The sequence below is a fragment of the Pseudarthrobacter sp. CC12 genome (assembly GCF_039907755.1).
GTDB lineage: Bacteria > Actinomycetota > Actinomycetes > Actinomycetales > Micrococcaceae > Arthrobacter > Arthrobacter niigatensis.
The window spans coordinates 115343-171495 of the sequence record NZ_JARDJH010000005.1 but is presented as its reverse complement, the minus strand read 5'-3'; the positions used below and the strand labels follow the sequence as shown (position 1 = coordinate 171495).

Annotated in this window: 59 protein-coding genes (2 of these 59 running past the window's edge); 22 read left to right on the top strand and 37 right to left on the bottom strand. The window is 67.3% G+C overall.

The window, feature by feature from the left end; all coding sequences use genetic code 11:
* Both purB and PV772_RS06390 read left to right on the top strand, forming a co-directional pair.
* A protein-coding gene (gene purB, locus PV772_RS06395) for an adenylosuccinate lyase (RefSeq protein ID WP_347885673.1) crosses the window boundary here: on the top strand, window positions 1–306 show its 3' end. Its footprint begins 1137 nt before the window's first position; 306 of the gene's 1443 nt are visible here — the last part of the coding sequence; its start codon lies off the left edge, out of view; its stop codon occupies window positions 304–306.
* Between the two features lie 140 nt (window positions 307–446).
* Window positions 447–1121, top strand: a complete 675-nt coding sequence (locus tag PV772_RS06390) for a histidine phosphatase family protein (protein ID WP_141158924.1) — start codon at window positions 447–449, stop codon at window positions 1119–1121.
* On the opposite strand, the gene PV772_RS06385 is transcribed toward PV772_RS06390, so the two are convergent.
* From PV772_RS06385 to PV772_RS06375, 3 genes are all read right to left on the bottom strand, one after another.
* Window positions 1118–2077, bottom strand: coding sequence for a serine/threonine-protein kinase (locus PV772_RS06385; protein WP_347885672.1), 960 nt, complete (start codon window positions 2075–2077; stop codon window positions 1118–1120). The genes PV772_RS06390 and PV772_RS06385 overlap by 4 nt on opposite strands.
* Window positions 2074–2391: a hypothetical protein gene (locus tag PV772_RS06380; RefSeq protein ID WP_347885671.1), complete on the bottom strand. Its 318-nt coding sequence runs from the start codon at window positions 2389–2391 to the stop codon at window positions 2074–2076. The genes PV772_RS06385 and PV772_RS06380 overlap by 4 nt, the downstream gene beginning before the upstream one ends.
* Before the next feature lie 76 nt (window positions 2392–2467).
* The gene (locus PV772_RS06375; RefSeq protein WP_141182774.1) at window positions 2468–2980 is read right to left on the bottom strand and encodes a MarR family transcriptional regulator; all 513 of its coding nucleotides are present in this window, start codon (window positions 2978–2980) and stop codon (window positions 2468–2470) included.
* Between the two features lie 153 nt (window positions 2981–3133).
* On the opposite strand from PV772_RS06375, the gene PV772_RS06370 reads away from it, so the two are divergent.
* The 5 genes from PV772_RS06370 (at window position 3134) to PV772_RS06350 (ending at window position 8318) form a co-directional block, all read left to right on the top strand.
* Window positions 3134–3637: a GNAT family N-acetyltransferase gene (locus tag PV772_RS06370; RefSeq protein ID WP_347885670.1), complete on the top strand. Its 504-nt coding sequence runs from the start codon at window positions 3134–3136 to the stop codon at window positions 3635–3637.
* A 34-nt stretch (window positions 3638–3671) separates the two neighbouring features.
* Window positions 3672–4139: a hotdog domain-containing protein gene (locus PV772_RS06365; RefSeq protein ID WP_347885705.1), complete on the top strand. Its 468-nt coding sequence runs from the start codon at window positions 3672–3674 to the stop codon at window positions 4137–4139.
* Window positions 4140–4309: 170 nt separating this feature from the next.
* A complete protein-coding gene (locus PV772_RS06360; protein WP_347885669.1) occupies window positions 4310–5386 on the top strand; it encodes an extracellular solute-binding protein in 1077 nt (358 codons plus the stop codon).
* Between the two features lie 47 nt (window positions 5387–5433).
* A complete protein-coding gene (locus PV772_RS06355; protein WP_347885668.1) occupies window positions 5434–6498 on the top strand; it encodes an ABC transporter ATP-binding protein in 1065 nt (354 codons plus the stop codon).
* On the top strand, window positions 6495–8318 hold the full coding sequence (locus PV772_RS06350) for an iron ABC transporter permease (RefSeq protein ID WP_347885667.1): 1824 nt from the start codon (window positions 6495–6497) through the stop codon (window positions 8316–8318). Before PV772_RS06355 ends, PV772_RS06350 begins: the two co-directional genes overlap by 4 nt.
* Here PV772_RS06350 and PV772_RS06345 read toward each other — a convergent pair whose 3' ends face one another.
* Entirely contained in the window at window positions 8319–9374 is a 1056-nt protein-coding gene (locus PV772_RS06345; protein WP_347885666.1) for an FAD-dependent monooxygenase, read from the bottom strand. It abuts the gene before it with no gap.
* A gap of 57 nt (window positions 9375–9431) precedes the next feature.
* Here PV772_RS06345 and PV772_RS06340 point away from each other — a divergent pair, with 57 nt between their 5' ends.
* Window positions 9432–9971: a TetR/AcrR family transcriptional regulator gene (locus PV772_RS06340; protein ID WP_347885665.1), complete on the top strand. Its 540-nt coding sequence runs from the start codon at window positions 9432–9434 to the stop codon at window positions 9969–9971.
* Window positions 9972–10011: 40 nt separating this feature from the next.
* Here PV772_RS06340 and PV772_RS06335 read toward each other — a convergent pair whose 3' ends face one another.
* From PV772_RS06335 to PV772_RS06325, 3 genes are all read right to left on the bottom strand, one after another.
* On the bottom strand, window positions 10012–11199 hold the full coding sequence (locus PV772_RS06335; protein WP_347885664.1) for a 4-hydroxybenzoate 3-monooxygenase: 1188 nt from the start codon (window positions 11197–11199) through the stop codon (window positions 10012–10014).
* A 130-nt stretch (window positions 11200–11329) separates the two neighbouring features.
* Window positions 11330–12073, bottom strand: a complete 744-nt coding sequence (locus PV772_RS06330) for an IclR family transcriptional regulator (RefSeq protein ID WP_141182780.1) — start codon at window positions 12071–12073, stop codon at window positions 11330–11332.
* 70 nt (window positions 12074–12143) lie between these two features.
* Window positions 12144–13220, bottom strand: coding sequence for an FUSC family protein (locus PV772_RS06325; protein WP_347885663.1), 1077 nt, complete (start codon window positions 13218–13220; stop codon window positions 12144–12146).
* A 159-nt stretch (window positions 13221–13379) separates the two neighbouring features.
* Here PV772_RS06325 and PV772_RS06320 point away from each other — a divergent pair, with 159 nt between their 5' ends.
* Window positions 13380–14219 carry an ACT domain-containing protein gene (locus tag PV772_RS06320; RefSeq protein ID WP_347885662.1) on the top strand — a complete coding sequence of 280 codons (840 nt, stop codon included), beginning with the start codon at window positions 13380–13382 and terminating at the stop codon, window positions 14217–14219.
* Between the two features lie 20 nt (window positions 14220–14239).
* Here the strand turns inward: PV772_RS06320 and PV772_RS06315 are convergent, their stop codons facing one another.
* From PV772_RS06315 to PV772_RS06295, 5 genes are all read right to left on the bottom strand, one after another.
* The gene (locus tag PV772_RS06315; protein ID WP_347885661.1) at window positions 14240–15160 is read right to left on the bottom strand and encodes a diacylglycerol kinase family protein; all 921 of its coding nucleotides are present in this window, start codon (window positions 15158–15160) and stop codon (window positions 14240–14242) included.
* Between the two features lie 72 nt (window positions 15161–15232).
* A complete protein-coding gene (locus PV772_RS06310) occupies window positions 15233–16606 on the bottom strand; it encodes an NAD(P)(+) transhydrogenase (Re/Si-specific) subunit beta (RefSeq protein WP_347885660.1) in 1374 nt (457 codons plus the stop codon).
* Entirely contained in the window at window positions 16603–16923 is a 321-nt protein-coding gene (locus PV772_RS06305; RefSeq protein WP_347885659.1) for an NAD(P) transhydrogenase subunit alpha, read from the bottom strand. The genes PV772_RS06310 and PV772_RS06305 overlap by 4 nt, the downstream gene beginning before the upstream one ends.
* Window positions 16923–18101 (bottom strand): Re/Si-specific NAD(P)(+) transhydrogenase subunit alpha, encoded by a 1179-nt coding sequence (locus PV772_RS06300; protein ID WP_141158907.1) that lies wholly within the window; start codon window positions 18099–18101, stop codon window positions 16923–16925. The genes PV772_RS06305 and PV772_RS06300 overlap by 1 nt, the downstream gene beginning before the upstream one ends.
* Window positions 18102–18275: 174 nt before the next feature.
* Complete coding sequence (locus tag PV772_RS06295) at window positions 18276–18932, bottom strand: GntR family transcriptional regulator (RefSeq protein ID WP_141158906.1); 657 nt, start codon at window positions 18930–18932, stop codon at window positions 18276–18278.
* 191 nt (window positions 18933–19123) lie between these two features.
* Here PV772_RS06295 and PV772_RS06290 point away from each other — a divergent pair, with 191 nt between their 5' ends.
* Complete coding sequence (locus PV772_RS06290; protein ID WP_141158905.1) at window positions 19124–20149, top strand: amidohydrolase family protein; 1026 nt, start codon at window positions 19124–19126, stop codon at window positions 20147–20149.
* 22 nt (window positions 20150–20171) lie between these two features.
* Window positions 20172–20855, top strand: coding sequence for a 4-carboxy-4-hydroxy-2-oxoadipate aldolase/oxaloacetate decarboxylase (gene ligK / locus PV772_RS06285; RefSeq protein WP_141158904.1), 684 nt, complete (start codon window positions 20172–20174; stop codon window positions 20853–20855).
* A 14-nt stretch (window positions 20856–20869) separates the two neighbouring features.
* Here ligK and PV772_RS06280 read toward each other — a convergent pair whose 3' ends face one another.
* The 12 genes from PV772_RS06280 to PV772_RS06225 form a co-directional block, all read right to left on the bottom strand.
* On the bottom strand, window positions 20870–21682 hold the full coding sequence (locus PV772_RS06280; RefSeq protein WP_141158903.1) for an IclR family transcriptional regulator C-terminal domain-containing protein: 813 nt from the start codon (window positions 21680–21682) through the stop codon (window positions 20870–20872).
* Between the two features lie 11 nt (window positions 21683–21693).
* On the bottom strand, window positions 21694–22398 hold the full coding sequence (locus PV772_RS06275) for a 3-oxoacid CoA-transferase subunit B (RefSeq protein WP_141182787.1): 705 nt from the start codon (window positions 22396–22398) through the stop codon (window positions 21694–21696).
* 1 nt (window position 22399) lies between these two features.
* Window positions 22400–23089 (bottom strand): 3-oxoacid CoA-transferase subunit A, encoded by a 690-nt coding sequence (locus PV772_RS06270; protein WP_347885658.1) that lies wholly within the window; start codon window positions 23087–23089, stop codon window positions 22400–22402.
* Window positions 23089–24288 (bottom strand): thiolase family protein, encoded by a 1200-nt coding sequence (locus PV772_RS06265; RefSeq protein WP_347885657.1) that lies wholly within the window; start codon window positions 24286–24288, stop codon window positions 23089–23091. Before PV772_RS06265 ends, PV772_RS06270 begins: the two co-directional genes overlap by 1 nt.
* Complete coding sequence (gene pcaC / locus PV772_RS06260) at window positions 24285–24725, bottom strand: 4-carboxymuconolactone decarboxylase (RefSeq protein WP_141182790.1); 441 nt, start codon at window positions 24723–24725, stop codon at window positions 24285–24287. Before pcaC ends, PV772_RS06265 begins: the two co-directional genes overlap by 4 nt.
* Window positions 24722–25540 (bottom strand): alpha/beta fold hydrolase, encoded by an 819-nt coding sequence (locus PV772_RS06255; RefSeq protein ID WP_141158898.1) that lies wholly within the window; start codon window positions 25538–25540, stop codon window positions 24722–24724. Before PV772_RS06255 ends, pcaC begins: the two co-directional genes overlap by 4 nt.
* Complete coding sequence (locus PV772_RS06250) at window positions 25533–27011, bottom strand: lyase family protein (RefSeq protein WP_347885656.1); 1479 nt, start codon at window positions 27009–27011, stop codon at window positions 25533–25535. The genes PV772_RS06255 and PV772_RS06250 overlap by 8 nt, the downstream gene beginning before the upstream one ends.
* The gene (pcaG, locus tag PV772_RS06245) at window positions 27008–27562 is read right to left on the bottom strand and encodes a protocatechuate 3,4-dioxygenase subunit alpha (RefSeq protein WP_141158896.1); all 555 of its coding nucleotides are present in this window, start codon (window positions 27560–27562) and stop codon (window positions 27008–27010) included. The genes PV772_RS06250 and pcaG overlap by 4 nt, the downstream gene beginning before the upstream one ends.
* A 5-nt stretch (window positions 27563–27567) precedes the next feature.
* The gene (gene pcaH, locus PV772_RS06240) at window positions 27568–28440 is read right to left on the bottom strand and encodes a protocatechuate 3,4-dioxygenase subunit beta (RefSeq protein ID WP_141158895.1); all 873 of its coding nucleotides are present in this window, start codon (window positions 28438–28440) and stop codon (window positions 27568–27570) included.
* A 58-nt stretch (window positions 28441–28498) separates the two neighbouring features.
* On the bottom strand, window positions 28499–30370 hold the full coding sequence (locus tag PV772_RS06235; RefSeq protein ID WP_347885655.1) for a TIM barrel protein: 1872 nt from the start codon (window positions 30368–30370) through the stop codon (window positions 28499–28501).
* Window positions 30370–31251, bottom strand: coding sequence for a shikimate dehydrogenase (locus PV772_RS06230; protein ID WP_141158893.1), 882 nt, complete (start codon window positions 31249–31251; stop codon window positions 30370–30372). The genes PV772_RS06235 and PV772_RS06230 overlap by 1 nt, the downstream gene beginning before the upstream one ends.
* Window positions 31252–31405: 154 nt before the next feature.
* Entirely contained in the window at window positions 31406–32263 is an 858-nt protein-coding gene (locus PV772_RS06225) for an IclR family transcriptional regulator (RefSeq protein WP_168223193.1), read from the bottom strand.
* Between the two features lie 230 nt (window positions 32264–32493).
* On the opposite strand from PV772_RS06225, the gene PV772_RS06220 reads away from it, so the two are divergent.
* Window positions 32494–33813 carry an MFS transporter gene (locus PV772_RS06220; protein ID WP_141158891.1) on the top strand — a complete coding sequence of 440 codons (1320 nt, stop codon included), beginning with the start codon at window positions 32494–32496 and terminating at the stop codon, window positions 33811–33813.
* 100 nt (window positions 33814–33913) lie between these two features.
* Here PV772_RS06220 and PV772_RS06215 read toward each other — a convergent pair whose 3' ends face one another.
* Window positions 33914–34999, bottom strand: a complete 1086-nt coding sequence (locus tag PV772_RS06215; protein WP_141182794.1) for an ATP-dependent DNA ligase — start codon at window positions 34997–34999, stop codon at window positions 33914–33916.
* Window positions 35000–35051: 52 nt separating this feature from the next.
* Entirely contained in the window at window positions 35052–35975 is a 924-nt protein-coding gene (locus PV772_RS06210) for an AEC family transporter (RefSeq protein ID WP_347885654.1), read from the bottom strand.
* Window positions 35976–36128: 153 nt separating this feature from the next.
* Between PV772_RS06210 and PV772_RS06205 the strand changes: the two genes are divergently transcribed.
* Entirely contained in the window at window positions 36129–37355 is a 1227-nt protein-coding gene (locus PV772_RS06205; protein WP_347885653.1) for a pyridoxal phosphate-dependent aminotransferase, read from the top strand.
* A gap of 123 nt (window positions 37356–37478) precedes the next feature.
* The gene (locus PV772_RS06200) at window positions 37479–37715 is read left to right on the top strand and encodes a hypothetical protein (protein WP_141158887.1); all 237 of its coding nucleotides are present in this window, start codon (window positions 37479–37481) and stop codon (window positions 37713–37715) included.
* Window positions 37716–37744: 29 nt separating this feature from the next.
* On the opposite strand, the gene PV772_RS06195 is transcribed toward PV772_RS06200, so the two are convergent.
* Genes PV772_RS06195 through PV772_RS06185 form a run of 3 tightly spaced genes read right to left on the bottom strand, consistent with a single transcriptional unit; the run spans window position 37745 to window position 41339 of the window.
* Window positions 37745–38554 carry an NAD(P)-binding domain-containing protein gene (locus tag PV772_RS06195; RefSeq protein ID WP_307361094.1) on the bottom strand — a complete coding sequence of 270 codons (810 nt, stop codon included), beginning with the start codon at window positions 38552–38554 and terminating at the stop codon, window positions 37745–37747.
* Window positions 38555–38558: 4 nt separating this feature from the next.
* Window positions 38559–39971: an aminomethyl transferase family protein gene (locus PV772_RS06190; RefSeq protein ID WP_347885652.1), complete on the bottom strand. Its 1413-nt coding sequence runs from the start codon at window positions 39969–39971 to the stop codon at window positions 38559–38561.
* An 18-nt stretch (window positions 39972–39989) separates the two neighbouring features.
* Window positions 39990–41339 carry an aminomethyl transferase family protein gene (locus PV772_RS06185; RefSeq protein WP_347885651.1) on the bottom strand — a complete coding sequence of 450 codons (1350 nt, stop codon included), beginning with the start codon at window positions 41337–41339 and terminating at the stop codon, window positions 39990–39992.
* A 206-nt stretch (window positions 41340–41545) separates the two neighbouring features.
* Here PV772_RS06185 and PV772_RS06180 point away from each other — a divergent pair, with 206 nt between their 5' ends.
* From PV772_RS06180 to PV772_RS06150, 7 genes are all read left to right on the top strand, one after another.
* Window positions 41546–42637 (top strand): 4-oxalomesaconate tautomerase, encoded by a 1092-nt coding sequence (locus PV772_RS06180; RefSeq protein WP_347885650.1) that lies wholly within the window; start codon window positions 41546–41548, stop codon window positions 42635–42637.
* Between the two features lie 37 nt (window positions 42638–42674).
* Window positions 42675–43640 (top strand): VOC family protein, encoded by a 966-nt coding sequence (locus PV772_RS06175; RefSeq protein WP_307361088.1) that lies wholly within the window; start codon window positions 42675–42677, stop codon window positions 43638–43640.
* A 46-nt stretch (window positions 43641–43686) separates the two neighbouring features.
* On the top strand, window positions 43687–45177 hold the full coding sequence (locus tag PV772_RS06170) for an aldehyde dehydrogenase family protein (protein WP_347885649.1): 1491 nt from the start codon (window positions 43687–43689) through the stop codon (window positions 45175–45177).
* A gap of 123 nt (window positions 45178–45300) precedes the next feature.
* On the top strand, window positions 45301–46194 hold the full coding sequence (locus PV772_RS06165; RefSeq protein WP_347885648.1) for a methylenetetrahydrofolate reductase: 894 nt from the start codon (window positions 45301–45303) through the stop codon (window positions 46192–46194).
* Between the two features lie 11 nt (window positions 46195–46205).
* On the top strand, window positions 46206–47078 hold the full coding sequence (gene purU, locus PV772_RS06160; protein WP_347885647.1) for a formyltetrahydrofolate deformylase: 873 nt from the start codon (window positions 46206–46208) through the stop codon (window positions 47076–47078).
* Window positions 47079–47116: 38 nt separating this feature from the next.
* Window positions 47117–48529, top strand: coding sequence for an aminomethyltransferase family protein (locus tag PV772_RS06155; RefSeq protein ID WP_141182802.1), 1413 nt, complete (start codon window positions 47117–47119; stop codon window positions 48527–48529).
* A 69-nt stretch (window positions 48530–48598) separates the two neighbouring features.
* On the top strand, window positions 48599–49219 hold the full coding sequence (locus tag PV772_RS06150; RefSeq protein WP_347885646.1) for a PadR family transcriptional regulator: 621 nt from the start codon (window positions 48599–48601) through the stop codon (window positions 49217–49219).
* A 15-nt stretch (window positions 49220–49234) separates the two neighbouring features.
* Here the strand turns inward: PV772_RS06150 and PV772_RS06145 are convergent, their stop codons facing one another.
* The 8 genes from PV772_RS06145 to PV772_RS06110 form a co-directional block, all read right to left on the bottom strand.
* Window positions 49235–50488, bottom strand: a complete 1254-nt coding sequence (locus tag PV772_RS06145; RefSeq protein WP_141158877.1) for an ABC transporter substrate-binding protein — start codon at window positions 50486–50488, stop codon at window positions 49235–49237.
* 2 nt (window positions 50489–50490) lie between these two features.
* Window positions 50491–51594, bottom strand: coding sequence for a branched-chain amino acid ABC transporter permease (locus tag PV772_RS06140; RefSeq protein WP_347885645.1), 1104 nt, complete (start codon window positions 51592–51594; stop codon window positions 50491–50493).
* Window positions 51594–52475 carry a branched-chain amino acid ABC transporter permease gene (locus PV772_RS06135; RefSeq protein ID WP_347885644.1) on the bottom strand — a complete coding sequence of 294 codons (882 nt, stop codon included), beginning with the start codon at window positions 52473–52475 and terminating at the stop codon, window positions 51594–51596. The genes PV772_RS06140 and PV772_RS06135 overlap by 1 nt, the downstream gene beginning before the upstream one ends.
* 4 nt (window positions 52476–52479) lie before the next feature.
* On the bottom strand, window positions 52480–53190 hold the full coding sequence (locus tag PV772_RS06130) for an ABC transporter ATP-binding protein (protein WP_347885643.1): 711 nt from the start codon (window positions 53188–53190) through the stop codon (window positions 52480–52482).
* Window positions 53177–53959, bottom strand: coding sequence for an ABC transporter ATP-binding protein (locus PV772_RS06125; RefSeq protein WP_347885642.1), 783 nt, complete (start codon window positions 53957–53959; stop codon window positions 53177–53179). The genes PV772_RS06130 and PV772_RS06125 overlap by 14 nt, the downstream gene beginning before the upstream one ends.
* A gap of 134 nt (window positions 53960–54093) precedes the next feature.
* Window positions 54094–54381, bottom strand: coding sequence for a MoaD/ThiS family protein (locus tag PV772_RS06120; RefSeq protein WP_347885641.1), 288 nt, complete (start codon window positions 54379–54381; stop codon window positions 54094–54096).
* On the bottom strand, window positions 54374–55483 hold the full coding sequence (locus PV772_RS06115) for an exo-alpha-sialidase (protein WP_347885640.1): 1110 nt from the start codon (window positions 55481–55483) through the stop codon (window positions 54374–54376). Before PV772_RS06115 ends, PV772_RS06120 begins: the two co-directional genes overlap by 8 nt.
* A 71-nt stretch (window positions 55484–55554) precedes the next feature.
* Window positions 55555–55755 (bottom strand): hypothetical protein, encoded by a 201-nt coding sequence (locus PV772_RS06110; RefSeq protein ID WP_141158870.1) that lies wholly within the window; start codon window positions 55753–55755, stop codon window positions 55555–55557.
* A gap of 280 nt (window positions 55756–56035) precedes the next feature.
* Here PV772_RS06110 and PV772_RS06105 point away from each other — a divergent pair, with 280 nt between their 5' ends.
* A protein-coding gene (locus PV772_RS06105) for a hypothetical protein (protein WP_347885639.1) crosses the window boundary here: on the top strand, window positions 56036–56153 show its 5' portion. 719 nt of this gene lie beyond the right edge of the window; the window shows 118 of its 837 coding nt (coding positions 1–118); it begins with the start codon at window positions 56036–56038; its stop codon lies off the right edge, out of view.

Genomic DNA, 56153 nt, shown 5'->3' with positions numbered 1-56153 from the left:
AAGGGCCTGGAGCGCCTGGATGTCGCCGAAGACGTCCTGGCAGCGGACCTGGACACCAACTGGGAGGTCCTGGGCGAGGCCATCCAGATGGTCATGCGCGCCGAGGCGATTGCCGGCGTCGAGGGCATGGAAAACCCCTACGAGCGCCTCAAGGACCTCACCCGCGGCCAGCGCGTGGACGCTGCGCGCATGCAGGAGTTCGTGCAGGGCCTGGGCCTCTCCCCCGACGCTGAGGCCCGCCTCCTGGCCCTCACGCCCGGCACATACACGGGTATCGCGGACCAGCTGGTGGATCACCTGAAGTAAGCCCCGCAAGGCAGGAACGTACGACGACGGCGCCGGGCCCGGGAGGGTCCGGCGCCTTTCGTTTGTCCAGGCAGGGCGTGCCTCCCGGGCCCGGAAGCAGGCGTTTCGGCAGCACTGCGGCGGGGTGGGAAACTGGAGTCATGAAGTTGCTCCTGATCCGCCACGGCGAGACCCCGGGAAACGTGCTGGGCCAGCTGGACACCGACCACCCGGGACCGGGCCTCACCGAACTGGGCGAACGGCAGGCAGAGGCGATGGCGCGGTCCCTGGTCAACGAACCCATCGGCGCCCTGTACGCGTCAACCTTGATCCGCACCCAGATCACCGCGGCACCCCTGGGCAGGCTCCGGGGCCTGGAAACCACGGTGCTGGAGGGGCTGCACGAGATCGAGGCGGGAGCACTGGAGAAGCTCACGGACCACGAGTCGCATAAGCGGTACATGGGAACGGTCATTTCCTGGGCTGCAGGTGAACTGGACAACCGCATGCCTGCAGGACCCGACGGCCACGCGTTCTTCGACCGGTTCGACGCCGCCATCGCCAGGGTGGTCGACAGGGCATCCGGGCAGCACAACACAGTGGCAGTGGTGAGCCATGGTGCGGCCATCAGGACCTGGGCCGGGCTCCGGGCCGACGGCATCGACCACGAATTCGCCGCCAGGCACGTGCTGGCCAATACCGGCATTGTGGCGCTGGAGGGTGACCCGGACACCGGCTGGAAGCTGATCCACTGGGAAGGCAGCCCGGTGGGCGGCCTCGCCCTGGCGGACCCCGCCGCCGGGGACCCGACGGGCCGGGACGCAGCCGCCCCCTAGGCCTGCTGCCGGTGGCGCCGGTGGGGCAGCGCCCGCGCGGCGGGACATGGGCCCACGTCCGCCCGGCTGCGCAGGGCCGGTATGCCACGGCGGGCTGACGGGACCCCGGGAATCAGCTGCGCTGCCATCACCGCGGCATCTGCCGCCGTCGGCCGTTCCCCGGGGTCCATGGCCGTCAGGGACCGCAGCAGGGGGACCCAGCCCCCGAGGTACTCCGGGACGTCCGGGGACCGAAGGGTCCGGGCCACCAGGGATTCAATGGCGGTGCCCGGAAAGGCCTTGTTGCCGGTGAGGAGCTCCAGCAGGACAAGCCCCGTGGAGTACACGTCCCAGGACGGCGCAACGGTGCCGCCGGATGCCTGCTCGGGACTCATATAGTGCACTGTCCCGGACGAAATTCCGGGCTCGGGCGCCGAACCGGTGGCGGCGGCAATGCCGAAATCGATGATCCGGACTGGACTTCTCCGCAGGCCGCTGAGCATCAGGTTCGCGGGTTTGATGTCGCGGTGCACCAGCCCGCCGGCATGCAGGTGGGCGAGTGCACCGAAGAGGCCACGCGCCCACAGTGCCACATCACCGGACCCAGGGCGGTCCGCGCGGATGACCTCGGCAAGGCTGGCGCCCAGGGCCAGTTCCTCCACGAGGTACGGGCGCCCGGCACGGGAACCGCTGCCTGCCACCACGCCCTGGTCCACCAGGCTCACGATGGATGGATGGCTGAAGCGGGCCAGGACGGCAGCCTCATTCCGGATCCGCTGGTGCTGCTTCCGGCCGCCGGCCGTCGCGATCTTCACCGCAACGTCCGGGCCGCCCTCCAGGTCCACCGCGCGAAATACTTCGGCCGCGGATCCCCGGCCAAGGCGTTCCCTCAACTGGTACCGGCCGGCAAGGGGCGCCGCCCCGCTGTTCAGCAACGAATGCGGCGGCGCCGCAGCTGCCGTCCCGTTGGCGCTCATGCGGAGAGGTCAGCGGAACGACGTGCCACGCGCGGTCCGGCGCTCCAGGCGTCCAGCTGGAACCCGCAGGCGCAACGCCACACGGGCGGAAGCTCGCTGTCCCCGGGGGTAGTCGGGGCGAAGGTGTAGCTGGCACGCTCCCACCCAAGTGCGGGCGTCACCAGCTGCATCGGCGTACCGCAGTGGACGGCGGTGTGTCCCTGCGGCGCTGTGGTGCCGTCCAGGGTGGACCGCGTCAGGTCCGTGCGGGCATCCGGAATGGTCACGCCCATGGCGGGTTTACGCGGTGAAACTTCGGTGTAAGGGACCAACACACTCACGACTCCGTTGGGAAGCAACTTCGGGAACAATCGTAAGCTTACATATAACTAGGCGAACTAGCTAGTCAGGCTAGTGAACTTTTAATTCTTCTTCCCGGAGCTGAAGTGAATCGGTCATGCGCTGCAGGAAATCGACCACGATCCGGGCCTCTTCGGCGCTCAGGCCTTCCGCAACTGCCATCATGCGGCGGTGCATTGCGCCGAGCGTCTCCCGGACCTCCTTGTCCGACTCCACGGTGGGAACCACCACCACCGAACGGCGGTCGGAAGGGTGGGCCTCGCGGCGAACGTGCCCACTGGCCACCAGGCGGTCGATCAGCGATGTGGTGGAAGCGCTAGTAATATTGAGGAACCGGCTGAGGTCCTTGGGGACAACCTGCTTCCCCGATGCCTGGACCCGCAGCAGGTACCGCAGGGCGAGGATGTCTGTTTCACCCATGCCCATGGAGTCCCTGGTGCTTCGGCGAATCTCAGTTTCGGCCGCGCGGTAGTCGCGCAGGGCCTTCAGCACCGCCGCACTGTAGTCCAGTTGCCCGTCAGGTCCGTACCAGTAGCCGGATCCCTCGTTGCCCATAGAAACCATGACATCATTTTAGACCAACTGGTAACTAGACTGCCAAGTAATCTACTTTATGGTCCCGTGGGGGTTATCCGGGCGCTAACCCCTTGGAAACACCTGCGTAACTCGCCGCACCTAGCCTTGTCAGGCATACCCCTCCGGCGAATCGAGGCAGATATGCAGACCAACCCCAGGCTCAACATTCGACAGGTCTCCTGGTCCAACCCCGTGGGCGCTGACCTTCGCCGCGCGCAGCAGGCAGAACTCGACGCCCGCTTCGGCCGGCCCGACCATGAGCCTGGGCCGCCGCCGTCGGGCGCCGACTGCGCCGTCTTCCTGGTGGCGTACGACAAAGGCTCGGGGCAACCGGTGGGTTGCGGCGGGCTCCGGCTCCTGGACGGAACGACGGCCGAAATCAAGCGGCTCTACGTGCTGCCGTACACCCGTGGCTCCGGGGTGGCCAGCTCCATCCTCGCGGCCCTGGAGGCGGAGGCCTTCAGCCAGGGCATAACCCGGATCAAGGCCGAGGCCGGGTCGGCACAACCGGACGGCCGGAACTTCTACGAAAATTCAGGTTTCGAGCCGATCCCGAACTTCGGGCCCTACACGGGCGTGGAGCACTCGCACTGCTATGCCAAACGCATCAACGCCCACAGCGCCGCCCAGACGGCCATGGCCTAGCGTCCGCCCGGCCCGGGAAGCCGTCACACTGGGACTGTGGCGGGCGGCATCAGCTAACCTCGGCCGTACGGAAGCAGCAGACATCACCTTCCGGACCCGCAAGTGGGTCCGGCCGGAGGACCTCAACGCCAACGGAACCCTTTTCGGCGGCAGCCTGCTGAAGTGGATCGACGAAGAAGCCGCCATCTACGCCATCCTCCAACTGGGGAACGGCCGCGCGGTCACCAAGTACATCTCTGAAATCAACTTCGTCAGCTCCGCGGTCCAGGGTGACCTCATCGAGATGGGCCTGACGGCAACCCGGTTCGGCCGGACCTCACTGACCATGCGCGCCGAGGTCCGCAACATGATCACCAGGCAGAGCATCCTCACCATCGAGGAGATCGTCTTCGTGAACCTGGGCCGGGACGGAAAGCCGGAACCGCACGGCTATACGGAGATCACCTACGACCGGGACCGAATCCCCACCCACCACCTCGGCGGAACCCCCGACCAGGACTGAAACGTTTCCCGCCGGTTCACGCCGGGGGCTCCAACCGTTTTCCCGACAGGTCCAAAGTGAGAAGCCGGGCTGTTTATCGAATCGATAGCTATAACAGCCCGGTTTTCGTCATGCCCGGCTATAGGCTGTGCGGACATGCTCTGATTCCAGTCCAGAAATGAGTCCTGATCGTGCGTAAATTGCAGACTTTGGTTGCCGCCGCCGTTGCCGCCACCCTCCTCGCCGGCTGCGGCGGGGGCTCCACCCCGCCGGCCTCCACCGGTGAAGCCTCCGGAGCTCCCGCGGGAGCGTCCGGGGACACCCTGGTGATCTACACCAACTCCAACGGGGAGGGCCGGGGCGACTGGTTGGCCGCCAAGGCGGCCGAGGCTGGATTCAAGATCGAGATCGTGGGGGCCGGCGGCGCCGATGCCACCAACAAGCTCATTGCCGAGAAGAACAACCCCATCGCCGACGTCGCGTTCGGCCTGAACAACATGTACTTCTCCCAGGTCAAGAACGAGGGCGCGCTGGAGGCGTACCAGCCCGCGTGGGCGGGCGAGGTGGACAAGGGCCTGGGCGACGGGGAGACGTACTGGCCCCTGGTGAAGCAGGCCATCCTTCTGGGCTACAACTCGGACAAGATCTCCAAGGACGCCGCACCGAAGGACTGGACGGACCTGTGGTCCAAGGACGAGTTCAAGAGCCGCTATGAGCGGGTCACCGGCCTGGGCACCGCAACGGCGCAGCTGGTTTTCGCCGGCATCCTTTCGCGTTACCGGGATGACTCGGGCGATCTTGGGATCTCCGACGACGGGTGGAAGCAGGTTGAGCAGTACTTCAAGAACGGCAGCCCCGCAGTGGCCAAGACCGACCTGTTTGCCCGCATCGCGTCCGGCGAGGTGGACATGGGCCAGATGCCGTCCTCGATCATTGCCGACCGCGAAAAGTCCTTCAAAGTGAACGTGGACACCGTCATTCCCTCCGTGGGGGTCCCGCTTGCCGTGGAGCAGATAGCCCTGGTGAAAGGCACCAAGAAAAAGGAGCAGGCGCAGAAGTTCATCGACTGGTTCGGCAGCGCGGACGTGCAGGGCGAGTTCGCCCAGAAGTTCAATTCCATGCCCGTCAACAAAAGCGCCCAGGCGAAAGCCAACCCGGAGGTGGTGGACTTTTTCGCCGGCCTGAAGCAGCAGGACATCGACTGGAACTTCGTTCAGAAGAACATGGGCGCCTGGGTGGAGAAGATCGAACTCGAATACATGACGTAGCCCGTCCTGCCAGCCGCCGTTTCCGCGTTCCATCAGACAGGGTTGCCATGATCCGCTTGGAAGACATCGAAGTTACTTTTGGCGATTTCACCGCCATTCCGCACTTGGACCTGCATGTCCAGCCGGGTGAGTTTTTCACCCTCCTGGGGCCCTCCGGCTGTGGGAAGACGACGGCGCTGCGCACCCTGGCCGGCTTCATCCAGCCGGCCAGGGGGACGGTCCGGGTGGACGGGAAGGACGTGACCCGCCTTCCGAGCGACAAGCGTCAGGTGGGCATGGTGTTCCAGAACTATGCCCTGTTCCCGAGCATGAGCGTATGGGAGAACATCGCCTTCGGGCTCCGGGTCCGGAAGGAAAAACCTGCCGACAGCGACCGCCTTGTGCGGGACATTGCGCGGCGCGTGGACCTCAGCGACGAGCAGCTGGCCAAGAACGTGGCCGAGCTGTCCGGCGGCCAGCAGCAGCGCGTGGCCGTGGCCCGCGCCCTGGTGCTGCGGCCCAAGATCCTGCTGCTGGATGAGCCGCTGTCGAACCTCGATGCCAAGCTCCGCCACCAGTTGCGCCAGCAGCTCAAGGACCTGCAGAGCGAGTTCGGCATCACCACCGTGTACGTCACCCACGACCAGGACGAGGCCCTTGCCATGAGTGACCGGGTGGCGGTCTTCAACAAGGGGGTGGTGGAACAGGTTGGGACGCCCCAGGACATCTACGACCATGCTGCTACGGAGTTTGTCTGCAACTTCATCGGTGACAGCTCAGCCCTGACGCCGGACTTCGTGGCGGAGGTCAACCGGCTCTCCGGGGCCGGCCTCAGTACGGATGCCAGGTCCTACCTGCGCGTGGAAAAAGCCTCCCTGGACCGGCCCGCGGACGGAGGGACCGCCGTCGGGCTTCCCGCCACCGTGGTTTCCCGGACCTACCACGGCCTGCACAGCCGCTATGTGGTCCGCAGCCATGGCGCGGACATCCGCCTCCTGGTCCGTGAAGACGGCGCCGCACACCCTGGGGCCGGCACGGCCACGACGGTCTACGTCCAGCCCGGGCACGTCCTCCAGTACCATCCGGGAACCGGCGCCGCACTGGCACAGGACCCGGCGGTTGCCCTGAAATGAGCGTCAACAACCCGGTGCGCAGCATGGCCCGCTCCCCGTTCGTCCTGGTGGTGGGGGTCATCCTCACCTGGTTCATCGCCGCATTCCTGGTGTGGCCCAACATCAACATCCTGATCGCCACCTTCTTCCCCGACGGCAGCTTTTCGGGCCGCGCCGCGGAGAAGCTGTTTTCCTCCCAGCGGGCCATGAAGGCACTGGGCAACAGCTTCCTGCTGGCCGTGGCGCTGTCCGTCACCGTGAACCTGGTGGGCGTCTTCATCGTCCTGGTAACGCATTACTTTCGGATCCGCGGCTCGAGGATCCTGTTCCTCGGCTACGCGTCCACGTTCATCTATGGCGGCATCGTGCTGGCGGCGGGGTACAAATTCATCTACGGGGACAGGGGCATTGTCACGTCGCTGCTGGTCCGGATTTTTCCCGGAATGAACCCCGGCTGGTTTTCCGGGTTCTTGGCCGTGCTGGCAGTCATGACCTTTGCCACCACCACCAACCACATGCTGTTCGTTGCCAACGCCCTCAAAGGCATCGACTACCAGACCATCGAGGCCGCGCGGAACCTTGGCGCCTCCACATGGACCATCCTGCGCCGCATCGTCCTGCCGATGCTTAAACCCACGCTGTTCGCTGTCACCATCCTGTCCTTCCTCACCGGCCTGGGCGCCCTCAGCGCCCCACAGGTGCTGGGCGGCCGCGAGTTCCAGACCATCACACCGATGATCCTGACCTTCACCAACAGCCCCACTTCGCGCGACCTGGCCGCGCTGCTGGCCGTGATCCTTGGCCTGGCCACCATGGTGATGCTCGCCGTGATGTCCCGGCTGGAGAAGGGCGGCACCTACTTTTCGGTGTCAAAGGTGTCCTCCGAGCTGCAGAAGCAGGACATTGCCCACCCCGTGGCCAACGTGGCCGTGCACGCCGTGGCCTATCTCCTTTTTGCCGTCTACACGCTGCCCGTGGTGCTGATCGTGCTTTATTCATTTGCCGACGGCGCAGCCATCCAGACCGGACAGCTCTCGCTTTCCAACCTGACCCTCGACAACTATGTCCGCGTCCTCACGCAGCAATCCGGGCTCCGGCCGTTCATCGTCAGTGTGGTGTACAGCGCCCTGGCTGCGGTCATCGCCGTCGGCGGCCTGCTCTTTGTGGCCCGGCTGCTGCAAAAGTACAAAAACTGGCTGTCCTCAACATTTGAATACCTGCTGCACATTCCGTGGATCCTGCCGTCGGCACTGCTGGCCCTGGGCCTGATTGTCAGCTACGACCATCCCAATCCCCTGGTGGGGGGCGCCGTCCTCACCGGGACAACGGTGATCCTGCTCATCGCCTTCGTCACGGTGAAGATCCCGTTCACGCTCCGGATGCTCAAGGCGTCCTTTGCGGCAGTGAACTCTTCCCTGGAGGAGGCCGCCGCCATCATGGGCGCCAAGACGCTGTATGTCTTCCGCCGGATCCTCCTGCCGCTGGTACTTCCGGCAGCTGCAGCCATCACGGCCCTGAACTTCAACAGCCTGCTGGACGACTACGACACCGCGATCTTCCTGGCCCATCCGCTGGTGCAGCCGCTGGGCCTGGTGATCAAAGCCAACACCGACGGGGCAGAAGGCACGGAGGGGATCGCGAACACTTTCGTTTACACGGTGCTCCTCATGGTGATCACCGGCGTGACGATGTATCTGGTGTACGGCAGGTCCGGGCGGCGGAAGGGCAGGAAGCGGCTGCCCGCAGCGCCGGCCGGCCAGCAGGCCTCCGGCGCCGGACTTTCCGGCGCACAGGCACCGGGTGAGGACGACGCCACGCGCCCGGCCGCCGCCGTCCGTTGACTACCGCCCCGAACCGCTGCCGACGGCGGTCCGTGTGTTCCGCCGCCGGGCCAGGTTGAGCAGGCGGTCACGCAGCGGCTGGGCACGGTCTGCCAGCGCGACACGTCCGAGCGCCGAGGAGGCCACGCTCACGGCGCGGGTGCGGAGTCTCCGCTGCCGGTTGTAGGCACGCAGTGCTTGGTCTTCGGGAAGCGTGTTAAGCAGGTCTGCCAGTGTCACCGCGTCCACCAGGGATTCGCACGCACCGCGGCCAAGGGTGGGCAGCATGCCGTGCGCGGCATCGCCGATAAGCACCGTCCGGCCCGTGACGTAGGAGCGCAGGCGTGGAACCGTCCACAGGCGCTGGGCCAGGCATTCCTCCGGCGTGGCTGCTGCCAGGGTTCGACGGATGGCAGGTGCATGGCCGGCAAAGCGTGCCCGAGCCTGTTCCAGGGCCAATGGAACATCGATTCCATAGGGGCCCAGTCCGGACCGGTAGCTGGCGTACCAAAAGGACCCGCCCCGGGCGGCGGCCATGCCGAACAGGTCGCCGCGGCCCCAGTACTCGCCCACCTCGTCCGGGGCGACCGGCGTCGGGAGGGTACCGCGGAGGGCGAGGTAGGGCGTGAGCCGGGCCTCCGTGGCGCTGCCCCATCCCGCACGGCGAACCATGCTGTGGACACCGTCGGCGCCCACTACCAGGCTGCCGTCCGCGGGGACCGACTGCACGGTGTCGGTGACGCGGAGGACGGTGGCGGGCACGGCGCCATCCAGCAGCCGGATCAGGTCGATCCGGGAGATGCCGAACATCTCCCCCGCCTCGACGGTGAACCACGGTTCACCCTGTGCATTGCGGACCGACCCGCTGCCCAGCACCGGGCTGACGGCCCGAGCCTGGTCCAGGATCCCCAACCGGGCCAGGGCGCGTTGGGCGTTAGGCCACATCCCGAGGGCGTTGCCGACGGTGGGCAGTTCCGGCCGTTTCTCGTACACCGTCACGTGGAAGCGGTTGGGGTCCAGGGCTGCTGCCGGGGCCAGGCCGGCGATGCCGCCGCCAACGATCGTGATCCTTTCCATGCACCCCATTTTACTACTTTTGTAGTGAGCTGGAAGGGGCCCGATTACACTGGATCCATGCCGGACCGACGCACCCTATTGCTCGACGCCGCCCTGGCCGTAGTGGCGGACAAGGGCATGAAGGGCCTCACCCACCGGGCCGTGGACACCGCCGCGGGCCTGTCGGAAGGCACTACGTCCAACTACTACCGCAACCGCGCTGCCCTGGTTGACGCCGTACTGGACCGCCTGCTTGAACTGGACGCCGCGCTCCTCAGGGAGCAGGGACCTGCCGGTCCGCCGAAGGATGCGGGTGAACTGGCAAGCCAGCTCGCCTCCATGGTGGTAATGCTTGCCGGCCGGCATGCCGGCCTGACCCGGGCCCGGCTGGCACTTTCCCTGGACAAACCGGAGTCCGTAACGGCCGGCCACTTCCAGCTGGTGGGCGGCCTGGAACATGCGCTGGCCGCGCTGGGTGTCCCGGATGCGCAGGCCCGGGCCCGGGACGTGGCCGACTACGGCGACGGGGTGCTGCTTCACCTGCTCACCGTCAGGCGGGACGAGCAGCCCGACGCTGCCGCCATCGCAGCCGCCGTCCGGCGGCTGGTGGGCAATTGAACGCTGCCCGGCCGGCCGCCGTCGTACGTTCCCGGCATCTTTAGGCCGAAGCGGGCCAGCCCGTGTACGCCTCAGCCAGGTAGGCCTTGCCGTGGCGGGAGGAGACCACGGAGTTCAGTTCGCCGAGCTGGCGGGCACGGGAGAAATCGTCCGCGTCGGCCGGGGTGTGCAGCATGGTGGTCATCCAGTAGGAGAACTGCTGGGCCTTCCACACCCGGTCCAGGGCACGGTCGCTGTAGGTCTCGAGGAGCCGGTCCGAACCGGAGTTGTAGTGGCTGTCCAGCCCCTCGAAAAGGAACTTGACGTCATTGATGGCCAGGTTCAGGCCCTTGGCACCGGTAGGCGGCACGGTGTGCGCAGCATCCCCGGCCAGGAACAGGTTGCCGTGGCGCATGGGAGTGTGGACGAAGCTCCGGAAGGGGAGCACCATCTTTTCCAGGACAGGGCCTTCCTTGAGCTCGAAGCCGTTGCCGTTGACGCGGCTGCGGAATTCCGCCCAGATCCTGTCGTCATCCCATTCCGCCACGTTCTCCTTGGGATCGCACTGGAAGTACATCCGCTGGACCGTCTCGGTGCGCTGGCTGATCAGGGCGAAGCCGTTGGCCGAGTTCGCGTAGATCAGTTCGTCGGAGCTGCGCGGCGCCTCGGCAAGGATGCCGAACCAGGCGAAGGGGTATTCGTGGAAGTACCACTTGCGGTTGGCCTCCGGGATCTGGAACCGGCAGTGGCTGCGCGAGCCGTCCGCGCCCACCAGGAAGTCGGCCTGGATCTCGAACTCGACGCCGTCGGCGTCGGTGAACCAGACCTTCGGCTTGCCCTCCAGGTCGTGGACGGTGGTGTCGGTGACGCTGTAGCGCACGTCGCCGCCGTCTTCCTGCCTGCGTGCGGCCAGGTCCAGGAAGACGTCGGTCTGCGGGTACAGCCATACGGACTCGCCTACGAGGTCCTTGAAGTCGATGCGGTGGCTCTCGTTGTTGAAGCGCAGCTCGATGCCGTCGTGCCGGTCGCCGTCGCGCAGCACCCGGTCGGAGACGCCGCTGTCCACCAGCAGGTTGACGGTTCCGTGCTCCAGGATGCCGGCACGGACAGTGTGGGAGATTTCCTCGTGGCTGCGGATCTCGACCACCGTGGACTCGATGCCGGCCTTGGCCAGCAAATGGGAGAGCATCAGGCCCGCCGGGCCGCCTCCCATGATGGCTACCTGGGTGGTAATGACTTTTCGTGCCATGGCTGCTTCTCGCTTCGTTGCGGGCCCGGGAGGGGCGGATGGATGCCTGGCTTTCAGTGTGCAGCAGGGCGGGTGACCGGCGTTACAGGAATTCCGTTCAACGGATTCCGGGCAGCTCCAGGGCCGTTGGTCAGGCCTCGGCCAGGCCCCTCGCAATCCCGCGGGCAGCCGTCTGCAGCGCCGGAACCAGCGCCTGCAGCCGCATTTCCCGCAGGGGAACCACGACGCCGAGGGATGCCACCGCGCGCTGGCGGCGGTTCAGGACGGGCACGGCGATGCCCCACGTGTCCGGATCAACCACGCCTTTGAGTTGGGCGAAGCCCTGCCGCGAGGTATCGGCGAGCAGCGTACGGACGTCGTCGGCAACCAGCTTGCCGTAGGGATCCTGGAACTGGGCGAGGTATTCATGCTGGAGGGTCCTGTCCTGGTGGGCCATGAGCGCCAGTCCGGCGGACGATATGTGGATGGGCATCCTGCCGGCCACCTGGGCCCGGTTGGCCACCGACCCGCGGCGGGAGAGGCGTTCGACGAACAGCGCCTCCCAGCCGTCCAGTACAGCCAGGTTCACGTTCTGGTTCAGGACCTGCTGGATGTCCTCCATGAACGGCATGGCCGCCTGGCGCAGCGCCAGGGCAGGCGAGGCGCGGTTCACCAGTTCCCACAGCCGGAGGCCCGGGCGGACGATACCGCCGGGGGCGGTCTCCAGCAGCCCGTGGCCGGCCAGTTGGCCCACCAGCCGGTGCGCCGTCGTCAGTGGGAGGCCTGCACGCTCGGCGAGCTCCGACAACCGGAGATCGGCAACGTCCTGCGGGAAGGCGGAGATCAGCCGCACAATCCGGTCCACTACCGAATCGCCCGAAGTTGAGTTCGCCACTGCCGCCGCCTTCCGTTGAACGGGAAGTCCAGCGTACCGCGGCCGGGCGCCGGACTGCAGCGGGAGCCGGTCAGGCCGGCGTCCCGGCCCTTTCCGCACCGGCCCGCAGCCGGCGCCACGCCCCGGGGGCCAGCACCACCACGATGCCGACGGCGGCGCCAATGACGGTCTCGACGATGCGGTCGCGCAACAGGATGGAGGCCGAGGCGGGGACCACCAGGAGCGTGGACACCAGCGCCAGGGGCGTGACGAACAGCTGGGCCAAAAGGTACTGGCGGATAATGAACAGCTCGGCGCCGAACTGGCAGAGCGCCATGACCAGCACCGTCTGCCAGGGCTGCAGGCCCACCAGCAGGACGGCAGCCAGGACCAGCAGGCCCAGCACGGTCCCGATGATCCTTTGGATGCCGCGGCGCACCCGGTGCCTGGTGCTGTGGCCCACGAGGGGAACCACGGCGGCCACCATGGCCCAGTAGTTGTGGCCGAAGCCGAGCCGGCTTCCTGCCCACGTGGCCAACGACCCGGCCAGGCCGGCCGCCACCAGGTAGCCGAAGCCCTCAAGCCACGCCGTCCGCTTCTCAGCGGGGGTGCGACGGATGCGGGGAGGCCTGGTCCAGGGGGTGCGGTGGCTGGGAAGGATCCTTGACGAGAAGCCGACGAGCAACGCGAACATGGTGGTGAGCACCGCAACCAGCATGCCTTCCCACAGCGGCGGCTGGTTGGGAATGGAGGCGATGGCAGCGAACGCGAAAATGTGGAAGAGGGAGCCTGCCGGGCGCAGCCGGAGCCAGGAAATCGCCACCGAGCAGGCGCCCGCCACCACGGTGGTGGCCAGGACCAGCAGCCACGTGTGCGCGGAGGTATCCAGGCCCAGGGCAGGACCCATCCGGGCCGCGAGGGCGGCCAGGAAGATAACCAGCAGCATCAGCAGCCCGGCCCGCAGCTGCAGCATGAAGCGAACGGCGTGCGGCTCGCCGCGGCCGTAGATTCCAGTGAAGGCTCCGAACGACGCGAAGATCGCCAGGTCCAGCCTGCCCAGCAGCACCAGGGTAATCAGGGGGACAAAGACGCCGACGGCGCACCTGATGGCCGGGTGGTGGTCTTTGTTGCCGGGGGCAATGCTGAACATCTCAGCAAGCATCTTCACGGGGGCAGCGCCTTCCTTGGGGGTGGATTCCGGGGTGGCGGCCGCGCTGACGTTCCTGGTAAATCCTACGCCGGAGGCCTCAGAAAATTGGCCAACACGTTCCCATGAATGGAATCAGGAGGCAATGCGGCGGAAACAGCGCCCGCTGATGCTTGAGTCATGAACCGCCCTCCGCGCAATGCGCCTGCCGCTGAATTGAGCTGCGAAGTCTGCGGCCGGATGCCGGAACCGCACAAGGCCCGGCTGACCTTGGCCAATGTCGCCGCGATGCTGCCCATCGAGCTTCTGGTCCACGCCCTCGTGGTGGAAGCCCACCTCCCTTACGTGGCCAAGGTGCTGGTGCTGACCCTCACCGCCACGGTCCTGGTGATCTGGGTGGCCGAGCCGTCCGCCGCCCGGGTCCTTCGCAGCTGGCTGCACGCCCCGGCACTGCGTCACCGCCGGCGGCTGGCAGCGGCACCGTCGCTGTGGCGGGCGCGGACGCTGCTCCGGGACCAGCCCGGGTCGCTGCAGCAGATCACGCGGGCTTTGGCCAGGCTGGATGCGAACATCCTTGGCATCCACGTCCACCCGGCACCGGGCGGGGTCCTGGATGAGTTCGTGCTCTCGGCCCCGGGCACCGTGGGTGAGCGTGAATTGCTTGCAGCGCTGTCCGACGGCGGCGGGAGCCACTCGCACGTCTGGCCCACCACCGCACTGGCCATGGCAGACGGACAGACCAGGGCGCTGAGCCTGGCGGCCCGGATCGCTGCCGCTCCGGACGAACTGCCCCTGGCGGTGGCCGAGCTGCTGCACGCGGGCATCGTGCCGCCGTCGGACGCCGGCACCAAAGGGCCCGACGACGGGACCCGGCTTAAGATCCCCACGGCATGGCACGGTCCCATCACCTTCACCCGGCCCGGCGAGCCGTTCACCCCGGCCGAATCGGCCCGGGCGCACCGCCTGGCGGAGCTTGCCGAGATCCTCTCGCACCGGCGGACGGAGGGACCCCGCGCGTAACGGGCCTCCGACCGCAGTCCCTACATCCGCAGGGTCAGGGCTCCGGGCTCCATGGTCATCAGGACGTGCTTGCCCTCGCCTTCGTGGTCGCCGTCCAGCTGGTAGTCGTCGTTGTGCTCGAGGGTGATCTCCACGGTCTTGCCCTGGAAGTACTCCACGGCGGTGTCCCTGTTCTTGCCCCGGCCGATGATGCCGGCCAGCACGGACAGCCAGCCCAGCTTGCCGTGGTGGGGTGCCAGGACGGCAATGTCCAGCAGACCGTCGTCCATCTTGGCATCGGGGAAGATTTCCAGGCCGCCCTGGACCTTGCCGCAGTTGCCCACCATCACGCTGCGGACCCCGCGGTGCACCACGTCCTTGCCGTCGATCACCACGGTCGCCTTGACCGGCTTGCCGGGCAGGTTACGGATGCCGGCGTCAACGTAGGCCAGCCAGCCCACCTTGTCCTTCAGGTCCTCATTGGTGTCCGCCATGATGGTGGCGTCATATCCCACGCCGGCCATGACCAGGAACACCTGCTCCTTGTCCGGGTCGCTGCGCCGGGCACGGACAACGTCGATCTTCCGTTCGGTACCAATCAGCGCCCCGGCCATGGCGGCGTCGTAATCGGTCACGTCCAGGCCGAGGTTCCGGGCCAACAGGTTGCCGGTGCCCAGCGGCAGCAGGCCCATGGGGGTGTCCCCGCCGGCCAGGACCTCAGCGACGCAGCGCACGGTACCGTCACCGCCGGCAGCGATAACGATGTCCGCCCCCTGGGCCAGCGCTTCCTTCGCCTGCCCGACCCCGGGATCCTCCTTGGTGGTTTCCAGCCAAATGGCCTCGCCCCAGCCGTTTTCCACGCAGTGCTTGGCCACCAGCCCGCGCACGTCGATGTCCACCGGCTTGGCTGGATTGACGATGATGGCGGCGCGTTTGGGCGAAGTGGAGCTGATGTCAGTCATGGCGTCCTCTGATGGCGGATGGAAAGCAAGCTTCTGAGAGAAGGGTAACCCGCCGCGGGGGCCGTTCCCCGCCTACAGTGCCTTGACCGCGCCCAGCACCTGGGCCAGGGAGTCCTTGGCGTCGCCGAACAGCAGGGATGTCTGTGGCTCGTACAGCAGGTCGTTTTCGATGCCGGCGAAGCCCGGGCGCATGGAGCGCTTAAGGAAGACCACCTGCCGCGCGTCGGCCACTTCCAGGATGGGCATGCCGTAAATCGGGGACCCGGAGGACGTCTTGGCGGCCGGGTTCACCACGTCGTTGGCACCCACCACCAGGGCCACATCGGTGGTCTTGAACTGCGGGTTGATCTCGCCCATTTCCTTGAGCGACTCGTACGGGACGTTGGCTTCGGCCAGGAGCACATTCATGTGTCCGGGCATCCGGCCGGCCACGGGATGGATGGCAAAGTCCACCTCGATCCCGCGGGCCTCCAGGGCCAGGGCCAACTCGGCGGCAGTATGCTGGCCCTGCGCCACCGCCAGCCCGTAGCCGGGGACGATGATGACCCGCTGGGCATACCCCAGCAGCACCGCCACGTCTTCAGCCGAGGACGACCGGACCGGACGTTCGCTCACGGCCGTGGACCCCGCCGTCGAACCTCCCCGGAAAGCGCCGAACAGGATGCCCGCCACGCTCCGGCCCATGGCCGCCGCCATGGCCCGGGTGAGGATGGTGCCCGAGGCGCCCACCAGCGTGCCGGCCACCACCAGCAGGACGTTGCCGAGCACCACGCCGGACGCCGCGACGGCCAGGCCCGTGAAGGCGTTGAGCAGCGAGATGACGATGGGCACGTCCGCGCCGCCCACGGGCAGCACCAGCAGGACGCCCGCGGCAAGGCCCAGGACCAGCAGCAGGACCGCAAGGGGCAGCGACCCGGAAACGACGACGGCGACGCCGGAAGCCACCGCCGCCAGCAGCACCACCGACATCACCACGGGCAGGCCGGGGAACACCACGGGCCGGGTGGTCATCAGCTCCTGCAGCTTGGCGAACGTGATCCCGGAACCGGCGAAGGACACCGCACCCACCATGAGCGTGAAAACGATGGCCACGCGGACCCACGGTTCCCCCGCATGGCCCAGCTCGAGGAGTGCCACCAGGGCGGCAGCGCCGCCCCCCACTCCGTTGAACAGGGCCACGAGCTGCGGCATCTGCGTCATTTTCACCCGCCGCGCCACGGGTGCCGCCACCGCGGAACCCACGGCGATGGCGGCCAGGATCCAGGGGATGTTCTCCAGCCGGGCGGACAGGAAGACGGTGATGACGGCGATCAGCGCCCCAAGTGCCCCCACCAGGTTTCCGCGGCGTGCCGTACGGGGGGAACTGAGTCCACGCAGGGCCAGGATGAAGCAGACCGCGGCGGCAAGGTAGAGCAGTGAGGTCCAGACGGGGTCGAGGAGGCTCATCTACTGCCTGCCTTGGGCTGGGCGCCTGCCTTGACCGGATCCTTCTTGGCATGGAACATGTGCAGCATCCGGTCCGTCACCACGAACCCGCCCACCAGGTTGGCGGTGGCGAGGACGACGGCGAGGAGCGCCACCGCGAGAACCCACGGGTCGGCCGCCTGGCCGGCGACGATGATGGCCCCTACCAGGATGATCCCGTGGATGGCGTTGGCGCCGGACATCAACGGCGTGTGCAGGGTGCTGGAGACCTTGGAGACCACCTCGAAGCCAACGAACACCGCCAGCACGGTGATGGTCAGCAGGGCGATTCCATCCATCAGCGTGTTCCTTCCTGCCCGGCCGCTGCCGTGGCCGTCCGGGCCGCGAGCAGGTCCGCGGTGGGCCGGTGCCGCACTTCCCCGGCGTGGGTGAGGCACGCACCGGCCACCACTTCGTCCCCGAAATCCAACGTGAGGTGCCCGTCGTGGACCAGGAGTGCCAGCAGGTTGGCCACGTTCTTGGCGTACAGGCGGGAGGCGTCCGACGCCATCGCGGAGGCCGGATCCTTCAAGCCGACCAGGGTGATGTGCCCGGTTCCGTCGGCGGTGGGTATGGGGATGTCCCGGCCGGGCACGGAGCCTTCCACGTTGCCGCCGGACTCGGCGGCGAGGTCGACGACGACCGATCCCGGGCGCATGCCCTGCACCATCTCGCGGGTCACCAGGAGGGGCGCCGGGCGCCCGGGAACGGCCGCCGTCGTAATCAGGACGTCCGACTCCGCCACGTGGGGTGCCAGCAGCTGCCGCTGCCGGGTGCCGGCATCGGAACTCAGTTGCCGTGCGTAGCCGCCGGCCGCTTCAGCAGTCTCCAGGTCCAGCCGGATGAAGGTGCCACCCATGGACGCGACCTCGTCGGCGGAGGCAGGGCGGATGTCGTTCGCGAAGACGCGCGCACCCAGCCGTTTGGCGGTGCCTATCGCCTGCAGCCCTGCCACGCCGGCACCAAGCACCAGGACGCGGGCGGGCGGGATGGTCCCTGCCGCGGTCATGTAGAGCGGGAAGAACCGGGGCAGCCTGATGGCGGCCTCCAGGACGCACCGGTAGCCGGCCACCAGGGCCTGGGAGGTCAGGGCGTCCATGGACTGGGCGCGGGAGATGCGGGGCACCAGTTCCAGGGCGAACGAGGTCACCGCGTTATCAGCGAGCGCCTGGACCGCGGGCAGGTCGGACGACGGCGACGCGAGCCCCACCGTGACGGCTCCCTTGTGCAGGGACGCGGCGGTGTTCGGGTCAAGGGGCCGGACATGGGCCAGGACATCCAGGGCCGTTGTGTCCAGTACGGGGACGATGGTGGCACCGGCCTGCTGATAGCCCGCATCGGCATGCCCGGCGCCGTCCCCCGCCCCGGTTTCCACCAGGACGTCCAGTCCCATCGCCACCAGCTGCCTGACGGTATCAGGAGTGGCGGCGACGCGCCGCTCGCCCTCCCTGCGTTCCCGCGGAATCCCCAGTTTCACCCGCCGACTCCTCTTCCTGACGAGCTGTGCAGCGGCTCTGCTGCACGCAGTTGGCTTGAGTCTAGAGCGCGGCGGCCCGCGGCGGGAGTAGCCGGCGGGGAGGTTGTGGGTAACGATTCGCCTGTCAGCCCGCGCCTCCCCTGCTGCGGCGGCCCCTGGCCAGACCGGCTGCGGTTACTTGTTGCTGGCGCGGATGGCGTCCGCCACGCTTTCCAGGTGGACCCGCATGGCCTCGGCGGCGGCATCGGCATCATGCGCGCAGACGGCATCAATGACGGCAAGGTGCTGCGGGAGCGAGACGGCCGGGCGTCCCGGCTGGCGCGCCAGGCGGAACTGGAAGCGGACCGCCTGTCCGCGCAGGCGCTGGATGGTGGCCGCGGCGGTCTTCTGCGCACTCATGGCGATGATCTTTTCGTGCATCGCCTGGTTGCCTTCCGAGTAGGACTCACGGTCTCCGCGGTCCACGGCGCCCTGCATCCGGGCGGCCAGCTCCTGCAGCTCCGCAATGTCACTCTCGGTGGCCCGTTCCGCGGCTTTGCGGGCACACAACGCCTCCAGCGCAGCCCGCACCTCGGTGATTTCAACGGCCTCGTCCACTGAGACGGCGCGCACCCTGGCGCCGCGGTTCTGGACGCGTTCCACCAGGCCTTCCACGCTCAACTCCGAGAGGGCCACCCTGATGTTCCCCCGGCTTGCTCCGTACTCGGCAGCGAGGTCACCTTCCACCAGGCGCTGGTTGGGAACCAGCTCACCGCTGACGATGGCGGTGCGCAGCAGCTCCGCGAGCTCGGCAGCCGTGAGGGCCCGGCCCGTTCCATCCACGGTTTCCACTGCCCACCATCTCCCTGCTCGGCCGGTTGCCACATTTGCTGACGATTTTCCGGATTCAGCGTACTCCAGACTTGTCCGCCCGGGCCCCGGAAACCATTGATTGTTAGCTATATTGCTGACAACATTTGCATGTGCGGTTATCGAGTTAGAACGGCGCCGTTTGGCAGGCGCCCCTGCCAGGAGCATGCGCGATGATTATTGACATCCACGGCCACTACACCACGGCCCCGGCCGCCCTCGGGTTGTGGCGTGACCGGCAGGTGGCGGCCCTGGAGGATCCTTCACTGGCGCCGTCCCGCACCGACCTGTCCATTTCCGACGACGACCTGCGCGAAAGCATCGAGGCGAACCAGATGCGGCTCATGGACGAACGCGGCATCGACCTCACCGTCTTCTCACCGCGCGCGTCCTTCATGGCGCACCATGTCGGTTCCTTCGCAACCTCGGCGGAGTGGGCTGCCATCTGCAACGAACTCTGCCACCGGGTCAGCCGGCTCTACCCCGGGAGGTTTGTCCCGGCCGCCATGCTCCCCCAGTCCCCCGGCGTGGACCCCGCAACCTGCCTCCCCGAGCTCACCCGCTGCGTGGAGGAATACGGGGCGGTGGCGCTGAACCTGAACCCCGACCCGTCCGGCGGCCACTGGACTGCCCCGCCCCTGACCGACCGGTACTGGTATCCCGTCTACGAGAAGATGGTGGAGTACGGCGTCCCTGCCATGGTCCACGTCAGCACCAGCATCAACCCCGCCTTCCACACCACCGGCGCGCACTACCTCAATGCGGACACCACCGCTTTCATGCAGCTCATCCAGGGGGACCTGTTCAAGGACTTCCCCACCCTGAAGCTCATCATTCCCCATGGCGGCGGCGCAGTGCCCTACCACTGGGGGCGCTTCCGTGGGCTTGCCATGGCCCTGGGGAAGCCCACGCTGGAAGAGCACCTGCTGGGAAATGTCTTCTTCGACACCTGCGTGTACCACCAGCCCGGAATCGACCTCCTGCTGGAAGTCATCCCCACGCAGAACATCCTCTTTGCCTCCGAAATGATCGGCGCGGTCCGGGACATCGATCCGTGGACGGGCCACCATTTCGACGACACGGCACGCTACATCGACGCCGCCGGCCTCGACGAGGCCGAACTCGGCGCCATCCACGAACACAACGCACGTACCGTCTATCCGCGCCTTGACGCCCTGCTCAAGCGGCAGGGCCGGTGAGACGCCGTCGAAGGGAGCCACGATGCAGGAACTTGGGGTAGTCCATACCAACATCACCCGCGCACCGGAGGACGCCGTCAAGGCCCTCTCCGCCTTCGGCGTCAGCACGGTCCATGAAGCCATGGGCAGGCTGGGCCTCATGCGCCCCTACATCCGCCCCGCCTACCCCGCTGCCACCCTGTGCGGCACCGCCGTGACCGTCCTGCTCCAGCCCGGCGACAACTGGATGCTGCATGTTGCGGCCGAACAGGTCCGGCCCGGTGACGTGGTGGTTGCCGGCTGCACCACCGAGTGCGAGGACGGCTTCTTTGGCGAACTGCTGGCAACATCGCTCCGGGCCCGGGGCGCAGCCGGCCTGGTCATCGATGGCGGCTGCCGCGATGTGGCAGCCCTCCAGGCCATGGACTTTCCCGTGTTCAGCCGGGCCATCAACTCAAAGGGCACCGTCAAGGCCACCCTCGGCTCAGTGAACATCCCGGTGGTCTGCGCCAACGCACTGGTAAACCCCGGGGACGTGGTGATTGCCGACGTCGACGGCGTGGCAGTGGTCCCCGCCTCCCGCGCCGCCGACGTTGCGGAAGCCGCGCGGAAACGCGAAGACAACGAGAAAGCCAAGCGTGGGCGTTTTGCCAGCGGGGAACTGGGGCTCGACATCTACAGCATGCGCGGACCGCTGGCGGAAGCCGGACTGCGGTACGTGGACTGAAGCCCGGGCTCCCGTTATCCCCGGGCGGTAAGGTCGGCGGAAATCAGCTTGGCGGTGGCAACGATCTCCTGCGCCACCGATGCCAGGTACGCCTGCGGGTCCGGTTTGGCCTCCACGGACTGGGCCTGCAGCGACACGTTCACGGCCGCCACCACCTTGGCTCCGTCATACACCGGCGCGGCCACGGACATCAGGCCCAGCTCCAGTTCCTGGTTCAGCAGGCACCAGCCCTGGGCCCGGACTCTGTCCAGCACCGCCACCAACTGGTCCACGGAGCCCAGGGCGCGCGGAGTGAGCGGCCTGACCTCGGCGGACGCGAGGTAGGCCTTCAGGTCCGCGGGCGGAAGGTAGGCCAGCAGCACCCGCCCCATCGAGGTGGCATAGGCGGGGAACCTGGTACCCACGGTGATGCCAACCGTCATGATCCGGCGGCTGGTCACCCGCGCAATGTAGGCGATGTCCGTTCCGTCCAGCACCGCCGCGGAGGTGGATTCGCCCAGCTTGAGGGACAGTTCCTCCAGGTGCGGCTGTGCCAGCTGCGGCAGCGACAGCCCCGAAAGGTACGCGTACCCCAGCTGGAGGACCTTGGCGGTCAGCGCAAAGGTCTTGCCGTCGGTCCGCACGTAGCCGAGCTCCACCAGCGTGTGCAGGAAGCGGCGCGCCGTGGCCCGTGTCAGGCCGGTGCGGGAGGCGACCTCGGTGAGCGTCATGACCGGACGGTCGGCGTCGAAGGCACGGATTACCGCCAGCCCCCGGGCCAGGGACTGGACATACTGGTCGCCGGCCTGCGGGGCGGGCCTGGTGTCGGTACCTGCGGCGTCGGTCATGGTTACCAATCCTAGGATGCGCGCGGGTCCTGGCGTTCGGCGGGTGCGGCCTTGAGCGGGACCGGGACAAGTTCCTGGAGTTCCTCGAGGGTGCAGCCGAAGGTTTCGCGGACGCTGACGCCGTCCGGGCCGGTGAGGAACACTCCCTTGTCTGTGTAGACGCGGGTGACGCAGCCGACGCCGGTGACCGGGTAGGTGCAGGCGTCCACGATCTTTGAGGCGCCGTCGCGGGTCAGGAGGGTCATCATGACGAAGACGTCCTTGGCGCCGGTTGCCAGGTCCATGGCACCGCCGACGGCGGGAATCGCCCCGGGTGCCCCGGTGTGCCAGTTCGCCAGGTCCCCGGTGGCGGAGACCTGGAAAGCACCCAGGACGCAGATGTCCAGGTGGCCGCCGCGCATGATCGCGAACGAGTCCGCGTGGTGGAAGTAGGATGCGCCGGGCAGTTCGGTGACGGGGATCTTGCCGGCGTTGATCAGGTCCTCGTCGATCTCCCCGCCCTTGGCTTCCGGGCCCATGCCGAGCATGCCGTTCTCCGTGTGGAGGGTGATGTTCTGTTCCTCGGTGAGGTAGTTGGACACCAGGGTGGGCTGGCCGATGCCCAGGTTCACGAAGGACCCGGGCGCGATGTCCCTGGCCACCAGGCGGGCCAGGTCATCGCGGCCCAGGGGCGTCGCCGAGGTCTGGAGGGACTTTTCGTTGGACTGCACGCTCATCTCAGGCCGCCTTTTCTGCTGCGCTGCCGCTGCCGGCAACTTTGACGATGCTGTTGACGTAGATCCCCGGGGTGACCACGTTTTCCGGGTCCAGCCCGCCGGTGGGGACGATCTCGGACACCTGGACGATGGTGTGCTTCGCCGCGGCGGCCATGATGGGGCCGAAGTTACGGGCCGTCTTGCGGTACACCAGGTTGCCCTTCCCGTCCGCCTTCAGGGCCTTGATCAGGGCCACATCGGCGTGGATGGGGGTTTCGAAGACCTGCCCGCGGCCGTCAATGATGCGGGTTTCCTTGCCCTCGGCCAGCATGGTGCCGTACCCGGTGGGGGTGAAGAACCCGCCGATGCCGGCGCCGGCGGCGCGGATGCGTTCGGCGAGGTTGCCCTGCGGGACGAGTTCGAGTTCGATTTCGCCGGCCTTGTACTTGGCGTCGAAGTGCCAGGAGTCGGACTGCCGCGGGAAGGAGCAGATCATCTTCTTCACCCGGCCCTCCTTGATCAGCAGGGCCAGGCCCTGGTCACCCTGGCCCGCGTTGTTGTTCACCACGGTCAGGTCCGTGGCGCCGCACTCCAGCAGCGCGTCGATCAGTTCGAACGGCTGGCCGGCGTTGCCGAACCCGCCGATCATCACGGTGGAGCCGTCCTTGATGCCGGCCACGGCGTCCTGGACCGAATCTACGAAGTTCAGCATTACTGGTCCTTTCCAGCGGTGACGTTTTCGAGCACGACGGCCAGGCCCTGGCCGACGCCGATGCAGATCGCAGCGACGCCCCAGCGTTCGGCGGAGGCCTGCAGGGACCGGGCCAAGGTGCCCAGGATCCGGGTCCCGGAAGCACCCAGCGGGTGCCCCATGGCGATCGCTCCGCCGTGCCGGTTCACGATCGAGTGGTCAATCCCCCAGGCGTTGATGCACGCCAGGGACTGCGCGGCGAAGGCTTCGTTAAGTTCGACGGCGCCCACCTGCTCCCAGCCGATGCCCGCCTTTTCGAGGGCCTTGTTCGCGGCCTCGACGGGGGCGTAGCCGAAGTACTGCGGATCATTCGCGTGCGCCCCGCGCCCGGCGATGCGGGCCAGCGGATCCAGCCCCAGCAGCCCGGCGGCCGCCTCGGACCCGATCCACGCCGCGGAGGCGCCGTCGGACAACGGCGACGCGTTGCCCGCGGTGACCGTGCCGTCCTCGGTCCGGAACACGGTTTTGAGCCCGGCGAGCTTCTCGGCGGACGAACCCGCCCGGATGCCTTCGTCCCGCACCAGGTCCGTCCCGGGCACCGGGGCGACCAGGTTGTCATAGAACCCTTCATCCCAGGCAGCGGCAGACAGGTTGTGCGAGGCCGCGGCGAACTCGTCCTGCGCCTCCCGGGTCACGCCGTACTTCTCGCGGAGCCGCTCGGTGGCCTCCCCCAGGGAGATGGTCCACTCCTTCGGCATCGCCTTGTTCACCAGCCGCCAGCCCAGCGTCGTGGAGGCCAGGGTCATGTCCCCGGCCGGGTACGGCTTCTCCGTTTTGGGCAGTACCCACGGGGCACGGGACATCGACTCGGCCCCGCCCACCAGCATCAGGTCGGCGTCGCCGGCGTTGACCTGGCGCGAGGCGATGATCGCGGCATCCAGCGAAGAGCCGCAGAGCCGGTTCACCGTGGTGCCCGGGATCGAGACCGGCAGCCCGGCCAGCAGCGTGCCCATCCGCGCGATGTTCCGGTTCTCCTCACCAGCACCGTTCGCGTTGCCGAACACCACCTCATCGATCCGCTCCACATCAAGGCCCGGTGCACGCTGCACCGACTCCCTGATCACGTGCGCCGCAAGGTCATCCGGACGGACGCCCGCGAGGCCCGAGCCGAACTTGCCAAAGGGGGTGCGCACGGCGTCGTACACAAAAGCCTGGTTCATACGGTGGTATCCATTTCTCGAAAGACCTGCTGGGCGGTCTTGAAGGCGGTGTTGGCGGAGGGGACTCCGCAGTAGATGGCGGTCTGAAGCAGGATTTCCTTGATCTCGTCCCTGCTGAGGCCGTTCCGGAGGGCGGCGCGGATGTGCATGGCCAACTCCTCCCAGTGCCCGTGCGCCACCATGGCGGTGATGGTGACCGCGGAGCGCATCTGGCGGGTCAGGCCGGGCCGGGTCCAGATTCCGCCCCAGGCGATGCGGGTGATCATGTCCTGGAAGTCGTCGGTGAATTCATCTTTGTTGGCGTTGGCCCGGTCCACGTGCGCGTCGCCGAGCACTTCGCGCCGGACCACCATGCCGCCGTCGTAGATTTCCTGGCTGGTGGCACCGGGCTGGACCACTCCATGGCGCTCCAGGCCGCCCCCCTCAGCGCCGCTCACTTGGCAGCCTGCCGTGATTCGGCCCAGGTGGCCAGGCTGCGCATCAGGTCCGCGACGTGGGCCGGGGCCTCCGCGGGTGCCAGGTGCGAGATGCCCTCCACGGTCACCGCCGTCGCAGTGCCTCCCGCTGCGGTGATACCCCCTGCCACTTCCTCGGCCATGGCGGGGGTGGCGACGCCGTCCAGGGACCCGGCGATGACCTGGGTGGGGACGGTGATGCTGCCCAGCTCCTCCCGGACGTCGAAGGCGGCCAGCGCCTCGCAGCAGAAGGCGTAGCTGAAGCGGTCGGCGTCGCGCAGGGCGTGCAGGAGCCGGCTGCTGAACTCGGGTTCCCGGTCCATGAAGCCGGGCGCGAACCAGCGCTGGGCGGACCCCTGGATCATGACCGGCGTGCCCTGCGTGCGGACGGTTTCCGCGCGCTCCAGCCAGCCTTCGGGGGTGCCGATCTTGGCGCCGCTGTTCTGTACGGAGAGGCTCTTCAGCCGTTCACCGTGCTTGATGCCCAGCTGGAGGCCCACCGCGCCGCCCAGGGAAACCCCGGCATAGTGGAAGTTTTCGCCGGGGGCGATGGAGTCCACCAGGTCCACCACGGCGTCAGCGAGCGCGGCGACGTCGAATCCTTCGCTGGCAGCCGGCGAAACCCCGTGACCGGGGAGGTCCCAGGCCACCACGTCGTAATCACCGCCGAGCAGGGACGCCACCCTGTTCCACAGGATCGTGGAGGTGCCCAGGGACGGCCCTGCCACGATCAGGGGGTGGTCGCCCAGGGGACGTTGGGGGGACAGCAGCGCTGCCTTCAAGGCCGGCTTAGCCACGGGAAGCTCCATTCGCGTCGGTGGTGGGGGAATCAAATTCGGGGTAGGCGGCAAGGATGCGGCGGGTAACCTCCGCCGATTGGCCCAGGTAGCTGGCGGGGTCCAGGAGTTCCTCCAGCCGGGCGTCAGGGACGACGGCGGCGGGAACGGCTTCGCGGAACAGCTTGCGGTAGGCGGCGGCCTGCTCCAAAGGAGGTGCTTCAAGGGTCCGGTCCACCACGTGCTGCAGCTGCTGCTTGCCGGTGCGCCCGTCCTGCTCCGCCAGCAGCGGAGCCACGGCGGCGGTGACGCCTTCGGCCAGCAGCAGCGGGCCGGACAGGTCGAGGTTCCGTCGCATGCCGTCCGGGAACACCCGGAGCCCTTCGGCGAGTTCCCGCAGATGGCCTGCGGCGCCGAGGGCCAGGGCCAGCAACTGGCGGAGGGCCGGCCATTCGGCATGCCAGGCGCCGTCCGGGCGTTCGTCGTTGAAATTGGCGGCGGCCACGTGCAGCTGGGCGGCCAGCTGCGGTGCCTGCAGCGCGGCGCTCCGGACCAGGACGGACAGCACCGGGTTCTGCTTCTGCGGCATGGCCGAGGACACGCCCCGCCCGGCCGCCCGCGGCTCCGCGACCTCAGCCACCTCGGGCCGGCTCAGGAACAGGACGTCGGCGGCGATCTTGCCAAAGGCGTCCAGCACGGATGCCAGCGCGTGCCCCAGGGATGTGATGGCCAGGCGGTTGGTGTGCCAGGGAGCCGTGGCCGGGGCCAGGCCCAGCTGGTCCGCCAGGGCGTCGGCCAGGCTGAACGGCGTGGCTTGGGAGCCAGCCGTCAGCACGGTTCCGGCGGCGAGTGTTCCCGCCGCCCCGCCGAACTGGACCGGGAACTCCAGGTTTTCCAGTTGCCGCCCCGCGGCAGCCACGCCCTGGAACCACTGCGCGGCCCGCAGCCCGAAGGTGTACGGCAGCGAATGCTGCGTCAGGCTCCTGCCCACGCACAGCGTGTCCGCATGCTGCCCAGCAAGGTGCGCCAGCGCCGTCGTGGTGCCTTTCAGGTCCGCCAGCACCGCGTGGACGGTATTGCGGGCCAGTAGCATCAGGGCCGTGTCCAGGACGTCCTGGCTGGTCAAGGAGGTGTGCACGGCCTTCGCGGCACCGACTCCGGCGGCATCGAGCGCCGCCACGTTCTTCCGGAGGTCGGCCAGCAGCGGGATCACCGGGTTGCCGCCGCCCTGGGCGCGCAGCGCTATGCCTGCAAGGTCGTAGCGCCCCGCCTCGGCAGCGGAGGCCACGACGGCGGCCGAACCGGCAGGTGCCAGCCCGGCCCGTTCCAGCACGGCGGCCCAGCCGGCCTCGACGGCGAGGATGGCCGCCAGCACTCCCCGGTCCCCCGTCAGCGCCGCCACCAACGGCGACGCTGAGACGGGGGTGAGCAGGCCGGCGTCGGCCTCTTCCGCGAAGGCGCGCAAGTCTCCCAAAGCGGCGGCGTGGGTCACTGGAAGTCCAGGAAGACCGTCTCGCCCTCACCCTGGAGGCGGATGTCCCAGGTGAGGCCCCCATCGGGGTCGCGGCGTGCAATGAGCGTCTCGCGGCGCTCCGGCTCCAGGGAGCCCAGCAGCGGGTCGTTGGCCAGTGCCTCGGTGTCCTCCGGCAGGTAGATGCGGGTGAACAGCCGGTTGGTCAGGCCGCGGGCGAAGAGCGCCACGGAAATGAACGGGGCCGCACCCGGCTTGGTGGGGCCGGGGTTGACGGTGGTGAAGGTGAAGACGCCGGAGTTGCCCACGGCGCCGCGGCCCCAGCCGGTGAAGGTGTAGCCGTCGCGGACCAGGGAACCGGTGCGCTGGACAACCTTGCCGTCGGCGTCGGGCTGCCAGATCTCCAGGATGGCGTCCGGGATGGTGTGGCCGGCGCCGTCATAGACGGTGCCCTGCAGGCGGATGGAGCCCGGGAAGCCGGGGGGCAGGAGTTCGTTGTCCTTCTCGAACGGGAGCGCGTAGCCGTAGAACGGGCCCACGGTCTGGCCGGGGGTGGGTACCAGTTTGGTCATCTTTCCTACTCCTCGTCGCCTGCGGCGCCGAGCGCCTCGTTTTCGGTCCAGGTCCGCTTCGGGCCGGTCAGGACGATGTCCCAGTTGTAGCCCAGGGCCCATTCGGGCTCGGTGATGCTGTGGTCATAGGTGGCCACCAGCCGGTCGCGGGCGTCCTGGTCCACGATGGTCTGGTAGATCGGGTCCAGCGGGAAGAGCTGGTCGCCGGGGAAGTACATCTGGGTGATGATGCGCTGGGTGAACTCGGTGCCGAACAGCGAGAAGTGGATGTGCGCCGGCCTCCACGCGTTCAGGTGGTTCTTCCACGGGTAAGCGCCGGGCTTGATGGTGGTGAACCGGTACGAGCCGTCCGGGCCGGTGATGCAGCGGCCAATGCCGGTGAAGTTGGGGTCGATGGGCGCGGGGTGCTGGTCACGCTTGTGGATGTAGCGGCCGGAGGAGTTGGCCTGCCAGATCTCCACCAGCTGTCCTGCCACCGGGCGGCCGTCGCCGTCCAGGACCTTGCCGGAGACGATGATGCGCTCGCCCAGGGGTTCGCCGTTGTGCTGGATGGTCAGGTCCGATTCCAGGGCGTGCACGTCCTGGTGCCCGAAGGCCGGCGAGTAGAGCTCGATGGTTTCCGGGTCCGCGTGCTGCAGGCTCTTGGTGGGGTGGCGCAGGATGCTGCTGCGGTACGGCGGATAGTCCAGCCGGGGCTGGATCTCCGGCTGGCCGCCGTCCTTGAGCGCGCGGCGGTAGGCCTCGCCGATGGCGTTGATCTCTGCGCTGAGGTCCGCCTGCGACTCGATGGCCTTGTCCAGGGGCTGGTGGGCAGCCTTCGGTTCGGCCGGGGGCACGAGCTCTTCCGACTCCAGCTCGGCGTTGATGTCTTCCTTCACCGCTGGCTCCTTTCTGATCTGTTGGGTTTGTTGCGTCTGGGTACTGGGTGGTGCGGGTTTAGGTGGTGCGGTGCAGCGAGTCGTATTGGACCGCGTGCCGGACCGGGGCGTTCGGGGCGCCATAGCCGTCATAGCCGCCGCGGCGTTCCACCATTTCGAAGAACACGCTGCCCACGGTGGCGGTGTAGAAGTGCAGGAACTCGCCGTCGGCATCCCGGTCGAAGAGCAGGTTGAGCTCCTGCAGGGTGGCCAGGAATCCGGGTTCCAGGTCGAACCGGGCGTCCAGGTCCTCGTAGTAGTTGGCCGGGATCTGCAGGAATTCCAGGCCGCGCTCCCGGGCGGCCCGGGCGGTGGCCACCAGGTCCTCCACGGCGAAGGCGATGTGTTCCTGGTAGGTCTTGCGGGCCTCGTTCCTGGCCTGCTGGATCGGGGCGAGGTTCAGGACCAGCCGCACCGCGCCGTCGGAAGTCTGCATTACCTGCGAGCGCACCAGGCCGCTGGGGCTGGGAACCTCCGCGAAGGGCTGCGGCTCCAGGGCCAGGGCGCTGGTGTAGAAGAGGACAGCTTCATCGAAGTGCTGCCACGGCTGGGCCAGGTTGACGTGGTCAATCACGGCCCGGGCTCCCGGGGAGGGGTGTTCGAGCCCTTCGCCGAATTCGTGGGTCCAGGCCGCGGCGCCGTCCGGGCTGCCCTGGCAGAGGAAGATTTCGGTGGAGTCCGGGGCGGCAATGCCCTGGAACACTTCCTCGTCCGCCTGGACCTTGCGGGCCACCACAGGGGCCTTGAGCTGCTGGGCGCGGGCGGAGGCAATCACGGGTGAATCGACGTCGAATCCCAGCGCGGCGATGGCGGGCTCCGCGTGCTGCGCTGCCTGTTCGTTGATGATCACGCGTGCCTGGCCCATGGTCCACAGCTGCACATCCTTGGTCCGGTGGCGGCCTTCGAACTGGAAACCGAGCTGGCCCAGGAGCTTCTCCAGCTGGGCGGTGTCGTCCGCCTTGACCTCGGCGAAGTTGAAGCCGGCGGGTTCGTTCACCTTGGGCAGCGTGGCCAGTTCCATGGGATAACGACGGCGGAGCGCGGCTGGGTTGCCGGGCGTGGCTTCATTGCCGGCGAGCCATTTGGCGCTTTGCTCCTCCAGCCAGATCAGTGAACGCATCGCATCCACGGCGGTGCGTTCCACGTCCGACTGGCGGAAGACGTCGTTGAAGACCTCGAGCGAAACCGGCCCGGTGTAGCCCGCGCGGACCACGTGGCCCATGAACTTGGCCAGCTCGAACTGTCCTTCGCCCGGGAACACCCGGTAGTGGCGGCTCCAGGACAGCACGTCCATGGAGAGCTTGGGGGCGTCCGCCACCTGGACAAAGAAGATCTTGTCCGCGTTGATGTCCTCGATCGGGGCGGTGTCCCAGTCGCGGGAGAGGATGTGGAAGGAATCCAGGCAGGTGCCCAGGTTGGGGTGGTCCACCATCTCCACCAGGCGGTAGGCGTGCTCGTAGTCGTTGACGTACTTGCCCCACGCCAGGGCCTCGTAGGCCACCTTGACGCCGTGGTCCCCGGCCAGGTTGGCGAGCTGTGCCAGTTGTTCGGCGCGGACGGCATCGTCGTCGATGGTGGCGGTGGCAACGTTCGAGCACACCAGGATGGTGTCCATGCCCAGGCGTGCCATGAGTTTGAACTTGGCCTCGGCGCGCCGGAGGTTGGCTTTGAGCAGGTCCGGGGTGACGCCGTCGAAGTCGCGGAAGGGCTGGTACAGGTCCAGGCCGAGCCCCAGGTCCGTTGCCATCCTGCGGACGTCCTCGGGGCTCAGGGGTGAGGTGACCAGGTCCTGCTCGAAGATCTCGATGCCGTCGAACCCGGCGATGGCGCAGGCCTGCATCTTTTCCTTCAGGGTGCCGGAGAGGCAGACGGTGGCGATTCCGGTGCGCATCAGGCGGCCACCTCCTCGGCGGCTACAAGGTCCAGGAAGTGCGAGCGCATGCGCTCCGGGTCAGCGTCCAGCCCGGTGAAGATCCGGAACGCGTCGGCGGCCTGGCCCACCGCCATGCGGCCACCGTCCAGGACCTCGCAGCCCTTGGCGCGGGCGCCGCGGACCAGTTCCGTGTCGATGGGGCGGTAGACAATGTCGGCCACCCAGTGCCGGGGCTCGAGCAGGTCCAGGTCCAGCGGGACGCCGGGGTGGGCTGCCATGCCAACGGGTGTGCAGTGCACCAGGCCGTCGGCCAGCGGCATCAGCTGCGGCAGCTCCGTCGTCGTGCGTGCCGCCACGGTGCTGTCCGGGAAGAAACCTGCCAGTTCGGCGGCGCGCGCTGCGGCGCGCTGGGGATCCATGTCCACCAGGTCCAGGGTTTTAACGCCTGCGCTGAGCAGGGCGTAGGCGACGGCGGAGCCGGCACCTCCTGCGCCGAGCTGCACCACGCGGTCCAGCCGCGCGCCGGGCAGGCCGGATGCCAGGGCGGCGGCGAAGCCGGAAAAGTCCGTGTTGTGGCCGATGAAGCGGCCGTCCCGGATGACCACGGTGTTCACGGCGCCGAGCCGGCGGGCGTCCGGGCTGACCTCGTCCAGGTGCTGGAGTACCAGCTGCTTGCAGGGGTGGGTGATGTTCAGTCCGTTGAAACCCAGGGTACGGGCGCTCTGCAGGATGGCTCCCACCGCTTCCCCGGTCAACCCCAGCTCGAGCAGGTCGATGGGCCGGTACAGGTAGCGCAGGCCCTGCACGTCACCTTCCCGTTCGTGCATGGGTGGCGTGAGCGATGGCGTGACGCCGTCACCAACCAGTCCCACCAGGTAGGACTCAGTTCGAATGCTCATGCGTGCAGCTCCTTTGGTACGGCACCGGGCAGGCGCGGACCTCGGGCCGCGCTGCGGGGTGATAGGGATTACAGTACAACAGATGTTCACTTATCGCACTTATGTTCTTCATACGAACAAATGGAAGCGAAAAGTTGTTGCGGCGCTGGGTCCGCTATCGCTGCGGAAGCCGGGCCGCAAGCTCGGCGGCAGCCTCCTGCAGCAGGGGAACATGGGCGATCAGGTCCTCAAGGTCCAGCCGGAAGACGGGAACAGCCGTGGCCAGTGACGCGAAGGCGTGGCCTTGGCTGTTCAGCAGCGGGACGGCAACCGCCCGCATGCCGGCCTCATTCTCTTCATCCATGACGGCGTAGCCCTGCCGGCGGACCTGGGCAATCTCGGCCCTGAACGCCTCCCGGTCCGTGATGGACTTCCCGGTCAGCGGCTCAAGCGGCAACTCCGCGAGGAGCTTTTCGCGCTCCCCGTCCTCGGCGAATGCCACCAGGGCCTTCCCGACGGCGGTGGTGGACAAAGATCCCAGATGGCCGGGGTCGCTGGTCACCCGGAAGATCTGCGGGCCATCCACTTTGCTGACAGTGAGGTGGTGGAGGCCGTCCCGGACGCTGAGGATGGTTGCTTCGCCGGTTTCGGCAGTCACCCTGCGCAATACCGGCATGGCCGTACCGGCGAAACCGTGGTGGTTGGAAACACGCTGGCCCAGCTGGAAGATCCGGAGGCCGAGGTGGTAGCGGCGGCCATCCGGCTCATAGTCCACGAATCCGTCGCGCGCCAGCGATCCGAGCAGCCGGTAGGTAGTGCTGAACGGCAGTTCCGCCCGGCGGGATATGTCGGCGGCACTTGCACCACGGGGCTCCTCCCCCAGCAGCACCAGCAGTCCCAGGGCTTTGCCCACCATGTCCGTCCGGTCCGCCGCCTTCTTTGTCCCCACCTTCTTCCCACCCTCGGGCTCTTCGGCCAGCGCGGCAGGGTCCGGCTGAACGTCGTCGTTCATTGTGGCTTGGTTCACACTCATGCTTCGATATTGCCACAATGTGAGAGCTATTTCTAGATGGTGATTATTTTCTTGACAGGTGACCATCCTCACAGTCATAGTTTCTGTATCGCACAAGTAGCTCCCACCATGTGGCTACCCTTGCCGGGTCTTTCCACCGGACTCCAGCCGCATCGCCGCCCGCACCAAGGCAACGGCGGCTGCGACCCCCAGATCCATCCGCGACAATGTCGTCACACCAAAGGAACACCATGAGCCAGACACTTCCGTCCGCCGGGGCGGGTGCCCTCACCTCCGGCGGGACGCCCAAGAAGGCAGCCCTCGCCAGCTTCCTCGGCAGCGCCGTCGAGTATTACGACTTCTTCATCTTCGGCTCCGCAGCCGCACTGATCTTCCCCAAGGTCTTCTTCCCCGACGCCGACACCAATGCGGCCATCATGTCCTTTGCGACGTTCGGCTTCGCCTACGTGGCCCGGCCGGTGGGCGCCATCATCCTGGGCCACTTCGGCGACCGCGTGGGCCGCCGCAAGGTGCTGATGTTCACGCTGTTGCTGATGGGCGCCTCCACCTTCGTGATCGGCTGCCTGCCGGACTTCAAGACCGTCGGCTGGTGGGCTCCCGTCCTGCTGGTGCTCGCCCGCCTCTGCCAGGGCCTCTCGGCCGCAGGCGAGCAAGCCGGCGCCTCCTCCATGACCCTCGAGCACGCTCCGGACAACCGCCGTTCCTTCTTCACCTCCTGGACCCTCACCGGCACCCAGGGCGGCCAGATCCTCGCAGCCCTGGTGTTCATCCCCGTCCTGGCCCTGCCGGATGAGATCAAGTTCGGCATCGGCTGGCGCATCCCGTTCTGGCTCAGCGCCGTGGTGGTGGTGGTGGCGTTCCTGATCCGCCGCACCCTGCACGAACCGCCCGCCTTCGAAGAAGCACGCAAGACCGCCCAGATCGCCAAGCTGCCCGTCGCCGACCTGCTCAAGGGCCACTGGCGCGACGTCCTCCGCGTCATCTGCTGCGCGTTCATCGCCGCCGTCTCTACCGTGTTCGGCACCCTGGCCATCAGCTACGCCAAGACCGTGGCCGGCGTGGACGGCACCACCACCCTGTGGCTCGTCGTGGGTGCAAACCTGGTGGCCCTGGGCACGCAGCCGCTCTTCGGGATGCTGGCAGACAAGATCGGCCGCAAGCCCGTCTTCATCTACGGCGCCGTGGCCAGTGCAATCCTCACCCCGGTGTTCCTGCTCAGCCTGGAGTCCGGCAGCATCCCCCTGATGTTCCTGGCCGCCATTGGCTACTTCTCCGGAGGCTACGCGGCAGCCAACGCCGTCTGGCCCTCCTTCTACGCCGAGATGTTCAGCACCAAGGTCCGCTTCTCCGGCCTGGCCATCGGCACGCAGCTCGGCTTCCTGATGGCAGGGTTCGCCCCGGCAATCGTTGCGGCCATGGGTGGCATCAAGCCCGGCGGCTGGGTGCAGATCAGCATCTTCACCGCCATCATCTGCGCCGTTGCAGCAGTGTCCGCCCTGACGGCCCGGGAGTCCTTCCGGACGCCCACCAGGCTGCTCGGCCTGAAGTAGGCCGTCCGCCGCTTACAGACTGGCCCGGTTTCCAGGCCGGAGAGCCCGCCATTCCCCCAAATGGCGGGCTCTCCCCCATTAAAACTGGGCCGGCCTGGGGCTATCGGCCCGTCGCCAGCACCGAGGCGAGGTCGAAGTTCACCGGCTCCTCCAGCTGCGCGTAGGTGCAGGATTCCGGGTCCCGGTCCGGCCGCCAGCGGTTGAACTGGGCCGTGTGCCGGAACCTCTCGCCTTCCATGTGGTCGTAGCGGACCTCCACCACCAGTTCGGGCTTCAGGGGCACGAAGGACAGGTCCTTCCCGGCGCTCCAGCGGCTGCCCTCCGCGTTCCGCGGGGTCCGTTCGCCTTCCTCCTGCCTGGCCCAGGCCCAGGGGTGGTTATCAAAGCCCGTCACCAGCGGCTGCAGCTCCTGGAACAACTCCTGCCGCCGCTTCATCGGGAAGGCGCCGATCACACCCACGCTGGCCAGGCCGCCGTCGTCCTTGTACAAGCCCAGCAGCAGCGAGCCGATGGCGTCCGGCCCGCTCTTGTGCAGGCGGTAGCCGGCCACCACGCAGTCCGCGGTGCGCTCGTGCTTGACCTTGAACATCACCCTCTTGTCCGGCTCGTACCGGCCGTCCAGCCGCTTGGCCACGATGCCGTCCAGCCCGGCACCCTCGAACTGCTCGAACCACTGCCCGGCGGTGTCCTTGTCCGTGGTGGCTGCGGTGAGGTGGACGGGCGCCTTGCTGCCGGCGAGCGCCTTCTCCAGGGCGGCCCGCCGCTCCGCAAAGGGCCGGCCGGTGTAGTCGTCCCCACCCAGGGCCAGGAGGTCGAAGGCCACAAAGCTTGCGGGGGTCTGTTCCGCCAGCAGCTTCACGCGGCTGGCGGCAGGGTGGATGCGCTGCTGCAGCGTGTCGAAATCCAGCCGGTCCCCGGACGCCCCCACCAGGATGATCTCGCCGTCCACCACGCAGCGCGGGGGCAGGTTTTCCTTGAGCGCAGCCACCAGTTCCGGAAAGTAGCGGGTCATGGGTTTTTCGTTGCGGCTGCCGATCTCCAGGTCATCCCCGTCGCGGAAAATGATGGACCGGAAGCCGTCCCACTTGGGTTCGTAACTGAGGCCTCCGCTGCCGGGGATGCCATCGATGCCGCTGACGGCCTTGGCGAGCATGGGCGGGACGGGCGGCATCACGGGAAGTTCCATGTGCCCATTCTTGCCCGGCCGGCGCCCCGGGCGGTAGGGCGGCGCGCCCGCTTCAGGCCGCCAGCAGCCACACCACCAGCACCAGCACCGGCGCAGCGGCGGCCGTGGAGAGCAGGATGGTCTCCCGCGCCACCGCCACCCCGCGCCCGTACTTGCTGGCGAACAGGAACACGTTCTGGGCCGAGGGCAGCGCGGCCATGAGCACCACACCCAGGAGCATGTGGTGGTCCAGGTTGAACAGGAAGCGTCCGACGACGAATGCCACGGCAGGCATCACAGCGGACTTCAGCGCCGTGGCAGTGAGGATCTCGGCCGTGTGCCCGCCGCTCCGGAGCATCCTGGTGCCGCGCAGCGACATGCCGAAGGCCAGCAGCACCACCGGGACAGCCGCACCGCCCAGCAGGGTCAGCGGCGCCATCACCGGGGCGGGCAACTCCACGTGGAACGTTGCCAGGACCACGCCGAGGAGCGAGGCGATGATCATGGGGTTGCGGAAGGGCTGCGTGAGCATCAGCCGCGGCGAGAACCGGCCGGCTTCCGAGAGGTCCAGCAGGGTCAGGACCAGGGGGGCGAACAGGAGGAGCTGGACCAGCAGGACCGGGGCCACCGGGGTGGCGTCCCCCACGGCATAGAGCGTGATGGGGATGCCGATGTTGTTGGCGTTGACGTAGGAGCCGGCCATGGCACCCACCGCAGTCTCGGCAAGTGGCCGCCGGAACCAGATCCGGCTGGCGGCCACGTAGAGGAGCGCAGTTGCCGCCGCCGTGATCATGGCCAGCGGAACATAGGCGGAAAAGACCACGGACAGGTCTGACTTGAGCACCACGGTGAACAGCAGGACCGGGTTGGTGATGAAGAAGGCGGTGCGGGTCAGTGCGTTGATGGTGGGTTCATCGCCCAGGCCACAGCGCGCAGCAAGATATCCGACGGCAATGACGACGCCGATCACCGCCAGTCCGACCAGCACACCGCCCACGTGGGGTACTTCCTTCCCGTTCCGCCGTGCACCACCGCAGGAAGGCAGTACTACAAGTTCACAACTTATCGAATAGGGAGCGCTGTGCCAGCAGGCGTCCACGGACTGGCCTTCCCCGCCGCCCGCCGCCCGTGCTGTGTGAAAAGATCAACCATGCGCGCCATGCAACACTCCAGCAAACTCCGGAATGTCCGCTATGAACTTCGCGGCCCCATCCATGAGGCGGCGAAGAACATGGAGGCCGAGGGGCACCGGATCCTCAAGATGAACCTCGGTGACACTGCGCCTTTCGGGCTGGAAGCGCCGGAGTCCGTGGTGGTGGACATGATCCACCACCTGCGCGGCGCCCAGGGGTACAGCGATTCGAAGGGCATCTTCACGGCGCGGACAGCCATTTCGCAGTACTACCAGACCCGGGGCCTCATGAACATCGGGGTCGAGGACATCGTCATCGGCAACGGCGTCAGCGAATTGATCTCCATGTGCCTCCAGGCGTTCATGGAGAACGGCGACGAAATCCTGGTCCCCGCGCCGGACTACCCCCTGTGGACCGCCGCCGTGACCCTGACCGGCGGCAAGGCCGTGCACTACATCTGTGACGAGGCCGAGAACTGGTGGCCGGACCTGGCCGACGTGGAAGCAAAGATCACCAGCCGCACCAAGGGCATTGTGATCATCAATCCGAACAACCCCACCGGCGCCGTCTACCCCCGGCACATCCTCGAACAGTTCGCCGGCCTGGCCCGGAAGCACAACCTGGTCCTGTTCTCCGACGAGATCTACGAGAAAGTGCTCTACGGCGATGCCACGCACATCCACACCGCGGCCGTGGCCGAGGACGTCTGCTGCCTGACCTTCAGTGGCCTGTCCAAGGCCTACAGGATGCCTGGCTACCGTGCCGGCTGGGTGGCCGTCACCGGTCCACTGGCCGCCACCGCCGCCTACCGTGAAGCCCTGGAACTGCTGGCGTCGCTGCGCCTGTGCGCCAACGTTCCCGCGCAGCACGCCATCCAGACCTGCCTGGGCGGGTACCAGAGCATCGACGCGCTGGTGAAGCCCGGCGGCCGGCTGCGCGAACAGCGGGACCTGGCCCACAAGCTCCTCACTGCCATTCCCGGCGTGACGTGCGTCCCGGCGTCGGGCGCCATGTACCTGTTCCCGCGCCTGGACCCGGACCTGTACCCGATCGAGAGCGACGAGAAGTTTGTCCTGGACCTGCTCCGGGACCAAAAGATCCTGGTCTCCCACGGGTCGGCCTTCAACTGGCCGGCGCCGGACCACTTCCGCTTCGTCATCCTCCCCTCGGTGTTGGACATCGAGGAAGCCGTCCGGAGGATTTCCACGTTCCTGGCGGCCTACCGCGGCGGGGCGGCAGCCTGAAACCGGGGCGGCGCGAAGAACTAACCGCGCCCTAACCGCTGGGAAACCGGCACGCAACATTCGCGGCCCACACTTGGTATTGCAGGCAAGAGCCCGCACCAGCTCCAGCCAGGAGGCCCCGCGATGTTGAAGAAGGCGACCACGCATGTAACACGAGTCCGCGCCCTGGACCAGCTCCACCGCGGCGACGAAATCGAAGCCCGCCTTTCGGTGGGGCCCTCCTACGACGACGTGGTGATCCGCCGCGGCAGCGTGCAGGAGACAGCTCCCGGCATCGGCGTGGTCTGGATCCTGGACCGCATCAGCGGGGTGCGGAAGGCTATCAATACGGACGAGTGCAGCGTTTGGCGGGTGGCATAGCCGGTCCGGGAAGACGGCTGCGGGCGTAGTCAGGAAGGACTGTCCGCAACCTGTTCCTGCTGCCGGAGCGCGAGCGAATGCAGCCACTCGATGCTGGCGTCCGTTACCGGATGGGCGGTCCCGAGCGACTCCAGGAACTCCCGCACCCCAACCATCTCCGCCTCCCTCCGGACGGCATGCAGCCGCGTCCCCTCAAGCATCCGCGCCACCAGCGCGTCGCCTGACGGGCCAAGTTCCGCTGCGATCTGGCTGATGATCCAGTCCTTTGCCCCTGCCGCCTCGGCGGCCGTGACCGCCTCCAGGACGGATGCGGCCAGTCCCTTCATGAACACGCTGCGGAGCAGCTTCCGGCCGGCGGCAGCACCGGCTTCGCCGCCTGCGCCGGCCGCCGGGATACCCCATCCGGTGAAGAGTGACAGCAGGGCATCAGCCCCCGTGCCGCTAATCAGCAGGGGCGAATTGATCCGCCCGCGGGGAACGGGCGCCAGGATGGCGACGTCGGCGAAAAGGACTCCGCTCCTGGCGGCCCGTTCCGCCAACTGCCGCTTTTGGCCCGGTGCCGCGGTGTTCAGGTCCGCGAAGACGGCTTCCGGGTCCATGGCGGCCAGCGCCTCCGCAAGGACGGCTTCCGCCGCGCCGGCACCCACCAGGCTGATCACCAGGCCGGCGCCGGCCACCGCTTCGCTGATTCCAGGGGCCTGCAGCACCCCCGGCGGAACTGCCTGGACCACCGGATCCGTCCCCGTCACCCGCAGTCCACGGCCGGCCAGGTCCTCGGCGTAGATGCTCCCGGCTTCTCCCAGGCCCAGGACGGCGACAGCGGGGCCGGCCGTTCCCACCGGCCTATCGGGCACCGGCGGCAGCGGTCCGCCAGCCGCCGTGGTACTCAGTGCGGGCTGTCACCGCGTAGGGGGCGGGGCTGACGACGGCCCGGACACTGATTTGTTCATGTGGTTCCACGGTAGTCTTCCGGGACCCTCCGTCGGGTTCGCCCCAGACAACCCGCACCTCGGTACCGATCTCCACGTTGGGGTCTACCGTGGCCAGCGAGAGGCCGCGGCGTTCGTTGGCCGTCACGCCGGTGAAGAGCGACAGGCCCACCCCCGTCCCGTCGGCGTCGATGACGGAGTCGTAGTTGGAGGACCCGTAGTTGGCGTTGGGGACGTCGAAGAACTGGTAGCCGGGCTTATCCCGGTCCAGGAACGACGCCCAGATGGCGGCCAGGTCCTCGTCGTTCCAGGCGAGGGTGACTTTTTTCCGCTGCGCAGCAGGGTCGACCCCCTGGAGGGCGTCGCGGCCAATGAAGTCGTGATCGAATTTCACGAAGGAGCCGTAGCCCAGTTCCCAGGGGGTGAGGTAGTAGTCCTCGATGTTGCCGGAGACAAACGAGCCGGCGAGCGCGTTGACCGCTTCATAGCTGGTTGCCGGCAGCCATTGGCGGTAGGCGCGCTCGGCGTCGCTGCTGTAGATTGCCGGCAGCGGCGAGGGGATCCAGCCCGATTCCAGTGTGTTCGAGGAGTAGGCCCGCGACCCGCACGGTTCCAGCCCGAACTCAGCCCCCGCCTCGAGCACGGCATCACGGATTTTTCCGTGCTGTTCGTAGGGTCCCCAGATTTCAAGCCCCGGCGCTCCCGCCATGCCGTGGCGCAGAGTCCGCACCTGTTCCCCGGCGATGCCCAGGTGGCCCATGTGGAAGAACTTCACCTGCTCCAGGGTTCCGCCGTTGAGTTTCTCGATGATCTGCCAGGCGCTGGGGCCCTGGATCTGGAAGCGGTAGTACTTACGGCTGACCGGCTGTCCGTACGGGCGCGACGGCGACCTGTCGTCGTAGGTGCATTCGACGTCGTACCCGCCTGTTTCGGCGTGGAACTGGAGCCAGTTCGCAGCCGGCGCGCGGCCCACGTAGACAAACTCCTGGTCTTCCAGGTGGAACAGGATGCCGTCGCCGATCACCCCGCCGTTGGAGGCCGTGGGGACGAACTGTTTGGCGGTGTTGACCGGGAAGTTGGCGAAGCTGTTGATGCCGGTGTCCGAGAAGAGCTTCAGGGCATCAGGCCCCTTTACGAAGAAGTTGACCATGTGGTGGGACTGGTCGTAGAGCACCGCGGTTTCGCGCCACGCGCGCTGCTCGCGCCGCCAGTTGGTGAATTCTGCCGGGACCACGGGGTAGATGTAGGTGCCGAGTTGGGAATTGCGCAGCAGTTCGACGGTATTGCCCGCCGCATCGAGCACGTCCTGCAGGGATTTCGGGGCCATGGGCTGTTCTCCTTCGGTTCAATGGGTGGCGCGGTAGCTCTCGCGTGCGTATTGCACGAAGGGAGCGGGGGCGACGGTGGCTCGGATGGGGACCTGCCGGTGGGGTTCCACCTGCAGTTTGGCGGAGTTGGGCTCTTCGCCCCAGAGCACGGTGACCTGGGCGCCGTCTTCCAGTCCCTCCACCGCCGCCAGGGAAACAAAAGAGTGCTCGTTGGCGATGTAGCCGCAGTCAAAGGACTGGCCCACCGTGTCGCCGTCCTGGAGCACCCGGTCCACCTGGAAGAGGGCATAGCGGGCCTTGGGCAGGTCGATGTATTTGGCGGGGAGGCCGGGACGCAGGATGGAACCCATCACGTCCTGGACGTCGTCGGGGTTCCAGACGAGTGTCACCTTGCGGCGGGAGGAGGTGCGGGAGAGCGCTTCCAGCGCCTCCCGCCCCACGAAGTCGTGGTCGAACGCGATGGAGCGGCCGTACCCGAGCTCGTACGGGGTCAGGAAGTAGTCCTCGATGTCCGCTGAATCGAAACTCCCGCCCAGTGAACCGGCCGCCGAAGCCGGAAGCCATTCGCGGTAGCCGCGCAACCGTTCGTCCGTGAAGACCGCCGGCACGGGCGAGGGCACCCAGCCGGACTCAAGGTTCGCCGTCGAATAGCCTTTTGCCCCCACCTGGGTCAGGCCGAACTCCCCGCCGGCCTGAAGCAGCGCGTCCCTGACGCGTCCGCCCTCTGCCCAGGGGCCGAACAGCTCAAAGCCGGGCTGTCCGGCCATGCCGTGCCGGATGGCCCGGACCTGCAGTCCGGCGATGGGGAGGTGCCCCATGTGGAAGAACCCGAGTTGCGGCACCGGGGCGCCGGTGAGTTTTTCGACGATGGCCATGGCGGTGGGCCCCTGGAGCTCGTAGCGGAACAGGCGGGGGTCACCGGGGCGGACGATCGAGTTTCCGTCCCGGGAAACTTCAACGTCGTGGCCTCCGGTTTCGGCGTGGTACTGCACCCAGTCGATGGCCATCGGGTGGCCCACCAGGTTGAAGGACTGTTCGTCAAGATGTGCCAAAATGGCGTCGCCGATGAGCTGCCCTGAATGGTTCACCGCGATGAACTGCTTGGCACGGTCCACGGGAAAGTTCGCGAAAGAGTTCACCGCGAGCCCGCGCAGCAGCCCCTCCGCGTCGGGCCCGGAGAGGAAGAGATCGGTCATGTGGTGGGACTGGTCCAGGAGGGCGCAGGCCGTACGCCAGGAATTCTGCTCGGAGCGCCAGTTGCTGAACTCCGCCCGCACGGGAAAAACGTGGGGGCTGGCCGGGGAATCACGTAGAAGCTGGACCGGTGAAGCGCCCAGGTCCAGCGCTTCCTGCAAAGTCCCTGTCACTGTGAAATGCCTGTCACTGCGAACTCCATCGTTCGGTCCACGGCGGAGGGCAGCCCGGGACGTCCAGTACCAACACGATTGCTAACAAAATTGTATCGGATGTCTTGACCAAAGTTCCAGAGCGTGGTTTTCTGGCACTGTCCGCCGGAAAGGACTGACCATGGGCCGTCCAGGCACCATGCCCGCCGTGGAACGCGAGGGTGCACATGCCGGGTACAGAGGGGATCCCCTGCCTCCTCATGCGGGGCGGGACCTCCAAGGGTGCGTTGTTTTTGGCCTCGGACCTGCCTGCCGACCCCGCAGAACGCGACGACCTGCTGTTGCGGATCATGGGCTCGCCTGATCCCCGCCAGGTGGACGGACTGGGTGGGGCGCACCCCTTGACCAGCAAGGTTGCCGTCATCTCGCCGTCTCCGGACGCCGGCGCGGACGTGGACTACCTGTTCCTCCAGGTCGCCGTGGACACCGCACTGGTCAGCAGCCGGCAGAACTGCGGGAACATCCTTGCGGCCGTCGGGCCCTTCGCCGTGGAGCGGGGCCTGGTGCAGCCGGCCGACGGCCAGACCGAGGTGCGCATCCGGATGCTGAACACGGGCAGCATGGCCACGGCGCGGTTTGCCACCCCCGGCGGGGTGGTGGATTACGACGGCGGCCCGGCGGCAGGCGGGGCGGTGGCCATCGACGGGGTTCCAGGTACGGCGGCAGCCATCCGGCTCAATTTCGAAGGCACCGCGGGATCTTCGACCGGTGCCCTGTTTCCCACAGGCCACGTCATGGACCGCGCGGACGGGGTGGACCTCACGTGCGTTGACAACGGAATGCCCACCGTCCTGATGCGCGCCGCCGACCTGGGCGTCGCCGGGGACGAGGCCCCCGCAGACCTTGAGGCCAATGCAGGCCTGGCACAACGGTTGGCCGGGCTCCGCCTCGCCGCGGCGGACCTGATGGGCATGGGCGATGTCAGCGCTGCCACCGTGCCCAAGCTGGTGCTGCTGGCGCCGCCGCGGGAGGGGGGTGCCATCGCCACCCGCAGCTTCCTTCCCGTCCGGGTCCACACCTCCATCGGCGTGCTGGGAGCACTCACCGTGGCGGCCGGAGTACTGGCCGAAGGATCGGTGGGCCACGGCCTGGGCGTCCTTCCTTCACCGGGAGAACCCTTCCGGGTGGAACACCCCAGCGGGCACTTCGACGTCGAGGTGTCCATCGAGGCCACCCCGGACGGCTACACCGTGACCCGCTCAACCGCCCTCAGGACGGCACGGAAGATTTTCGATGGACGCGTTTTCCCGCGCCCCTGACGCCTGCACAACGACCCCCTTTAGAGAGGACAGCTTCATGACCGGGTATACCTCGTTCGACGTCGCCCACCTGGGAAACGTGGAACTGCTGACCCCCGTCTTCGAGGAAAGCCTGTGGTTCTTCCGCGACCTGCTCGCCATGCGCGTCGTGGCGGAGACCAGCAGCGCCGGCACGAAGTCCGCCTACCTTCGCACCTGGGACGAATACCAGCTCTACACCGTCAAACTCACCGCCTCGGCCGATGCCGGTGTCGGGCGAACCACCTTCCGGGCCACCAGCCAGGAGGCACTGGAGCGCCGGGTCGCCGCCATCGAAGCCACCGGCCTGGGCATCGGCTGGGAAGACGGTGAAGTGGGAACCGGGCCCACCTATTCCTTCCGGGACCCCGACGGGCACCTCTTGGGCATCTATTACGAAACCGAACGGTACGTGGCCACGGACGACAAACCCGCCCTGAAGAACCAGGCCTCGGCCTTCCCCGGCCGGGGAGTCAACGCCCGGCGGCTGGACCACATCAATTTCCTGGCCAAGGACGTGGTGGCCAACGGGGAGTTCGTGGCCCAGGCGCTGTGCGGGCGGGAGAGTGAGCGCATCCGGCTCGACGACGGCGGATACGCCGCCTGGTGGTTCCACTTCAACAACAAGTCCTACGACATCGTGTATTCCGACGACTGGCTCAAGCACGGCAACCGGCTCCACCACGTGGCGTTCGCCCCCGATACCCGCGAGGACATCCTGAAGGCCGCGGACATCTTCCTTGAAAACGGCATCCACATCGAGTCCGGACCGCATAAGCACGCCATCAACCAGACGTTCTTCCTGTATGTCTGGGAGCCCGGCGGCAACCGGATCGAACTGGCCAACGCCGGCGCCCGCCTGCTGCTGGACCCGGACTCGCCCGTGGTCGAGTGGAGCCAGGAGGAGCGCCGCAAAGGGCAGGCCTGGGGCATGAAAACCATCGAGACGTTCCATACGCACGGAACGCCGAACGTCAGCCAGTGAGAAAATTAAAGGATCCCGGCAGTACCGCACAGAGAGGTGCATCATCATGACCAACACAGTGGACACGTCGGCCCCGGTGACCACCGGCCTCTTCATCGGAGGCACCGAGCGCCAGGCCGCCGCCACCATGGAGATTGCCGATCCCGGCAAGCCCGGCAGAGTGGTGGGCCACGCCGCGGCCGCCGGGCCGTCCGACGTCCAGGATGCCATCGCCGCGGCAAAGGCGGCCTTCCCCGGATGGGCTGCCCTGGGGGCTCAGGAGCGAGCGGACCGGATGCGGCAGGCGCTGGAAGGCATTGCGGACTTCCGCGATGAGGATGCCGCCATCCTTTCGCAGGAAAACGGCAAGATCCGCATGGAAGCCTGGGTGGACTCGCTGGTGTTCGAGATCAGGTGGAACCTCGCGCTGGAACTGGCTCCCGACGTCGACACCGCCAAGACGCTGCCGCCCGCGCCCGGCATTCCCGTCTCCACGTCTGTCACCTTCCAGCCCCTGGGCGTGGTGACGGTCATCGTGCCCTTCAACTGGCCCATTGCCATCCTCGCGGCCTCGCTGCCGCACGCACTGCTGGCAGGGAACACGGCAATCGTTAAGCCGCCGCCCACCGCGCCGCTGGCAACCACGCGCGTGGTCCAGCGGATTGCCGAAAAGCTTCCGCCAGGGGTGCTGAACGTGGTGACCGGCAAGGACGCGGACATGGCCGAACTCATCACCAGCCCGGACATTGCCAAGGTCTGCTTCACGGGAAGCGTGGGCGGCGGCAAGCGCATCATGGAAATGGCCGCGAAGTCCCTCACCCGCGTGACGCTTGAACTCGGCGGGAACGACGCCGCCGTCATCCTCCAGGACGCGGTCCTTGACGACACCCACCTGGACCGGCTCTATGCCGCCATCTTCGACACCACCGGCCAGATCTGCATGAACGCAAAGCGGGTCTACGTGCACCGTTCGCGCCTGGACGAGGTGGTGGACGGGCTCTCGCAGCGGCTTGGAAAGGCGGTCATCGGCTACGGGCTCGACGACGGGACCACCATGGGTCCGCTGCACTCCCCCGTGCAGAAAGCCTTCGTGGCCGAACTCATCGAGGAGGCCAAGGAAGCGGGCGCCGATGTCAGGGAGTTCGGCACCCTTCCCTCGGACCCTGAACTGCACGGCGGGAACTTCCTGCGCCCGGCATTGGTCATCGATCCGGACCCCTCGCTGCGGGTTGTCACCCAGGAACAGTTCGGGCCCGTGATCCCCCTGATCCCGTTCGACACGGAGGACGAGGCGGTGGAAGCGGCGAACGCCTCCTGGGCGGGCCTGTGCGGTTCGGTGTGGACCGCCGACCCGGCAGCGGCCGACCGCGTGGGCGGCAGGCTGGTCTGCGGCTACGTCTGGGTGAACGACCACGGCGCAACCCGCCTGGACCTGCGCGCACCTTTCGGCGGCATGAAGCAGTCCGGCATGGGCCGGGAACAGGGCATCGAAGGGGTCCGGGCCTTCCAGGACACCCGCGCCATCGCCCATCTCGAACCGGGCGCAGCCGAAGGGTAGGGCCTGCGGACGGCCGGCAAGCAAGAAGGGATCAGCAATCCCCGAATAGCTATCGACATTACCTATGCTCATAGGTAATCTTGGAAGCGGGTGCACCGCTGCACCCGCCGAAAGGATGACCTGATGGCGACTCGAACCATGCCCGCCCCCAACCGGGCAGCATCCCTGGAACTCATCAAGAACTTCTCGCTGGAGATGACCGGCAAGGACATTCCTGCCCTCATCGAGGCAAAGGACGGCATTCCGCCGGGCACCCGCATCAACGTCACCTTCCTCGGCAACGAGGACCTGGAGATGCGGGTGGCCGCTGCCAAGGCCGCCCGGGACCTGGGGTTCATCCCGGTGCCGCACGTTTCGGCGCGCCGGCTGAAGTCGAAGGGCGACTTTGAGAAGTTCCTTGGGCGGCTCCAGGAGGTGGGCGCCGCCGAGCATCTTTTCGTGGTGGGCGGCGACCCCGCAGAACCGGAGGGCCCATACAGAGACTCCCTGGCACTGGTCAACACCGGGCTCCTGCAGCAGTACGGGGTTCGGGAGGTGGGAATCGGCGGGTATCCGGAAGGCCATCCGGACATCCGCAAGGAAGATCTCTGGCGTGCCCTGGCGGACAAGTCCGCAGCCCTCGCCGCGCAGGGGCTTAAGGCCTCCATCATCACGCAGTTCGCCTTCGACACGGCGCCGGTTGCCGCGTGGATCGACGAGGTCCGGGCCAGGGGCATCCAGGATCCCATCCGCGTAGGCACGCCCGGCCCGGCCGGAGTCAAGCGGCTCCTCGGTTTCGCTCGGCGCTTCGGCGTGGGAGCCAACGCCATGATCGTGAAGAAATACGGCTTCTCGCTGACCAACCTGATGGGCGACGCCGGCCCGGACCGGTTCGTCAACGATCTGGCCGCCGTACTGGCCGACCATGCACCGCGGCAGGACCACCAGCGTCCGGCGCAGGTAGGGCTTCACTTCTACACTTTTGGCGGCCTGCTGGCCACGGCCAACTGGGTCCGGCACTTCACCGAAGAGGGCTAGGGCGGCAAGCCATGGTCCTGCACACCGAATCCCGCAAGGACCAGTCCTGCCTGATCGTCCACGGGCCGGACCAGCCGGGCATCGTGGCTGCCGTAGCCGCCCTGGTGACCCGCAACAGGGGAAACATCGTGTCCCTGGACCAATACTCCAGTGATCCTTCGTCGGGTGATTTTTTCCAGCGTGTGGTCTTCAACCGGCCGGACCTGTCCGCCGCCATGCCCGGGATCGAGGCCGACCTCGCCCGGACGCTCACGCCCCTGGGGCTGACCTGGACGCTGACCGACCGCTCCATCCCCAAACGCATGGCCATCCTGGTCTCCACCTCAGACCACTGCCTGCTCGAACTCCTGTGGCGGCACCGGAGGGGCGAACTGCCGGTGACCATCCCCATGGTGATCTCAAACCATACCAACACGGCGGAGGACGTGCGGTCCTTTGGTGTCCCGTTCTTCCACGTCCCTTCCGCCGGTCCGGACAAGGGCGCGGCCGAAGCCCAGATCCTGAAGCTGCTGGAAGGGAACGTGGACTTCGTGGTGCTGGCCCGGTACATGCAGATCCTGTCCCCCGGATTCCTGGACGCGGTTGGCGTACCGCTGATCAACATCCACCATTCCTTCCTGCCCGCGTTTGTGGGCGCCGCCCCCTACCGCAAGGCGAAGGACCGGGGCGTCAAGCTGATTGGCGCCACCTCGCACTACGTGACCAAGGACCTGGACGAGGGGCCCATCATCGAACAGGATGTGGCCCGCGTGACACACGCCCACTCGGCGCAGGACCTGCAGGCGCGGGGCGCCTACGTGGAACGCGCGGTGCTCTCCCGCGCCGTCCAGTGGCATGCCGAAGACCGGGTCATCCGGCACGGCAACCAGACCATCGTCTTCTGAGACCCACCAACAATCCGATACAGAACAAGAGGTTCAACGTGGCACCGAAAAACCTGCAGGAAGTCCTCGACGCGTCGAAAGGGGCCGTGGATCTCCTCCGCAACTCCCAGATCGGCTCCTACATCTACCCGGTGGTGCCGGCCGACTTCCAGAACTGGATCAAGGAGCAGACCGCGTGGCGTCAGACGGCCGTGCTGTACGACCAGTCCCACCACATGGACAACCTGTTCCTGAAGGGCCCGGACGCCATCAAGCTGATCACGGCGACCGCCATCAACTCCACCGCCACCTTCCCGGTGAACAAAGCCAAGCAGTATGTGCCCACCACAGAGTCCGGGCACGTGATCGGCGACGGCATCCTCTTCCACGAGGCGGACGACGAGTACGTGTACGTGGGCCGCTCGCCGGCGGCCAACTGGCTGCTCTACCACGGCGAAACGGGCGGTTACCGGGACCTGGACATCACCGTGGACCGGCGCTCCCCGTCGCGGCCCTACGGCCACCCGGTGACCCGCCAGTACTACCGCTTCCAGATCCAGGGACCCAACGCCTGGCAGGTGATCGAAAAACTCAATGGCGGAGCCCTGGAGCAGCTCAAGTTCTTCAACATGTCCACCATGACAATTGCCGGCACCACGGTCCGCACGCTGCGCCACGGCATGGCCGGCGCGCCGGGACTGGAGGTGTGGGGACCGTACGCGGACCATGACCGCATCCGCGATGCGATCGTGGACGCCGGAGCCGAGTTCGGACTGGTCCCCGTCGGTTCCCGGGCGTACCCGTCCAACACCCTCGAATCGGGCTGGATCCCCTCTCCCCTTCCAGCCATCTACACCGGCGAAGCAGAGCGCGGCTACCGTGAATGGCTGCCGGCAGATGGCTACGAAGCAACCGGGACCCTGGCAGGATCCTTCGTGTCCGGGAACATCGAGGACTACTACCTGACCCCGTGGGAGCTGGGCTACGGCTCATTCGTGAAGTTCGACCACGACTTCATCGGCCGGGACGCGCTCCAGAAAATCGACCCCGCCGCCCAGCGCAGGAAAGTCACCCTGGCCTGGGACGCCGAAGATGTCACCTCCATCTTCGCGTCGCTGTTCGATGTGGACGGACCCAGCTACAAGTTCTTCGACCTGCCCCTGGCAAACTACGGCTCGGCCAACTACGACTCTGTGGTGGACGCCGACGGAACCGTGGTGGGCTACTCGATGTTCACCGGCTACAGCGCCAACGAACGCCGCGCCCTCTCGCTTGCAACGATTGATCCCAACGTTCCCGAAGGCACGGAACTGAAGGTCGTATGGGGTGAGCCCAACGGCGGCACTGCCAAAGCCGCCGTCGAACCCCATGTGCAGACCGAGGTGCGTGCGGTGGTCAGCCCCGTGCCCTACTCCACCGTGGCCCGCGCCACCTACCACGGCGGGTGGCGGACGAACTACCAGTCGGCCTAGGCTGGGGACCCCGGAGTGCGGGGGCGCGTGCGCCCCCGCACCTTCCTTGAGCCCTTGGAGGAGTACCGCATGAGCCTTCGGTACGCGCTGCTTGCGCTGCTGCGCGTGGGCCCGCTGTCAGGCTATGAACTGCAAAAGCAGTTCTCCATGTCGGTAGGCCACGTGTGGCACGCCCCCGACTCGCAGATCTACCCTGAGCTGCGCAAGATGGAGGCGGAAAACCTCATCGAAGGTGAGGAGCAGCCCCGGGGCCAGCGCGCCACGCGGCGGCTGTACCACGTGACGGATACCGGAAACCAGGCCTTCCTTGACTGGATGCAGACCCCCTTGGAGTACGCCCGGGTCCGCGACCCCGCCCACCTGCGGGCCGCCTACCTTGAAGCAGCGTCACCGGAGGCCGCGCGGGCGTTCTTCCGCCGGCATATGGGCCAGTGGGAGTCCGAACTCGCCCAGTGGGAGGGTGAACTCCAGCGCATCGACCAGGTGGACAACCCAATGCTGGTGCGCCGCCTGGCCGTGACGGATCCGGCCGACCGTGAACGAACCATCGCCTTTAAGCGGTTTACCTACGAGGGCCTGGTGGACCGGGCCCATGTGGAGATCGCGTGGGCCCGGCGCGGGCTGGAACTGGTGGACACCCTCGAGTCCGGGGGCGGCGCCCGGCCGGAGCCGAGCGCCGCCCGCGCCTAGCGGATACCGCCCTGGTCAGCCAAAGTTCTCGGCCGTTGCGTAGCCCTTGCCGTTGTACTTCTGCACCACCACCGAGGACACGGCCGGCTGGCCGTCCACCGTGGTGTTGACCGACGTACCTTCCAGCATCAGCGGCGCCTTCAGGTCCTTGATGTCCCGCAGCGCCGTCATGAAGCTGTCCCGGGTGGGTTCCTTCATGTTCTGGAACGCCTTCTCAAGGGTGGCGCCCACCATGTAGCTCCACATGCAGTGCGGGAAGGCCGGCATATCCGGGTAGTTCCCGTACTTCTTGAGTTCGTCAAGGAATTTCACGACGTCGGGGTCCTTGGCGAACGCGGGGCTCTGCGGTGCCTTGGCAAAGGACACCGAGTAGATGCCGGGGTAGGCGGCAGCGCCGCCGGGCTCAAGGATCGCAGTGGGGCTGGACGTATTGGAGGGCAGGAACCAGCTGGGCTTCCAGCCGATCTGCTGCGCCTTCTGCAGCGCGGCGATGGTCAGCGGCGTGATGGACATGGCGTTGAAGAAGACGTCCGCTCCGGAGGAGGCCAGCTGGGTGAGCTGGGCATCAACGGATGTGTCGGTGGCCTCGTAAGTCTGCTCCCCCACCACCGAGATGTTGGATGCTCCCTGGATGGCTTCCTTGAAGCCGGCAACGTAGCCCTTGCCGTAGTCATCGTTCTGCGACAGGATGGCCACCTTGTGCTGCGCGCCCGACTTCGCCAGGAGCTTGCCGAAGGCGCCCCCCTCATTCTGGTAGATGGGCACGAAGCCCAATTGCCACGGGCTCTGCTTCCGGTCGCTGAAGAGCGGGTCACCGGTCATCACCAGCACCTGCGGGACTTTCTGGCTGATCGCGGCGTCGCGGAAAGCACGGTTGGTGGGGGTGCCCAGGCCGGCGGTGGCAGCAAAGACGTTGTCCGACACCATCTGCTGGAAGTTGGCCAGCGACTTTTGCGGATCGTAGGCGTCGTCGTAGGACTTGATGTTCACGGTTCGCGTCTTGCCGTCGCCAAACTTCACGCCGCCGGCGGCGTTCGCGGCACCGAAGTAGGCCGAGACGCCGGCCACGGTGCACTTGCCCGGCCCTGCGGTGGCGCCGCTAAGGGGGGTGGTGATGCCAAGCGTGATCGCCGAGTCCGTTATCCCGGGAGAGGACGCAGAACCGCCGCCGCCCTGGCCGCCGCTATCGCCCCTGCAGCCGGACAGGGAGAGCGCGAGGGCGGCTGTTACGGCAACGATGCCAAGTACCCCGCCGGGCTTCTTTCTCATGTTCATGGTCCATCTTGCCTCTCTGTTTGTTCATGTCCCTCCAGCGCATCGTCCGGAACCGGGCGGTGCGCTGGAGCGGTCTGCTGGGAAGTCTCCCGAACCGGGCCGGCGGCAGACCGGCGGCCCGTGGAGCGGCCGGCACCGGTCCGGCGGGTCAGCCGCCGCACCACCCGGGGCACGCTCACCAGGCCGCCGGGCAGCAGGAACAGCACCGCGAGAAGGATGGCGCCCTGGCTGACGGTGGTGAGGTTGGGATCGATGGCGTTGGTCAGCTGTGGGACGAAGACGTAGTAGGCACCGCCAAGGAGGGACCCGGCGATGCTGCCCGCGCCGCCGATGACCATGGCAGCCAGGAGGCTGATGGAGTGGCCAAAACTGAGCGTCTCAGGCGACGTGTACTGCACGGCGGCGAGGTACAGGAAGCCGCTGGCCCCGCCGAAGATGGAGGCGATGGTAAAGGCGAGCACCTTGGTCCGGTAGGGGGAAATGCCCATGGAGGCCGCAACAGCCTCGTTCTCCCGGACCGCCGCGAACGCCCGCCCGTACTTGCCCCGGACCAGGCTCCGCGCCAGCAGGAAGGCCGCGGCTGCCACCACCAGGACGATGTAGAACTGCCACTGGTCGTTGTCCAGCCCGGACCAGTCGGGGGCGTCCGTGAACCGTGCGGAGATCCCCTGCGAGCCGCCGGTGAATTCGGAGAGGCGCTTGGCCAGGGGTACCCCGACGATGGGGAGGGCGATGGTGACCATCGCGATCGCCAGGCCGCCCAGGCGTGCGGCCGCGAGGGCCACCAGCAGCCCCACCACACCGGCCACGGCGCAGGCCGCGACGAACACCAGCAGGATGTTCCAGCCGTGGTTGACGCCGTAGGCGGTGACATAGGCTCCCAGCCCCACGAAGAAGATCTGCCCGAGGTTGACCTGGCCGGTGTAGCCCATGACGATGTTCAGCCCGAGCACCGCCACCGCATAGACACCGATGCGGACCAGCGTCTGGTTCGCAAAGGGCGGCAGGGCCAGAGGGGCCACGATCAGCACAATGGCCGCGAGGGCGGCGAGGAGTATCCGGACCCATGGCCTGCGTGCAGTGGCGGCAGCGGCATTCATCAGACCCTCACCACGACCTTCCTGCCGAACAGGCCTTGGGGACGGACGATGAGGATGACGAAGATCAGCGCGAAGGGCACGGCGATTTTGAGGTCGTGGCCGATGAGGGGAACGTAGACGGCCACCAGGTTTTCCAGGACACCGATTGCGGATGCCGCCACCACGCAGCCGATGGGACTGGTCAGGCCGCCGAGGATCACGGCGGCGAGCGCGTAAACGAGGGCGGTGTCCAGCATGCCGGGCGTCAACGTCAGCTGCGGAGCAACCAGGACGCCGGCAATCGCCCCCAGGGTGGCAGCGAGTCCCCAGCCCACCATGAGCAGGCGGCCCACCGGCAGGCCCGAAAAAGCGGCCGACGCCGGGTTGTCGGCAACGGCGCGGAGGGCCAGTCCCAGCTTGGTGCGCAGGAAGAGCAGTTGCAGGACCACCATGATCACAACGATGGTCACGGCGGTGGCAAGGGACCTGACGCTGACGACGGCCCCGAGGATTTCAACGCTGGTCAGCGGGAAGAGCGACGGGAACCCCAGGTTGTTGTAGCCCCACAGGACCGCGCAGATACCGGTGACCAGGGTGAGCAGGCCGATGGTCACCACCACTGCGGTGTCCGGATCTCCCCGTTCAAACCGCCGGATCAGGAAACGTTCCACCAGTGCGCCGAAGAGGAAGGACAGGACAATGGCAATGATGATGGCCAGGATGAGCGGCAGGCCGAGCTGCACGAACGCGTAGGCGAGGTAGGCGGACAGCACCGCCATGCCGCCCTGCGCGAAGTTGATCAGGCCGGTGGCCTGGTTCACCAGCACGATTGCCAGGGCCAGGGCCGCGTAGATGGCGCCGGTGGCCAGGCCGTCGACGACGAGTTGGATGAAGGTTCCCATTCGGTCAGCCCCCCAGGTAGGCGCGGCGGATTTCGTCCATGCCCTTGAGTTCGGCAGAGGTTCCGGTGAGGACGTTCCGGCCCGTTTCCAGGACGGTAGCGGTGTCCACGAGGGAGAATGCGAGGTTTGCATTCTGTTCCACCACCAGCATCGCGATCCCGGATTCGAGCCGTAGCCGCCGGATGGCCTGGTACACCGTTGTGGCGGTGCTCGGTGCCAGCCCCAGCGAGGCTTCGTCCAGGAGCAACAGTTTGGGTTTGGCCATGAAGGCGCGGCCAACCGCGAGCATTTGTTGTTCGCCGCCCGAAAGCGCTGCTGCCCGGAAGCCAACCCTGTCCTGCAGTTGCGGAAACAGGTCCAGGCAGTAGTCGATGTCACCGGCGATGGCCTTCCGGTCCTTGCGCAGGTAGGAGCCCACCATCAGGTTCTCCCGCACGCTCAGCTGGCCCAGGGTGCCCCGCCCTTCAGGTACGTGTGCTATGCCCAGTGCTGCCACCTGGTCCGGCCGGAGGCCCCTGATGTCCCGGCCATCGAACCGGATGCTGCCGCCGGTCCGGACGCTGCCGCTGATGGCCCGGAGCGTGGTGGTTTTGCCCGCCCCGTTCGCGCCCAGGATACCCACGGATCCGCCCTCCGGGACGCTGAGGGAGACCCCCTCCAGGACCTGCACGGGGCCGTAGGACGCTGTGACGCCGGTCAGTTCAAGCAGCGTCATCCGCGGCGTCCTTTCCGATGTAGGCCTCAATGACGCGGGGATCGGACTGGGCTTCCGCCGCGGTTCCCGACATCAGCTTCCGCCCGTGGTCCAGGACCACCACCTGGTCCGTTAGAGCAGAAATGAGTCCCATGTGGTGCTCCACGATGATGATGGTGAGGTCCTGCTCGGCGCGGAGGCGCTTCACGGTGGCGATGAGCTGTTCAACCTCCCCATGCGACAGGCCGGCTGCCGGTTCATCGAGAAGGAGCAACGTGGGCCGGGAAAGCAGCGCCCGCCACAGCTCGATGCCCTTGTGGAGCCCGTGGGACAGTTCGTCCGCAGGCACGTCCGCCGCCCATCCCAGCCCGGCGTTGGCCAGGAGGTCGAGTGCCTCGGCGCGGACGGCGCGCTCGGCGCGGACGGTGTACGGCATCCGCAGCGCCCACGAGACCGGGCCGCCTGGCAGCCGCGTGTGGCCCCCGAGGAGCACGTTCTGCAGGACTGTGGCGTTCAGCTGGAGCGCCGGGTGCTGGAAGGTGCGGGCAAGTCCAAGGCGTGCCATCCGGGACGGGGCACTACCGGACACCTCGGTCCCGTCGATGGAAATAGAACCGGAACTGGGCTTGTAGTGGCCGCTGATGCAATTGAACAGGGATGTCTTGCCGGCACCGTTCGGGCCCACCAGGCCGAAGATCACGCCGGGCTCGACGTCGAAACTGACGTCCTGCAGCACCTTGACCCCGCCGAAGTGCAGGCTGACGTCCTTGAGGCTCAGGCTCGCGGCCACCCTGTACCTTCCTGTTGCATCATCGCTAGGAATGGATGCAGTTGATCACCACTGCACGAAACCGACGCTACGGATCGCGGACGAAATTGTCAACGATTTTGCACTCGGTTTGCGACAACGACTCCAGCCGCCGCTCAGCCGCCCGCAACGGACTGGATGACCAGCACTTCCTGGCCCGGCGCTACCTCGGTTTCCAGGCCCTGAAGCCGCCGCACCTCGTCACCGCCGACGTAGATGTTGACGAATCTGCGCAGCGCCCCGGTCTCGTCCCGGAGCCGGCGTCCCAGCACGGCATAGTCGGCGGCGACGGCATCGAGCAGGTGCCCCACCGTTACCGGCCCGTCGGCCGGTGTGGAGAGCACGGATTGTCCGCCAGCCAGGGGTTGCAGGACACTGGGCAACAGCAGCGAAATCTCAGGCACCGGCCACCACTGCCGCCCGGACGCAGAGGACGTCCGGCAGGTGGGACGCTACCTCCGTGAACGTCTCCCCTTCATCAGCACTCGCGTAGACGGTCCCGCCCCGCGTGCCGAAGTAGACGCCGGCCGGTTCCGCCGTGTCCACCGAGGCAGCGTCCCTGAGCACACTGTTGTATTCCTGCTCGGGGAGGCCGGCGCTGAGCCCCGTCCAGGTGTTCCCGGCGTCGTCCGTGCGATGGACGGCGAGCTTTCCGTCCGGGGGGATGCGTTCGCCGTCGGCCTTCAGCGGTATCACCCAGGCGGTGCCGTCCCGGCGCGGATGCGTCAGCATGACGAAGCCGAAGTCGGCCGGCAGGCCCTCCGCGATGGAGTTCCAGCTGTCGGCATTGTCGTCGGTCCGGTAGACCCCGTGGTGGTTCTGTGCGTAGAGGCGTCCTTCGACGGCGGCATCCGCGGCGATCTTGTGCACGCATTGGCCGAACTCCGGGTTGGGATCCGGCATGAAGTAGGCCGAGATGCCCTTGTTGCGCGCTTCCCAGGACAACCCGCCGTCCAGCGAGCGGTACACACCTCCGGTGCTCATGGCGACGTGCACGGTTTCGCCCGCCGGGTCCACCACGATCGAATGTGCCGCCGCACCGCCGTAGCCTGCTCCCCACTCACTGCGGTGCGGGTGGTCCCACAGGCCTCGGTTCAACTCGAAGTGCTCGCCGCCGTCGGTCGATTTCCATACGGAGATGGGCTCCGCCCCCGCCCACACCACCCCGGGCCGGGACTCGGCGTCCGGGTAGATCTGCCATACGCGCTCCACGGCGGCGCCGGTGTCGCCCGGAAAGGTGATGGCGCCATGTTCCGGCTCGGACCAGGTGGCACCAAGGTCATCGGAGTGTGCAACGGTGGGTCCCCAGTGCGGGCTGCGGACTCCCACCAGAATCCTGGTGCGGCCCTCCCGGGTATCGATTCCGATGCTGGGGATTTCGGCCATGAGGAAGTGGGGGCCGCTGAAGGACCATTCCCGCCGGTCCCGGCTGGTGGCGAGCCACAGCCCTTTCTTGGTGCCGATTGCCAGGATGAAGGATTCTGCCGCCGTTGCCATGCGGACCATGCAACCACCGTCAGGGGCAACGCGCAACGGTTTTGAGCCCGCCACCGGCGGGACAGCGGGCGGACAAGGGGTTAGTCCACGAATTCCGACTGCGTTTCGATGAAGTCCCAGTCAGCGGCGGTCAGCACGGCGGCGGGATTGCCCGGATGCGGGCCGCCGGCTTCCGCAATCCCCTGGAGTACCGGAAGCGGCAACTCCAGTGCGCGGAGGTTCTGCCGCAGCCACTCTTTGCTGGCCAGGTCCAGGTCCAGCCACCACATGTAGATTTCCACGATTCCCCCTCCCTGCTTCAGTTAAAACGGTAGGCGCGGCCCGCACTGCGGACAAGGTCCCGCCGCGGAAGCAGGTGGCGCGTGCCGGCTTTAGGGTACTGGCAGGTAACTTGGGCCGCCAGCCCCGCAGAAAGACGAGTACCCCCTACTGGCGACTGCCCCAGGCGGCGCCCCTAGCCTGAAATCTCAAAGCAAGCTGACCGTGCTGCTGGGGCATACGGCGCAACCGCTGGCCGTCCCCCGCCATGGTCAGTTTGACGCACACATATGGGGAGAAGACATGAAACGCACCTTAGCCACACTGGGGGTGGTTGGGCTCGGCCTGATCAGCCTCACAGCGCCTGCCATCGCAGCTTCCGACCCAGTGGTGATCACCCACTCTGGCGGAAGCGCGCTGA

Coding starts and splice junctions, on each gene's coding strand:
- PV772_RS06215 (WP_141182794.1), bottom strand. CDS start 34,999: ATGGAACTTCCCGTGATGCCGCCCGTCCCGCCCATGCTCGCCAAGGCC.
- pcaG (WP_141158896.1), bottom strand. CDS start 27,562: ATGACCAAACTGGTACCCACCCCCGGCCAGACCGTGGGCCCGTTCTAC.
- PV772_RS06145 (WP_141158877.1), bottom strand. CDS start 50,488: ATGAGAAAGAAGCCCGGCGGGGTACTTGGCATCGTTGCCGTAACAGCC.
- ligK (WP_141158904.1), top strand. CDS start 20,172: ATGCAGGAACTTGGGGTAGTCCATACCAACATCACCCGCGCACCGGAG.
- PV772_RS06275 (WP_141182787.1), bottom strand. CDS start 22,398: ATGAGCGTGCAGTCCAACGAAAAGTCCCTCCAGACCTCGGCGACGCCC.
- PV772_RS06235 (WP_347885655.1), bottom strand. CDS start 30,370: ATGCGCACCGGAATCGCCACCGTCTGCCTCTCCGGCACCCTGAAGGAA.
- PV772_RS06225 (WP_168223193.1), bottom strand. CDS start 32,263: ATGAGTGTGAACCAAGCCACAATGAACGACGACGTTCAGCCGGACCCT.
- PV772_RS06370 (WP_347885670.1), top strand. CDS start 3,134: ATGCAGACCAACCCCAGGCTCAACATTCGACAGGTCTCCTGGTCCAAC.
- PV772_RS06375 (WP_141182774.1), bottom strand. CDS start 2,980: ATGGTTTCTATGGGCAACGAGGGATCCGGCTACTGGTACGGACCTGAC.
- PV772_RS06140 (WP_347885645.1), bottom strand. CDS start 51,594: ATGAATGCCGCTGCCGCCACTGCACGCAGGCCATGGGTCCGGATACTC.
- PV772_RS06345 (WP_347885666.1), bottom strand. CDS start 9,374: ATGGAAAGGATCACGATCGTTGGCGGCGGCATCGCCGGCCTGGCCCCG.
- PV772_RS06165 (WP_347885648.1), top strand. CDS start 45,301: ATGGCGACTCGAACCATGCCCGCCCCCAACCGGGCAGCATCCCTGGAA.
- purU (WP_347885647.1), top strand. CDS start 46,206: ATGGTCCTGCACACCGAATCCCGCAAGGACCAGTCCTGCCTGATCGTC.
- PV772_RS06180 (WP_347885650.1), top strand. CDS start 41,546: ATGCCGGGTACAGAGGGGATCCCCTGCCTCCTCATGCGGGGCGGGACC.
- PV772_RS06335 (WP_347885664.1), bottom strand. CDS start 11,199: ATGGCACGAAAAGTCATTACCACCCAGGTAGCCATCATGGGAGGCGGC.
- PV772_RS06205 (WP_347885653.1), top strand. CDS start 36,129: ATGCGCGCCATGCAACACTCCAGCAAACTCCGGAATGTCCGCTATGAA.
- PV772_RS06290 (WP_141158905.1), top strand. CDS start 19,124: ATGATTATTGACATCCACGGCCACTACACCACGGCCCCGGCCGCCCTC.
- PV772_RS06315 (WP_347885661.1), bottom strand. CDS start 15,160: ATGACTGACATCAGCTCCACTTCGCCCAAACGCGCCGCCATCATCGTC.
- PV772_RS06355 (WP_347885668.1), top strand. CDS start 5,434: ATGATCCGCTTGGAAGACATCGAAGTTACTTTTGGCGATTTCACCGCC.
- PV772_RS06310 (WP_347885660.1), bottom strand. CDS start 16,606: ATGAGCCTCCTCGACCCCGTCTGGACCTCACTGCTCTACCTTGCCGCC.
- PV772_RS06135 (WP_347885644.1), bottom strand. CDS start 52,475: ATGGGAACCTTCATCCAACTCGTCGTCGACGGCCTGGCCACCGGCGCC.
- PV772_RS06230 (WP_141158893.1), bottom strand. CDS start 31,251: ATGAGCATTCGAACTGAGTCCTACCTGGTGGGACTGGTTGGTGACGGC.
- PV772_RS06350 (WP_347885667.1), top strand. CDS start 6,495: ATGAGCGTCAACAACCCGGTGCGCAGCATGGCCCGCTCCCCGTTCGTC.
- PV772_RS06115 (WP_347885640.1), bottom strand. CDS start 55,483: ATGGTCCGCATGGCAACGGCGGCAGAATCCTTCATCCTGGCAATCGGC.
- PV772_RS06390 (WP_141158924.1), top strand. CDS start 447: ATGAAGTTGCTCCTGATCCGCCACGGCGAGACCCCGGGAAACGTGCTG.
- PV772_RS06280 (WP_141158903.1), bottom strand. CDS start 21,682: ATGACCGACGCCGCAGGTACCGACACCAGGCCCGCCCCGCAGGCCGGC.
- PV772_RS06305 (WP_347885659.1), bottom strand. CDS start 16,923: ATGGATGGAATCGCCCTGCTGACCATCACCGTGCTGGCGGTGTTCGTT.
- PV772_RS06385 (WP_347885672.1), bottom strand. CDS start 2,077: ATGAGCGCCAACGGGACGGCAGCTGCGGCGCCGCCGCATTCGTTGCTG.
- PV772_RS06320 (WP_347885662.1), top strand. CDS start 13,380: ATGAACCGCCCTCCGCGCAATGCGCCTGCCGCTGAATTGAGCTGCGAA.
- PV772_RS06340 (WP_347885665.1), top strand. CDS start 9,432: ATGCCGGACCGACGCACCCTATTGCTCGACGCCGCCCTGGCCGTAGTG.
- PV772_RS06170 (WP_347885649.1), top strand. CDS start 43,687: ATGACCAACACAGTGGACACGTCGGCCCCGGTGACCACCGGCCTCTTC.
- PV772_RS06270 (WP_347885658.1), bottom strand. CDS start 23,089: ATGCTGAACTTCGTAGATTCGGTCCAGGACGCCGTGGCCGGCATCAAG.
- PV772_RS06200 (WP_141158887.1), top strand. CDS start 37,479: ATGTTGAAGAAGGCGACCACGCATGTAACACGAGTCCGCGCCCTGGAC.
- PV772_RS06220 (WP_141158891.1), top strand. CDS start 32,494: ATGAGCCAGACACTTCCGTCCGCCGGGGCGGGTGCCCTCACCTCCGGC.
- PV772_RS06130 (WP_347885643.1), bottom strand. CDS start 53,190: ATGACGCTGCTTGAACTGACCGGCGTCACAGCGTCCTACGGCCCCGTG.
- PV772_RS06175 (WP_307361088.1), top strand. CDS start 42,675: ATGACCGGGTATACCTCGTTCGACGTCGCCCACCTGGGAAACGTGGAA.
- PV772_RS06150 (WP_347885646.1), top strand. CDS start 48,599: ATGAGCCTTCGGTACGCGCTGCTTGCGCTGCTGCGCGTGGGCCCGCTG.
- PV772_RS06265 (WP_347885657.1), bottom strand. CDS start 24,288: ATGAACCAGGCTTTTGTGTACGACGCCGTGCGCACCCCCTTTGGCAAG.
- PV772_RS06190 (WP_347885652.1), bottom strand. CDS start 39,971: ATGGCCCCGAAATCCCTGCAGGACGTGCTCGATGCGGCGGGCAATACC.